Origin of the sequence: Bacteroides sp. MSK.20.12 (assembly GCF_019052435.1) — a bacterium.
Lineage (GTDB): Bacteria > Bacteroidota > Bacteroidia > Bacteroidales > Bacteroidaceae > Bacteroides > Bacteroides xylanisolvens.
In genome coordinates this window covers 115,343-173,013 of record NZ_JAHQVH010000006.1, presented here as the reverse complement: position 1 = coordinate 173,013, position 57,671 = coordinate 115,343, and the positions used below count along the sequence as shown (strand labels likewise).

The 57,671-nt window shown below is 41.1% G+C and carries 41 protein-coding genes and 2 pseudogenes (2 of these 43 running past the window's edge); 23 read left to right on the top strand and 20 right to left on the bottom strand.

Features of this window, described 5'->3' with window-relative positions; translation table 11 throughout:
- From KTR06_RS05490 to dinD, 10 genes and pseudogenes are all read left to right on the top strand, one after another.
- A protein-coding gene (locus KTR06_RS05490) for a glycosidase (RefSeq protein WP_008775256.1) crosses the window boundary here: on the top strand, positions 1-348 show its final stretch. 840 nt of this gene lie to the left of the window's left edge; 348 of the gene's 1,188 nt are visible here — the last part of the coding sequence; the start codon falls outside the window, past its left edge; its stop codon occupies positions 346-348.
- Positions 349-582: 234 nt separating this feature from the next.
- Positions 583-1,941, top strand: coding sequence for an ATP-binding protein (locus KTR06_RS05485; RefSeq protein ID WP_008023375.1), 1,359 nt, complete (start codon positions 583-585; stop codon positions 1,939-1,941).
- A gap of 192 nt (positions 1,942-2,133) precedes the next feature.
- Entirely contained in the window at positions 2,134-4,023 is a 1,890-nt protein-coding gene (locus tag KTR06_RS05480; RefSeq protein ID WP_061448480.1) for a sodium:solute symporter family protein, read from the top strand.
- A gap of 33 nt (positions 4,024-4,056) precedes the next feature.
- Positions 4,057-6,531 carry a PQQ-binding-like beta-propeller repeat protein gene (locus tag KTR06_RS05475; RefSeq protein WP_008023378.1) on the top strand — a complete coding sequence of 825 codons (2,475 nt, stop codon included), beginning with the start codon at positions 4,057-4,059 and terminating at the stop codon, positions 6,529-6,531.
- 141 nt (positions 6,532-6,672) lie between these two features.
- Positions 6,673-7,809, top strand: a complete 1,137-nt coding sequence (locus KTR06_RS05470; RefSeq protein WP_004311086.1) for a GNAT family N-acetyltransferase — start codon at positions 6,673-6,675, stop codon at positions 7,807-7,809.
- Between the two features lie 10 nt (positions 7,810-7,819).
- The gene (locus KTR06_RS05465; protein WP_004317072.1) at positions 7,820-9,697 is read left to right on the top strand and encodes a DNA topoisomerase IV subunit B; all 1,878 of its coding nucleotides are present in this window, start codon (positions 7,820-7,822) and stop codon (positions 9,695-9,697) included.
- Positions 9,694-10,149 carry a pantetheine-phosphate adenylyltransferase gene (gene coaD / locus KTR06_RS05460; RefSeq protein WP_004311084.1) on the top strand — a complete coding sequence of 152 codons (456 nt, stop codon included), beginning with the start codon at positions 9,694-9,696 and terminating at the stop codon, positions 10,147-10,149. Before KTR06_RS05465 ends, coaD begins: the two co-directional genes overlap by 4 nt.
- A gap of 83 nt (positions 10,150-10,232) precedes the next feature.
- Complete coding sequence (locus tag KTR06_RS05455; protein WP_055234461.1) at positions 10,233-11,816, top strand: S41 family peptidase; 1,584 nt, start codon at positions 10,233-10,235, stop codon at positions 11,814-11,816.
- A gap of 690 nt (positions 11,817-12,506) precedes the next feature.
- Positions 12,507-13,145 carry an HU family DNA-binding protein gene (locus KTR06_RS05450; RefSeq protein WP_151935166.1) on the top strand — a complete coding sequence of 213 codons (639 nt, stop codon included), beginning with the start codon at positions 12,507-12,509 and terminating at the stop codon, positions 13,143-13,145.
- Positions 13,146-13,173: 28 nt separating this feature from the next.
- Positions 13,174-13,962, top strand: a pseudogene (gene dinD, locus KTR06_RS05445) (DNA damage-inducible protein D).
- 128 nt (positions 13,963-14,090) lie between these two features.
- Here the strand turns inward: dinD and KTR06_RS05440 are convergent.
- Positions 14,091-15,053, bottom strand: coding sequence for a glycoside hydrolase family 18 protein (locus tag KTR06_RS05440; protein ID WP_217290031.1), 963 nt, complete (start codon positions 15,051-15,053; stop codon positions 14,091-14,093).
- Between the two features lie 273 nt (positions 15,054-15,326).
- Here KTR06_RS05440 and KTR06_RS05435 point away from each other — a divergent pair, with 273 nt between their 5' ends.
- From KTR06_RS05435 to KTR06_RS05420, 4 genes are all read left to right on the top strand, one after another.
- A complete protein-coding gene (locus tag KTR06_RS05435) occupies positions 15,327-16,196 on the top strand; it encodes an AraC family transcriptional regulator (protein WP_055234468.1) in 870 nt (289 codons plus the stop codon).
- Between the two features lie 211 nt (positions 16,197-16,407).
- Positions 16,408-17,112: a succinate dehydrogenase/fumarate reductase cytochrome b subunit gene (locus tag KTR06_RS05430; protein ID WP_004298481.1), complete on the top strand. Its 705-nt coding sequence runs from the start codon at positions 16,408-16,410 to the stop codon at positions 17,110-17,112.
- A gap of 37 nt (positions 17,113-17,149) precedes the next feature.
- Positions 17,150-19,129 (top strand): fumarate reductase/succinate dehydrogenase flavoprotein subunit, encoded by a 1,980-nt coding sequence (locus tag KTR06_RS05425; RefSeq protein ID WP_004298483.1) that lies wholly within the window; start codon positions 17,150-17,152, stop codon positions 19,127-19,129.
- Between the two features lie 36 nt (positions 19,130-19,165).
- A complete protein-coding gene (locus KTR06_RS05420) occupies positions 19,166-19,921 on the top strand; it encodes a succinate dehydrogenase/fumarate reductase iron-sulfur subunit (RefSeq protein ID WP_004298485.1) in 756 nt (251 codons plus the stop codon).
- 624 nt (positions 19,922-20,545) lie between these two features.
- Here the strand turns inward: KTR06_RS05420 and KTR06_RS05415 are convergent.
- The 12 genes from KTR06_RS05415 to KTR06_RS05360 form a co-directional block, all read right to left on the bottom strand.
- Positions 20,546-21,385 carry an AraC family transcriptional regulator gene (locus KTR06_RS05415; RefSeq protein WP_004322970.1) on the bottom strand — a complete coding sequence of 280 codons (840 nt, stop codon included), beginning with the start codon at positions 21,383-21,385 and terminating at the stop codon, positions 20,546-20,548.
- A 221-nt stretch (positions 21,386-21,606) separates the two neighbouring features.
- Positions 21,607-22,581, bottom strand: a complete 975-nt coding sequence (locus KTR06_RS05410; RefSeq protein WP_004302658.1) for a fimbrillin family protein — start codon at positions 22,579-22,581, stop codon at positions 21,607-21,609.
- A gap of 54 nt (positions 22,582-22,635) precedes the next feature.
- Complete coding sequence (locus tag KTR06_RS05405; RefSeq protein WP_243636460.1) at positions 22,636-23,637, bottom strand: DUF5119 domain-containing protein; 1,002 nt, start codon at positions 23,635-23,637, stop codon at positions 22,636-22,638.
- Positions 23,638-23,646: 9 nt separating this feature from the next.
- Complete coding sequence (locus KTR06_RS05400) at positions 23,647-24,924, bottom strand: DUF3575 domain-containing protein (RefSeq protein WP_120067766.1); 1,278 nt, start codon at positions 24,922-24,924, stop codon at positions 23,647-23,649.
- A gap of 396 nt (positions 24,925-25,320) precedes the next feature.
- The gene (locus tag KTR06_RS05395; RefSeq protein WP_004298496.1) at positions 25,321-25,614 is read right to left on the bottom strand and encodes a nucleotidyltransferase family protein; all 294 of its coding nucleotides are present in this window, start codon (positions 25,612-25,614) and stop codon (positions 25,321-25,323) included.
- Positions 25,615-25,829: 215 nt separating this feature from the next.
- Positions 25,830-27,116 carry a hypothetical protein gene (locus KTR06_RS05390; RefSeq protein ID WP_004298497.1) on the bottom strand — a complete coding sequence of 429 codons (1,287 nt, stop codon included), beginning with the start codon at positions 27,114-27,116 and terminating at the stop codon, positions 25,830-25,832.
- Positions 27,117-27,128: 12 nt separating this feature from the next.
- Positions 27,129-28,700: a hypothetical protein gene (locus KTR06_RS05385; protein ID WP_217290030.1), complete on the bottom strand. Its 1,572-nt coding sequence runs from the start codon at positions 28,698-28,700 to the stop codon at positions 27,129-27,131.
- Positions 28,697-29,704 (bottom strand): hypothetical protein, encoded by a 1,008-nt coding sequence (locus tag KTR06_RS05380; RefSeq protein WP_055234480.1) that lies wholly within the window; start codon positions 29,702-29,704, stop codon positions 28,697-28,699. Before KTR06_RS05380 ends, KTR06_RS05385 begins: the two co-directional genes overlap by 4 nt.
- Before the next feature lie 68 nt (positions 29,705-29,772).
- Positions 29,773-30,354, bottom strand: coding sequence for an LPP20 family lipoprotein (locus KTR06_RS05375; RefSeq protein ID WP_055234483.1), 582 nt, complete (start codon positions 30,352-30,354; stop codon positions 29,773-29,775).
- 30 nt (positions 30,355-30,384) lie between these two features.
- On the bottom strand, positions 30,385-32,262 hold the full coding sequence (locus KTR06_RS05370; protein WP_004312264.1) for an LPP20 family lipoprotein: 1,878 nt from the start codon (positions 32,260-32,262) through the stop codon (positions 30,385-30,387).
- A gap of 11 nt (positions 32,263-32,273) precedes the next feature.
- A complete protein-coding gene (locus tag KTR06_RS05365) occupies positions 32,274-33,536 on the bottom strand; it encodes a DUF6175 family protein (protein ID WP_217290029.1) in 1,263 nt (420 codons plus the stop codon).
- A 39-nt stretch (positions 33,537-33,575) separates the two neighbouring features.
- Positions 33,576-34,436, bottom strand: coding sequence for a hypothetical protein (locus KTR06_RS05360; RefSeq protein ID WP_055234487.1), 861 nt, complete (start codon positions 34,434-34,436; stop codon positions 33,576-33,578).
- 347 nt (positions 34,437-34,783) lie between these two features.
- Between KTR06_RS05360 and KTR06_RS05355 the strand changes: the two genes are divergently transcribed.
- Positions 34,784-35,179 carry a helix-turn-helix domain-containing protein gene (locus KTR06_RS05355; protein WP_004312261.1) on the top strand — a complete coding sequence of 132 codons (396 nt, stop codon included), beginning with the start codon at positions 34,784-34,786 and terminating at the stop codon, positions 35,177-35,179.
- Between the two features lie 169 nt (positions 35,180-35,348).
- Here the strand turns inward: KTR06_RS05355 and KTR06_RS05350 are convergent, their stop codons facing one another.
- On the bottom strand, positions 35,349-37,124 hold the full coding sequence (locus tag KTR06_RS05350; protein ID WP_117809049.1) for an oxaloacetate decarboxylase: 1,776 nt from the start codon (positions 37,122-37,124) through the stop codon (positions 35,349-35,351).
- Between the two features lie 307 nt (positions 37,125-37,431).
- Between KTR06_RS05350 and KTR06_RS05345 the strand changes: the two genes are divergently transcribed.
- Both KTR06_RS05345 and KTR06_RS05340 read left to right on the top strand, forming a co-directional pair.
- Positions 37,432-38,559, top strand: coding sequence for an ATP-binding protein (locus KTR06_RS05345; RefSeq protein WP_117684005.1), 1,128 nt, complete (start codon positions 37,432-37,434; stop codon positions 38,557-38,559).
- Between the two features lie 145 nt (positions 38,560-38,704).
- A pseudogene (locus tag KTR06_RS05340) lies at positions 38,705-39,848 on the top strand (AAA family ATPase).
- 223 nt (positions 39,849-40,071) lie between these two features.
- Here KTR06_RS05340 and KTR06_RS05335 read toward each other — a convergent pair.
- The 4 genes from KTR06_RS05335 to KTR06_RS05320 form a co-directional block, all read right to left on the bottom strand.
- The gene (locus KTR06_RS05335) at positions 40,072-42,555 is read right to left on the bottom strand and encodes a DEAD/DEAH box helicase (RefSeq protein ID WP_207895140.1); all 2,484 of its coding nucleotides are present in this window, start codon (positions 42,553-42,555) and stop codon (positions 40,072-40,074) included.
- Between the two features lie 87 nt (positions 42,556-42,642).
- Positions 42,643-43,764, bottom strand: coding sequence for a DNA-processing protein DprA (gene dprA / locus KTR06_RS05330; RefSeq protein ID WP_004317027.1), 1,122 nt, complete (start codon positions 43,762-43,764; stop codon positions 42,643-42,645).
- Positions 43,761-44,162 carry a thioesterase family protein gene (locus tag KTR06_RS05325; RefSeq protein WP_007757582.1) on the bottom strand — a complete coding sequence of 134 codons (402 nt, stop codon included), beginning with the start codon at positions 44,160-44,162 and terminating at the stop codon, positions 43,761-43,763. Before KTR06_RS05325 ends, dprA begins: the two co-directional genes overlap by 4 nt.
- 33 nt (positions 44,163-44,195) lie before the next feature.
- Positions 44,196-45,479, bottom strand: coding sequence for a peptidase U32 family protein (locus KTR06_RS05320; RefSeq protein ID WP_032811929.1), 1,284 nt, complete (start codon positions 45,477-45,479; stop codon positions 44,196-44,198).
- Between the two features lie 23 nt (positions 45,480-45,502).
- Between KTR06_RS05320 and KTR06_RS05315 the strand changes: the two genes are divergently transcribed.
- Both KTR06_RS05315 and dusB read left to right on the top strand, forming a co-directional pair.
- On the top strand, positions 45,503-47,494 hold the full coding sequence (locus tag KTR06_RS05315) for an RNA-binding domain-containing protein (protein WP_049701383.1): 1,992 nt from the start codon (positions 45,503-45,505) through the stop codon (positions 47,492-47,494).
- Positions 47,495-47,502: 8 nt separating this feature from the next.
- Positions 47,503-48,498 (top strand): tRNA dihydrouridine synthase DusB, encoded by a 996-nt coding sequence (gene dusB / locus KTR06_RS05310; RefSeq protein WP_117684003.1) that lies wholly within the window; start codon positions 47,503-47,505, stop codon positions 48,496-48,498.
- Between the two features lie 89 nt (positions 48,499-48,587).
- On the opposite strand, the gene KTR06_RS05305 is transcribed toward dusB, so the two are convergent.
- Both KTR06_RS05305 and KTR06_RS05300 read right to left on the bottom strand, forming a co-directional pair.
- Entirely contained in the window at positions 48,588-49,553 is a 966-nt protein-coding gene (locus KTR06_RS05305) for a phosphatase PAP2 family protein (RefSeq protein ID WP_004298541.1), read from the bottom strand.
- Entirely contained in the window at positions 49,544-50,551 is a 1,008-nt protein-coding gene (locus KTR06_RS05300; protein WP_128859556.1) for an NAD(P)-dependent oxidoreductase, read from the bottom strand. Before KTR06_RS05300 ends, KTR06_RS05305 begins: the two co-directional genes overlap by 10 nt.
- Positions 50,552-50,595: 44 nt before the next feature.
- On the opposite strand from KTR06_RS05300, the gene KTR06_RS05295 reads away from it, so the two are divergent.
- From KTR06_RS05295 to KTR06_RS05280, 4 genes are all read left to right on the top strand, one after another.
- Positions 50,596-51,198, top strand: coding sequence for an RNA polymerase sigma-70 factor (locus KTR06_RS05295; RefSeq protein ID WP_004317021.1), 603 nt, complete (start codon positions 50,596-50,598; stop codon positions 51,196-51,198).
- A gap of 62 nt (positions 51,199-51,260) precedes the next feature.
- Complete coding sequence (locus tag KTR06_RS05290) at positions 51,261-52,424, top strand: FecR family protein (protein WP_055234493.1); 1,164 nt, start codon at positions 51,261-51,263, stop codon at positions 52,422-52,424.
- A gap of 151 nt (positions 52,425-52,575) precedes the next feature.
- Positions 52,576-56,166, top strand: a complete 3,591-nt coding sequence (locus tag KTR06_RS05285) for a SusC/RagA family TonB-linked outer membrane protein (RefSeq protein WP_165861898.1) — start codon at positions 52,576-52,578, stop codon at positions 56,164-56,166.
- A gap of 23 nt (positions 56,167-56,189) precedes the next feature.
- Positions 56,190-57,671, top strand: partial view of a RagB/SusD family nutrient uptake outer membrane protein gene (locus KTR06_RS05280; protein WP_217290033.1) — the 5' portion only. The gene runs 87 nt beyond the window's last position; only the first 1,482 of its 1,569 coding nucleotides appear in the window; the start codon lies at positions 56,190-56,192; its stop codon lies beyond the right edge, outside the window.

Sequence of the window (57,671 nt, the reverse complement as noted above, 5' to 3'; positions counted from 1 at the left end):
GGTCTGCGTTATGTACTCTATCTGTATATGACATCTTTGGAAGATCCGACAAAAGTCATTGCCGAACCGGGTGGTTTCTTATTGGCCCCTATGGGAGAAGAGAGAATTGGAGATGTCTCCAATGTGCTCTTCTCAAATGGGTGGATTGCAGACGAGGACGGAACAGTGTATATCTATTACGCATCTTCCGATACCCGCATGCACGTAGCAACTTCCACCGTAGACAGGCTGATAGATTATTGTCTTCACACCCCGGCAGACGGTTTACGCTCTGCTGCTTCTGTAGAAAACATTTGCAAGCTCATAGAAGCTAACAAATATGTAATGGCAGAACAGGTTTATTTTTAAGGTAATGTGAGCTCAATACTTGAGCAGTATTAGTTGCCCTCCATTGACCAATTCCACGTCAATGGAGGGCTTTTCTATAAAGCAGGACAATAGCTGATACAAAAGTGCGTATTGCAGGTAAAATAGCACTTATCAAAAGTGCGCATTGCAGGGTATAAATAGGAAATTAAATTTGCGTATTGCAGAGGATATCATTAAATTTGCGTATTAATAAGATGATAAATAGAGAATTACATGATATTTAAACGCAAAATGTATAACAAGCTGCTTGCTTGGAAACAACAGGCGGCAGGAACCAAGGCACTTCTGATAGAAGGCGCCCGGCGAATAGGTAAATCCACTCTTGTGGAAGAGTTCGCAAAAAATGAATACCGAAGCTATCTTTTGATGGATTTCAACAAGGTAAGTGACTCGGTTACTTCAGCCTTTAACAATTATATGAATGATCTCGATACCTTTTTCCTGATTCTTTCTTCGGAATATGGTGTAAAACTTTACCCAAAGGAATCCATCATCATATTTGATGAGATACAACAGTTTCCGAAAGCCCGGCAAGCAATAAAGTATCTGGTTGCGGATGGGCGGTTCGACTATATTGAGACAGGCTCGCTCATTTCCATAAAAGAAAATGTACAAGATATAACCATTCCCTCAGAAGAGAGAACACAGCTTATGTACCCCATGGACTTCGAAGAGTTTGCTTGGGCAATGAATGAAGAGCCATTGATAACATATATCCGCCAATGCTTTGACAAAAAGGAACCTTTGGAGCAAGGACTTCACGCCAAAGCTATGTTATTGTTCCGTCAATACATGATTGTGGGCGGTATGCCGAAAAGCCTGTCAGCGTATTTGGAGAACAACCGGAGCTTCGAAATGGCCGATGTGGAAAAAAGGGATATACTGACACTGTATCGGAATGACATAATGAAGATAAGGTCAGGTTACAGGTCGAACGTATTGAGCATCTTTGACCAAATTCCCGCTTTTCTTTCACGTTCGGAAAGACGGGTAGTAATGAATCGTATTGAAAAGGGAGCAAGCTTCCCAAAGTATCATGATACTTTCTTTTGGCTCTCTGATTCAATGATTGCCAATGAATGCTTTAATTGTTCAGATCCTAATGTGGGCCTCTCGCTGAATGAAGACAGAACCTATGTGAAATGCTATATGGGTGATACCGGACTACTTATCAGCCATACATTCGATGAGAATGAAATCTCTGACGGAGAACTTTACCGGGAAATCCTGTTGGGAAAACTGTCGGTGAACGAGGGTATGTTCTACGAGAACGTAATCGCACAGATGCTTGTGGCTGCCGGACACAAGCTTTACTTTTACACCCGATACAATGAAGAAAAGCATCGCAACGACATGGAAATTGATTTTATCCTGTCGAACCAAAGCAAACTAAAATATAAGATTTTTCCGATAGAGGTAAAATCGAATGACAAGTATACTATTCGTTCACTCATCAAATTCAAAGAGAGTTTTCATCAGCGCATAGGAGAATGCTATGTGATTCATCCGAAGAACCTGTACGTAAAGGAAGGAGTAGTGTATCTGCCTGCCTATATGACCTTCTGCTTGTAAAGAGAGAGTATTCCTGCAGGAATTTTCTCTCTTTTTCCTTAAATCCGCAACAGTTATCATGAAGGACGCTTTCATGATAACTGTTGCGGATTTAAGGAAAAAGTATCAGAATGAGTTAAAATAATATTTGTTTCCCTACTACTTTCGCCCTACTTTTGCATCAAATAAAATAAACCTAATCGAAATAACGATATGAAACTACACGAAATCGATATTCTCATCATTTGTGCCTATCTCATCGCCATGATTGTCATCGGACTTATCCTGAAGAAACGGGCTGCCCAAAATATGGATTCTTATTTCCTGGGAGGGAAATCATTGCCATTTTATATGCTCGGACTCTCCAATGCTTCCGGAATGTTTGACATCACAGGAACGATGCTGATGGTATATTGGGCATTTGCCTACGGATTCAAGAGCCTTTGGATTCCCTGGTTGTGGCCAGTGTTCAACCAAATCTTTCTAATGGTTTATCTGTCCGTGTGGTTACGTCGTTCCAATGTACTCACTGGAGCAGAATGGATTAAGACACGTTTCGGTAAAGGCAAAGGATCGACTCTTTCACATACGATTGTTATCATCTTTGCATTACTTAGCGTACTCGGTTTTTTAAGTTATGGATTCATAGGTATTGGTAAATTTATGGAGATATTCATCCCCTGGGAAGTAGTATCTCCATTCATTCCTTTCAATGTGCCTGCAGAATATGTTCCTCATGTATATGGTATTTTCTTTACCACAATCGCCACTTTCTATGTAATGCTCGGAGGAATGTTGAGTATTGTATGGACAGACGTTGTGCAGTTCCTGATTATGACAGTAGCAGGTATCGTAATTGTTGTTATCGGAATGCAAATGGTAGCACCGGACATGATTCATTCTTTCGTACCGGCCGGCTGGGACTCTCCTTTCTTCGGATGGACGCTGGATATCGACTGGAGCAGTCGGATGAGCCTCTTGACGGAACGGATGGCGAATGAACCATATAGCCTGATTAGCATCTTCGTCATGATGGCCTTGCTCAAAGGAATATTTATGAGTATGGCAGGACCGGCGCCCAACTATGATATGCAGAAAATTCTATCTTGCAAATCCCCCAAAGAAGCGGCTATGATGAGCGGTTCCGTATCAGTCGTACTATTAATCCCCCGCTACCTGATGATTATGGGATTTGCTCTGCTGGCTATCTACTTCTTTAAAGAAGATGGCGGTCTGACACAAATGGAAGTGACACGAACGGATTTTGAAACTATCCTCCCCCATCTAATCACACGTTATGTGCCTGCAGGATTAGCCGGAATCCTACTAGCCGGACTACTGGCAGCTTTCATGTCGACTTTTGCGTCCACTGTTAATGCCGCACCGGCTTATATCGTGAATGATATTTATCTGAAATATATCAATCCGAAAGCGAGTGTGAAAACACAAATACGCAGTAGCTATATTATTTCTGTCGCAGTAGTAGTTATCAGCACTGTCATCGGATTCTTCCTGAAAGACATCAATGAAATATTCCAATGGATTGTAGGAGCACTCTTCGGAGGATACATCGCGGCCAACGTACTGAAATGGCATTGGTGGCGCTTCAATGGTGAAGGCTATTTCTGGGGAATGACCGCCGGAGTAATAGCAGCCATCGTCATGAAGTTCACTGTTCCCGACGCATGGGTACTCTATTTCTTCCCCGTACTGTTCGGAGTTTCCCTGATAGGATGCATCGCAGGAACCTATAGCGCACCTCCAACAGACGAAGAGACGCTCATCAACTTCTACACCCGTGTACGCCCATGGGGATGGTGGAAGCCGATTGAAGAAAAAGCATTGGCCCGTTACCCTCATATCCAGCCAAACCGCAACTTCAAAAGAGACGCATTCAACGTGGCAATCGGCATTGTGTGGCAATGCAGCCTTACCATTATCCCAATGTATCTCGTTGTCCGCCAACAATTGGGGCTCTGGAGCTCTATCGCATTGCTTCTGGTTACGACCTTGATACTAAGAAAGACTTGGTATAAGCCTCTGTGTAAAGAAGAAATCAGGTACAACGAAGAAATAAAACAACTAAAACAAGAGAAGGAATAATTAGCTTAACACACTAAAATTTGAGAACCGACCATGAAAAGACTATCTGTGATTCTGGTATCATTTTTACTATATCTGCCTCTATGCGCTCAATTTAAGGGAACAGTTTCTGTCGACACTAATCAATCGGGCATAGTTGATAAAGGCGATAAGCCGCTGGCGGGAGTTATGGTAACAGATGGATTGAACGTAGTAAAAACAGATAAGAAAGGTCGGTTCTCTTTGCCCGGATTCGAGAAAACAAGATTCATAAGTATTACAACTCCTGCGGGATTTGAAACACAACAATTCTACCTTTCTACCAAAGAGAACAGAAAAAGCTACGATTTTATCTTAACCGAAAGCGAGCGGACAAAACCCAGAAAACATTCTTTCGTGCAAATCACCGACACCGAAGTAACGGGTGGAATGGGGCGTTGGGTAACCGATCTCCAGCAATACATTGACAATGAGAAGCCTGCCTTCCTCATTCACACCGGAGATATCTGCTACGAACCGGGACTCACCATCCACAATCAAGTGGTAAATGCACAAACAATGGATTGTCCTGTTTATTATTGTATCGGTAATCATGACTTAGTGAAAGGCAACTATGGCGAAGAGCTTTACGAATCTCTCTATGGTCCGACATGGTATTCATTTGATATAGGTAACGTTCATTATGTAGTCACTCCAATCGACCACGGAGATAACCCGACCAACTATACCCAAAGAGATGTATACAACTGGCTAAAAAACGATCTTGCTCTCATAAAAAAAGACCAGGCACTTATCCTTTTCAATCACGACTTATTTACTCCAAATGACTCTTTCGTCTTTAAAGCAGATGACGATCATCTGCTTGATTTTCGTTCTTTCAATACCAAAGCCCAAATCTACGGACACATGCATTACAACTATGTCCGCAACCAAAATGGGATTTATACAATCTGTACCGGCACATTGGATAAAGGAGGCATTGACCATTCCCCTTCTTCTTTTAGAGAAATAAAAGTAGACGCAAACGACAATATCACCACCCAACTGCGATATGCTTTCATCGAGCCACAAATCGCAATAGTCTCTCCGATGAATAATCAGACGGCCGCAGCCTGCACCATCACTAAAGATCAGCTTCCTGTTTCCGTCAATACATATTATTCGCAGGCCAAAACGTCTCACGTTTCTTATATCCTAAGCGATTCGGAAAATAATCAAGAAATAGCTAAAGGCGATCTAGCCTCCCGTACAGAATGGAACTGGGGTGGAAACATTCAAATGCCGGCTAATGAAATGGGGAAAAAACTAAATCTCACAGTGACTTCATTCTTCAGCAACGGAAAGAAAGCGACTGCTACCAGCCAGTTTATCTACCAAAAGGACTTCAAATTATCCACTATTGCAGGTGAAGACTGGAATACATTACTTCAAAACGCAGCACACTCCGGCGGAGTCAACAACTCTCAAATCAAGCTCCCCCTGCAATTACAATGGACAGCTAATACAGGCAGTAACATTTTTATGTGTTCTCCCATTATCGCCGGACAGAAAGTATTTATCGCTACCACCGACGATAATGTATCACTGAACACATTTATCTGCGCATTTAATTTTAATTCAGGCAAACTGTTGTGGAAATTCCGTACTGCAAATTCTGTTAAGAACACAATAGCCTATGAAAATGGAATTGTAGTAGCTCAAGATGCCTCCTGCAACCTCTATGCCTTAGACAGTGAATCAGGGAAATTACTCTGGAAACAATCTATTAATTTGGACAGCTATCCCTATCTGACTGAAGGCTTGACAGTAGACAAAGGAGTGGTCTATGCCGGAATCGGCGCCGGACTATCTGCCTACAACCTAAAAACAGGACAAACGATATGGACTAACAAGGACTGGAAACAGCGGGAAGGTTCTACTACAACACTCACTATTGCCGGAGATGTATTAGTCAGCGGAACCCAATGGGGAGGTTTATACGGCAATGATATCCACACAGGAAAGCAACTCTGGAAACTATCTGACAACGGACTTGGCAACCGGGGAGCCTCTCCTGTCTATAAAAACGGGAAATTATGGATTATCTCTTCCAAGAGCTTCTTCACAATAGAGCCACAGACCGGAAAAGTATTGCAACAAAAAGAGTTATCAGCCAATCTGGATGTTACATCCACCCCACTCATCACCGAACAGGAAATCATTTTCGGTACTGCCGACCGGGGAGTTTTCGCATTGGACAAATCTACACTTTTCAATAAATGGAAAGCAGAAACGTCACCTTCACTTGTATATACTGCTCCTTATTCCACCACTCCGCAAGCCGGAGTTGAAACAAGTCCTGTTGCATCACAAGGAATTGTCTACATCGGAGCTTCCGACGGTTATCTATATGCCATCGACCAAACTACAGGAATTATAAAAGATAAACGACACATTGGAGCGCCTATATTTTCAACCGTAGCCGTATCCGGGAATAAGATGATTGTTTGTGGTTTTGCGGGTAATGTTTATTGCTTTTCATCGAAGTAAACTCCCTCTTCACTATCATAATGCATAAACTCAAATGGTACATAAGCACTAAAATTATATAGATACAGTTTTTGCCACCCCACACGTTGTAATTTAAAGATTATCACGTATCTTTGCCTGCTCAAATCATAAATACGAGATATGGCTATTACAATCAAGAAAGTCTCCACAAAGAGAGAACTTAAGAAATTTATCCGTTTCAATTACAGAATGTACAAGGGTAACCCTTACTCTGTGCCTGACCTCTATGACGACATGCTCAACACCTTCAACAAGAAGAAAAACGCAGCATTCGAATTCTGTGAAGCAGATTATTTCCTCGCATACCGGGACGATAAAATAGTAGGACGTGTAGCTGCAATCATCAACAATCAGGCGAACGAGAAGTGGGAATGTAAAAACGTTCGTTTCGGATGGATAGACTTCATCGACGATCCCGAAGTATCATCCGCACTCATCAAAACGGTGGAAGAATGGGGAAAAGAACGAGGCATGACTCACATTGCCGGTCCTCTCGGATTTACTGATTTCGATGCGGAAGGTATGTTAGTTGAAGGATTCGACCAACTTAGTACCATGGCTACTATCTACAACTACCCGTACTATCCTGTACACATGGAAAAGTTAGGCTTCGAGAAAGACGCCGACTGGGTGGAATACAAAATCTACATACCGGATGCCATTCCCGACAAGCATAAACGTATCTCCGAACTGATCCAACGAAAATATAACCTCAAGATAAAGAAATATACTTCCGGAAGAAAAATAGCCAAAGACTACGGACAGAAGATTTTCGAGTTGATGAATGAAGCATACAGTCCTCTTTATGGCTATTCTCCGTTGACACAGCGGCAAATCGACCAATACGTGAAAATGTATCTGCCGATCCTTGACTTACGGATGGTTACACTGATTACTGATGCCAATGACGAACTGGTCTGTGTAGGTATCTCCATGCCATCTCTCGCCGAGGCTTTACAGAAATCACACGGGCGTCTGTTGCCACTCGGATGGTTCTATCTGTTAAAGGCACTATTTATGAAACGCCGTGCCAAAATGCTTGATCTGCTACTCGTTGCAGTGAAACCGGAATATCAAAACAAAGGTGTTAACGCTTTGTTATTTTCCGATTTAATTCCAGTTTATCAAAAATTAGGTTTTATCTTTGCGGAAAGCAACCCCGAACTGGAACTGAACGGAAAAGTTCAGGCACAATGGGATTACTTTGAGACTCAACAACATAAGCGCCGCCGTGCGTTCATCAAAGAGATAAAATAAAAAAACAGCTATGGAAGAGAACGAATTGATACCTGTAGACAACAACAATGCAGTAGAGTACACTGACGACAACATCCGTCACCTAAGTGACATGGAACATGTACGCACACGCCCCGGTATGTATATCGGAAGGCTGGGCGACGGTGCACATGCCGAAGACGGAATCTATGTCCTCCTGAAAGAAGTAATTGACAACAGTATTGACGAGTTCAAAATGCAAGCCGGTAAGAAAATCGAGATTACCGTTGAAGAAAACCTCCGTGTCAGCGTACGCGACTACGGACGAGGCATCCCGCAGGGAAAACTCATCGAAGCCGTCAGCATGCTGAACACCGGTGGTAAGTACGACAGCAAGGCATTTAAGAAAAGTGTCGGACTAAACGGTGTCGGTGTGAAAGCCGTCAATGCCTTGAGCTCCCGTTTTGAGGTACGCAGTTACCGTGACGGTAAAGTACGTATCGCCACTTTCTCAAAAGGAAACCTGCTGACCGACGAGACGCAGAATACCGAAGAAGAAAACGGAACTTACATCTTCTTCGAACCGGATAATACATTATTCCTGAATTACTGTTTCAAGCCTGAATTTATTGAGACAATGCTACGTAATTACACGTACCTCAATACCGGGCTTGCCATTATCTATAACGGACACCGTATCCTGTCGCGCAACGGCCTGGTAGACCTTTTGAACGACAATATGACGGCAACCGGACTTTACCCGATCATCCACCTGAAAGGGGAAGACATCGAAATCGCCTTTACGCATACCGGACAATACGGAGAAGAATATTACTCCTTCGTCAACGGTCAGCATACCACCCAAGGAGGTACGCATCAGAGTGCTTTCAAGGAACACATCGCCCGCACTATCAAGGAGTTCTTCAACAAGAATATGGACTATACCGACATTCGTAACGGACTGGTTGCTGCCATTGCCGTCAATGTGGAAGAGCCTATCTTTGAGAGTCAGACGAAAACGAAGCTGGGTTCTACCAATATGGTTCCCGGCGGAGTGACAGTCAATAAATATGTAGGCGACTTTATCAAACAGGAAGTGGACAACTTCTTGCACAAAAATGCGGATGTAGCCGAAGCGATACAACAAAAGATCCAAGAATCCGAGAAAGAGCGTAAAGCCATTGCAGGTGTAACCAAACTTGCCCGTGAACGTGCAAAGAAGGCAAACCTGCACAACCGCAAATTGCGCGACTGCCGTATTCACCTCAACGACCCGAAAGGAAAAGGACTGGAAGAAGATTCCTGCATCTTTATCACCGAGGGGGACTCTGCAAGTGGTTCCATCACCAAAAGCCGTGATGTGAACACGCAAGCAGTGTTCAGTCTACGTGGTAAACCGCTGAATTCTTTCGGGTTAACTAAGAAAGTGGTCTACGAGAACGAAGAATTTAATCTGCTTCAGGCAGCCCTGAATATAGAAGATGGCTTGGACGGACTACGCTACAACAAAGTCATCGTAGCAACCGATGCCGATGTGGACGGTATGCATATCCGCCTGCTATTAATTACTTTCTTCCTGCAATTCTTCCCTGACCTTATAAAAAAAGGCCACGTATATATTCTGCAAACGCCTTTGTTCCGTGTACGCAATAAGAAAAAAACAATCTATTGTTATAGTGAAGAAGAGCGTGTCAATGCAATTAACGAACTAAGCCCGAATCCGGAGATCACGCGATTTAAAGGTTTAGGAGAGATTTCACCGGACGAGTTCAAGCATTTCATCGGTAAAGACATGCGTCTGGAGCAAGTTTCTTTACGAAAGACGGACGCAGTGAAAGAACTACTTGAATTCTACATGGGTAAAAATACCATGGAACGACAGAACTTTATTATAGATAATCTGGTTATAGAAGAAGATTTGGCATCATGAGAAAAGCAATATTCCCGGGTACTTTTGACCCCTTCACCATCGGACATTATTCGGTAGTGGAACGTGCACTCACCTTTATGGACGAAATCGTGATAGGAATCGGTATCAATGAGAACAAGAATACATACTTTCCCATTGAGAAAAGAGAAGAAATGATTCGGGAGCTTTACAAGGATGAGCCTCGTATAAAAGTGATGTCCTACGACTGTCTGACCATTGATTTTGCGCAGGAAGTAGGGGCCAGATTTATTGTCCGCGGTATCCGTACAGTGAAAGATTTCGAGTATGAAGAAACGATTGCGGACATCAACCGCAAACTGGCAGGCATTGAAACCATCCTGCTCTTCACAGAACCGGAACTGACTTGCGTCAGCTCGACGATTGTACGCGAATTATTGACTTATAATAAAGATATCAGCCAGTTTATTCCCAAAGGAATGAGGATAAGTTGAGAGTTGAGAATGGAGAATTGAGAAGGATGCAGGCGTATCTGTGCCCGGTTGTTAATACTCGGCTATTAATATAAAGTAAGATTATGAATAAGATTAAAATATACGTCCTTTTGGCTTGCCTGTGGGCAGTATCAGCCTTACAAGCCCAAAATTTCGGTTCTGAAGCCATGCGCAAGCTACAAATGGCAGAGTTCGCAATCTCCCATTTCTATGTAGACAAAGTAGATGAAGACAAGTTGGTGGAAGAAGCCATCATCAAGATGCTGGCACAACTCGACCCGCACTCTACCTACTCGGACGCAGAAGAAGTGAAGAAAATGAACGAACCTCTTCAAGGTAACTTCGAAGGTATTGGAGTTCAGTTTCAGATGATTGAAGATACCCTGTTAGTAGTGCAACCCGTCAGCAACGGACCCTCCGAAAAAGTTGGCATCCTTGCCGGTGACCGTATTGTTGCGGTCAATGACAGCGCCATTGCCGGAGTGAAAATGAGTACGGAAGATATTATGAAGCGTCTGCGTGGTCCGAAAGGCTCTAAAGTCAACCTGACTATCGTTCGTCGTGGCGTGCAGGATCCTTTATTGTTCACAGTGAAAAGAGATAAAATACCTATCCTTAGCCTCGATGCTTCTTACATGATTCAGCCTAAAACAGGTTATATTCGCATCAACCGCTTCGGAGCAACCACTGCCGAAGAATTCAAGAAAGCAATGACAAGCCTTCAGAAACAAGGTATGAAGGACCTGATTCTCGACCTGCAAGGAAACGGAGGAGGTTACCTGAATGCAGCCATCGACCTTGCCAACGAATTCCTGGGGCAAAAAGAATTGATTGTCTACACGGAAGGACGGACTGCCAAACGCAGTGATTTCTACGCCAAAGGAAACGGAGATTTCCGTAATGGACGCCTTATCATCCTGGTAGATGAATATACGGCTTCCGCCAGCGAAATTGTCAGCGGTGCAGTGCAGGATTGGGATAGAGGAATTATCGTAGGACGCCGTTCTTTCGGCAAAGGATTGGTGCAACGTCCTATCGACCTGCCGGACGGTTCCATGATTCGTTTGACTATTGCGCGCTATTATACTCCATCGGGACGTTCCATCCAGAAACCATACGACAGTACTGTCGATTACAACAAGGACCTGATAGAACGTTTCAACCACGGTGAACTGATGAATGCTGACAGTATTCACTTCCCGGATTCACTGAAAGCACAAACCAAGAAGCTAGGACGCACTGTTTATGGCGGAGGGGGTATCATGCCGGACTATTTCGTACCTATTGACACTACTCTTTATACGGATTATCACCGTAATCTGGTAGCTAAAGGAGCCGTGATTAAATTCACCATGCAGTTTATCGAAGGACACCGGAAAGAGTTGAAAAACAAATACAAGAAATTCGAATCGTTTGATGAAAAGTTCGTAGTCGATGATGATATGCTCGCCATTTTAAAGGAAATAGGAGAGAAAGAAGGAGTGAAATTCAATGAAGAACAATATCAGAAGTCGCTCCCTCTCATCAAAACACAGCTCAAAGCACTGATAGCCCGTGACCTTTGGGATATGAACGAATATTTCCGGGTAATGAATACCACCAATGAGAGTATACAAAAGGCGCTGGAGATACTGAATTCGGATGAGTATCAGAAGAAGCTGAAATAGGGTATTTAGTAAACAATCATAAGACACCATTTTTCAGTTCGGTGGACATATATACTCACCATAGTGAAAAAATATCTATCATAAGTATCATTCATTTTGATACTCTTCTCATTATCAAAGAAATAAGTATGATAGATAGCTTTTAAAAAAGGTATCTATCATACTTTTACCAGCAAAAACTGGTTATCTATCATCTACAAAATAGCCGAATAAAGGCCCTATATGCATAAGATAGCTTGTTTTTGTTGAATAGTTTAATTCTCCCCTGTCCTATATCTATCAGATAGAACAAGGCGTATAAATACCTCAAACAAGCAGAGATAGTTTGCTTTTCTCCCTGATATAGTTTATCTTTGTTACCGATATAGTTCATTCTTCATGGCCGTGGCGAATTCCTACCACGGCCGTGGAAAGATACTACCACAGCCATGAAGAGATCTCTCCACGGCCGTGGGAAACTAATGATAAAGGCACCGGAAGACAACTATCCCTATGCCTTAGTCCAAGAATAAAGGCAGGATAACTTATAAAAGCCGCTTGATAACAAACAAACAACAGCTATATAACACCCTCCCCCTAAGTCCGAAGATGATCGATTAGCTTTGCAACAACAGAAAACAATGTCCTTATAGGCTTGCAACGGTAAATTAAAGGTACGTAGTAATGTATAAGGCAAAAAACAAATAAATAATGGCAATACAATTTGAATTGTACAAGACTCCCCGTCCCAAGGATGAGGAAGACAAAGAAGTGTATCACGCACGTGTAGTCAACTTCCAACACATTGACACAGACTATTTGGCAAAAGAAATCCAGATAGCAACTTCTCTAACTGAAGGGGATGTAAAGTCAGTTCTCGAATCCCTAAGTCATTTTATGGGGGATCGTCTTCGGGAAGGACAAAGCGTCCATCTGGATGGCATCGGTTATTTCCAGATAAAGCTGAATAGTCAAGAACCTATCACTTCGCCCAAACTAAAAGCGAATCAGATAAAACTCAAAGCCAATATCAGCTTTAAAGCGGACGTCAAACTGAAAAGGTCAGTCAGTGTTGTTCATGTGGAGCGAAGTAAACTGAAACCCCATTCGGCTGTCCTTTCAAATGACGAGATAGACAAATTGCTGACAAACTACTTCAAGAGCAACCCTGTATTAACTCGTCGCGACTTTCAAGGATTGTGCGGCTTTGCCCCTACCACTGCCGCACGGCAAATCAAACGGCTGAAAGAGGAGGAGAAGAAGTTGAAGAATATCAATACTTATTATAATCCGATTTACATACCGATGCCGGGATATTATGGCAAGGCGGAGATAAAGACAGATGAATAAAATGGAACCAACATAATACAGAAATAAAATGAAATCAGAAGAAATAAAAGAGCTATTTAAGCAGTTTGAGAGCATTGTTTGCGAATACAACAAAGTGGAATGTTGGAGTGCGAGAGAACTTTATCCATTGTTAGGATATTCTCAATGGCGTAACTTCCTGTCTATCATATAGAAAGCAAAAGATACATGTAAAAATGCCGGAGAAAATATTGCATACCATTTTGCTGACGTCAGCAAAATGGTTATATTAGGTTCAGGCGCTGAAAGAGAAGTAGATAACATCTTTCTGACCCGTTATGCCTGCTATCTGGTAGCACAAAATGGAGATTCTCGAAAGCAAGAAATTGCCTTTGCTCAAAACTACTTTGCAATACAAACGCGCCGTGCAGAATTAGTAGAGCAACGTTTAATAGAATATGAACGTGTCCAAGCACGTACCAAACTAGCCGAGACAGAGAAACTTCTCTCGGGTGTTTTATATGAAAGAGGAGTTGACAATCAAGGATTCGCCATTATACGTTCCAAAGGAGATAAAGCACTGTTTCACATGGACACCAAAATGCTAAAACGTAAACTTGACGTACCTGATAGTCGACCATTGGCTGATTTTCTTCCGACCATCAGCATAAAAGCCAAAGACTTTGCCGCAGAAATGACCTCTGTGAATGTTCAGCAAAAAGACCTATACGGACAAACTGCCATTGAAAATGAACATGTTGACAATAATGTCGCAGTCAGAGATATGCTTGTTGGTAGAGGCATATTTCCTGAACAAATTCCTGCAAATGAAGATATTGCGGCAGGGGTATTTCTCTAAAGAAAAACGTTTTAACACATTCTTTATAAATCTGATTTATAATAAAGGAGGGGAGGAACCTATTAAAACAGAGCCTGTTAGGCAGCATCTATAAAAAGGATTTACAAGCAGCAGTCGTGCAAACTAAGTCATTCCCTCAATTCTTCAGTCATTGTTTTTAGTAATGACCTGCTGTCACTTAACGGCAAATCCGTAGCTAAATCCCAACTCATCATACCTTTCAGCTTCTGTTCCTTTGCATAACGGGTTTTGATACGAATGTTATCCTGACCGTCAAACACATAAGTATCTCCTTGATAGATCACTTCATTCTGTGCAGGACTCGTAACCAATCCATTCTGTACAAAATTGAAATAAGCCTCTGTCTTCTTTGAATTATCTTTGGTCACCCCATAAAAAGGAACTCCTGCCACCAGTTTTTCCTTCGGAATACCATACTCCAATACCATCTGTATATCCGAACAATATTTCTCTATCGGAAAGCGAACCGGTGAAGGACCATAGCACTGAAGTGAAATAAAATCAACAGCTTCAATAGCTTCCTTACTAATCTTATAACAAACAGGATGCAGAGATACACTGAAAAGATACTTGTCTCCCAACACTTCCCGCATCTTCAGGATAGCCAAACTATAATCCTCATACTCTTTCTCATTCTCTGCCCACTCAAAATCAAGATCAATGCCATCCAGTTTATTCTTTTCCAGTACAGTCTTTATGTTCTTTGCAAACGTCGTACGAGCGGCCTCATCGGCCACCATCGCTTTCCATTCGCCACTGGAAGCTCCTAAACGTATTTTCACTTTTGTACCTTTTACTTTTGCACGAACCGATTTAAGCAAACCTTCCCAAGTGGTCACCCCTTTTCCCTGAAATACACGTGGATTCTCAAATGACAATGATCCGTCTTTATTAGGATGAACATTCAAGAAAATAAGGTCGTCACTTGCCCGCAAGCTTTCTGTAGAAATACGACCACGGTTGTAAAAATTACCCCGCACATAAGAACTGACCATATAGTCTTGTTGTGCAAACAATGATAATCCAACAAACACAAAAAGGAAGAATACAATTTTTCTTAGCATTAGCATAATGATTGATAATTAAAACGTTTAGATCGCAAAAATACGCATATCAAAAGCAAACAGATGTTCAAAAACAACTATAATACTTCCAAAAATCAACATAAAGTTTTCTATTCAGAAATTTACAACAGATAAATATTGAATTCTCTAACATCATCCAAAGGGATAAGAATAATATTTGCAGGTTTCTACTAAAACATAAATAAAAGAAAGAGTTCCATTTTCCGCAAAAAAAGCCTATCTTTGTTCCGTTAAGATAATAAATCACGCATAAAACTCATGCCAGGAGATTCATTTTGCATACAATATACCAACTGTACGGGATGTCCAAAAAATGTTGAGAATATCCTTGTATATAGAAACTTACCTAAAGGAGAGCATATCCCCAAGGATAAGTGTACGCAGAATTGTATGCTTTTTATGATAAAGGGCGAATTACTTATCAATAGCGAAGAGCATCCTGGAATAACGTTACGCGAGAGACAAATTGTTTTGCAAGCTATTGGCTCCAAGGTCGAAATACTGGCACTGACAGATGTTGAATATGTTGTCTACTGGTTCAACGAACTGCCTTTGCTTTGCGAAGACCGATATAAGGAAATGATGGAACAGGCGGAAGCTCCTTTGACCTACACTCCACTGATTATGAGTGAAAGGCTTTACCACCTTGTCACCAGTATGCCCGAATTCCTCGCTGAGGAAAACCCTTGCAGCAAGTATATCGACTTAAAATGCAAAGAACTGGTTTTCTTGATTACTAACTTCTATCCGCTGCCCCAACTGGGTTCATTCTTCTATCCGATCAGCACTTATACGGAAAGTTTCCACTATTTCGTCATGCAGAATTACAGCAAGGTGAAGAACGTGGAAGAATTTGCGCATCTGGGAGGATATACGACCACTACTTTCCGCCGACTATTCAAAAACCTCTATGGTGTGCCCGTATACGAATGGATACTGGAAAAGAAACGGGAAGGAATCCTGGAAGACCTACAGCACACCAAAATGCGAATCACTGAAATCTGTAACAGATACGGATTCGACTCTCTGTCTCATTTCGCACACTTCTGTAAAGACTCTTTTGGCGATACCCCACGCGCTCTACGCAAAAAAGCAGCCGGCGGTGAGAAAATCGGGAAAGTACAATAAACAGCCTCATCCTACTAATGTGCCAATCAGTTGCACCATGCGTACATACTGGCTGGCATATTGACACATTGGCGCATTGATCCATTATTAAAGAATTATTTCTTTAATTCCTTGCTCAATCAATCTATTTCCCCTATTTTTGCAGTCCGTAAGAGGTGTAAAACGTCGAAATTTTAGTTCTAACAATTAAATAATTTAAATTCAATCATTTATGTGGTTAAGTAATTCATCTGTAGGAAGGAAAGTGGTGATGAGCGTTACCGGTATCGCCCTTGTCCTGTTTCTAACATTTCACATGGCGATGAACTTGGTTGCAATCATCTCGGCTGATGGTTACAACATGATTTGTGAGTTCCTGGGAGCAAACTGGTATGCGTTAGTGGCTACCGCAGGACTAGCCGCTCTTTTTGTGATTCACATCATCTACGCATTCTGGCTGACAATGCAGAATCGCAAAGCGCGTGGTAGCGAACGCTATGCAGTGGTTGACAAACCAAAAACTGTAGAATGGGCATCTCAAAACATGTTGGTGCTGGGTCTGATCGTTATCGTAGGTCTTGGTTTGCACCTCTTCAACTTCTGGGCAAAAATGCAGTTGCCGGAACTGATGCACAACATGGGCATGCACGCTGATACACTGACGCTGGCTTATGCCGCTAACGGTGCTTATCACATCCAGCAGACTTTCTCTAGCCCGGTTTACGTAGTTCTTTACCTCGTTTGGCTGTTTGCTTTGTGGTTCCACCTGACTCACGGTTTCTGGAGCTCTATGCAATCACTGGGATGGAACAACAAAGTATGGATCAATCGTTGGAAATGTATTTCTAACATCTATTCTACGATTGTTGTACTCGGTTTCGCACTGGTAGTAGTGGTATTCTTCGTGAAAACACTGATTTGTGGCGGTGCTTGCTAAATAGTAAATTGTAAATGATTAAATTGTAAATAATATTATGATCAAAATAGATTCAAAAATTCCAGAAGGCCCGGTGGCTGAGAAATGGACCAACTATAAAGCTCACCAGAAATTGGTGAACCCCGCTAATAAACGTCGTTTGGACATCATCGTTGTGGGTACAGGTCTGGCAGGTGCTTCTGCCGCTGCTTCACTTGGTGAAATGGGTTTCAGAGTATTCAATTTCTGTATTCAGGATTCTCCCCGTCGTGCACACTCTATCGCTGCACAGGGTGGTATCAATGCTGCAAAGAATTATCAAAATGACGGTGACTCCGTTTACCGTCTGTTCTACGATACTGTAAAAGGTGGCGACTATCGTGCCCGTGAAGCAAACGTATATCGTCTGGCTGAAGTGTCTAACGCTATCATCGACCAATGTGTAGCGCAAGGTGTTCCTTTCGCTCGCGAATATGGCGGTACACTGGACAACCGTTCTTTCGGTGGCGCACAGGTATCCCGTACTTTCTACGCTAAAGGCCAGACTGGTCAGCAATTGCTGCTGGGTGCTTACTCTGCATTGAGCCGTCAGGTAAACGTAGGTACTGTTAAACTGTATACCCGCTACGAAATGCAGGATGTTGTCATCGTTGACGGACGTGCCCGCGGTATCATCGCAAAAAATCTTGTAACAGGCGAATTGGAACGTTTCGCTGCTCACGCTGTAGTAATCGCTACCGGTGGTTATGGTAACGCTTACTTCCTGTCTACTAACGCTATGGGTTGTAACTGTACAGCTGCTATCTCTTGCTACCGCAAGGGTGCTGTATTCGCAAATCCTGCATACGTTCAGATTCACCCGACTTGTATTCCGGTACATGGCGACAAGCAGTCTAAGCTGACTTTGATGTCTGAATCTCTCCGTAACGACGGTCGTATCTGGGTTCCGAAGAAGAAAGAAGATGCTGTAAAACTCCAGAAAGGCGAAATCAAAGGAAGTGATATTCCGGAAGAAGACCGCGACTATTACTTGGAACGCCGCTATCCGGCATTCGGTAACCTGGTTCCGCGTGACGTTGCCAGCCGTGCCGCTAAAGAACGTTGCGACGCTGGTTTCGGTGTAAACAACACAGGTTTGGCCGTATTCCTCGACTTCTCTGAAGCTATCAACCGTTTGGGTATCGACGTTGTTCTTCAACGTTATGGTAACCTCTTCGATATGTACGAAGAAATCACTGACGTTAATCCGGGCGAACTGGCTAAAGAAATCAGTGGTGTGAAATATTATAACCCGATGATGATTTATCCGGCTATCCACTATACAATGGGTGGTATCTGGGTAGACTACGAACTGCAAACCACTATCAAGGGTCTGTTCGCTATCGGTGAATGTAACTTCTCCGACCATGGTGCAAACCGCCTCGGTGCTTCTGCATTGATGCAAGGTTTGGCTGACGGTTACTTCGTATTGCCTTACACTATCCAGAACTATCTGGCAGACCAGATCACTGTTCCTCGTTTCTCTACCGATCTTCCTGAATTCGCTGAAGCTGAAAAAGCTGTTCAAGCTAAGATCGACAAGTTCATGAGCATCCAGGGTAAAGAATCTGTTGATTCTATCCACAAGAAACTGGGTCATGTCATGTGGGAATATGTAGGTATGGGACGTACGGCAGAAGGCCTGAAGAAAGGTATCGCCGAACTGAAAGAAATCCGCAAGGAATTCGAAACGAACTTGTTTATCCCCGGTTCTAAGGAAGGTATGAACGTAGAGCTTGACAAAGCAATCCGTCTGTACGACTTCATCACTATGGGTGAGCTTGTTGCTTACGACGCATTGAACCGTAACGAAAGTTGTGGTGGTCACTTCCGTGAAGAATACCAGACTGAAGAAGGAGAAGCAAAACGTGATGACGAAAACTTCTTCTATGTAGCATGCTGGGAATATCAAGGTGACGATGAAAAGGCTCCGGTATTGCACAAAGAACCGCTGGTATACGAAGCTATCAAGGTTCAGACCCGTAACTACAAGAGCTAATCGGTGAAGTTAAACATTTAAAAGAATTAGAAGAAAATGGATAAAAATATATCATTTACACTGAAGGTATGGCGCCAAGCTGGTCCGAAAGCTAAAGGTGCTTTTGAAACCTACCAAATGAAAGATATCCCCGGTGATACTTCCTTCCTCGAAATGCTGGATATTCTGAACGAACAGCTCATCAGCGAAAGAAAAGAACCGGTAGTATTCGATCATGACTGCCGCGAAGGTATCTGCGGTATGTGTTCTCTTTACATCAACGGACACCCGCACGGTCCTGCAACAGGTGCTACTACTTGCCAAATCTATATGCGTCGTTTCAACGACGGTGACACCATCACTGTTGAACCTTGGCGTTCGGCTGGTTTCCCTGTCATCAAAGACTTGATGGTAGACCGTACTGCATACGACAAGATTATGCAAGCTGGTGGTTATGTAAGCGTACGCACAGGTGCTCCGCAGGATGCTAACGCTATCCTGATCGCGAAACCTATCGCTGACGAAGCTATGGATGCTGCTTCTTGTATCGGTTGCGGTGCTTGTGTAGCTGCATGTAAGAATGGTTCTGCTATGTTGTTCGTTTCTGCAAAAGTCAGCCAGTTGAACTTGCTGCCGCAAGGTAAACCGGAAGCTTTGCGTCGTGCAAAAGCTATGTTGTCAAAGATGGACGAACTGGGATTCGGAAACTGTACAAACACTCGTGCTTGTGAAGCTGAATGTCCGAAGAATATTTCTATCAGCAACATCGCTCGCTTGAACCGCGACTTCATCATCGCAAAATTAAAAGACTAGAAATTGCTAGATTTCAATAGCGAGAGCTTAATTTGATTAATGACAGAATCCCCTGCCGGCTAGTCCGACAGGGGATTTCTTTATATATGAGTAGATCACAATTATTATTAATACAGATCAGTAACATGAACTTTTAATTCATAAGTTTCACCGATTTCACCTTATAGCCAAAACTGTTATGAATGAGAGAATTACGGGTGAAAGCGAGGATTGAAATAAGGTAAAATCATTCGTTACCGCTTTCACCTGTCTTATTAAAATATCCCTTGAGCTAAAACAATTATCATTATAGCTAATCCGGATATGCTTATAGCAAATCCGCTTTCAGGTATTAATGAGTGAACTGTGCGGATGTAATACTTTGGCCGCCAAGTCTTAACACCTTAGTTCTCATGTGTTAATACTTGAGTTGTTGCATCTATATATCTAGCATCTTGGAGCTATATATCCAACACCTTGGAGCTATAGCTCCAACAGTCGGTATGAATAAACTCAATAGGTGAAACCAAGAAGGTTCAGTTTCACCTGAATTTCTCCCTTGCTTTCACCCGCTGTTACCTTATTCATCGGCATTTAGAGAATTGGGTGAAACCGGTGAACCGCAATTATCTTACATAGTTGCATTTATGAAATGTCTTGCCTACGTAAATTACGTGGAGAGGCACCAAAAGATTTCTTGCAGAAATTAGAAAAATGGGGTAAAGATTCAAAACCATATTTATAGCATATCTCCGAGATGCTACATTTAGAGTTGTTCAAGTCGTCCAGAATGCCCTCTTTACGTCTCGCCAGCATCCATTCATAAACAGGTTCATGAAAGACGTTATTGAAGATACGACGGAATGTACTAAGAGTATATCCACCCAATTGTGCCAGTTCTTCCACTGTCTTTACTTTCTTATAGTTTTGAATAACGAAGTATTGGAAACTGTTTACATATTTAGAGAGTGGATGCACCAAGCTCGAAAGATCATAATCGGAATAATAGTATCCCAATACAAACGCCAATTCTTTTCGTTTCAGAGATAGCAAATCCCGACAGACTTTATCTCCTTTCAAATAAGTGATAGACCCATTGAGGAAATATTGCAGTTCTGGAATTATTTTTAATGGAGTATAAATAAGTGGAGGAGATACTTCCTTCATGATATGATTGAAACGGAAATCACAAAACAGTTCGGGCTGGATAAAACGATAATAAATACACTCACATTCAGTCATAGCAAGCATCTCAAACATAGAACCAATAGCCTGAAGGATAAATTCACCTTCCTTAAGCATTGTCCCCGCATATTCCTTACTATTGACCAGTATTTCTCCCTTCATCAAAAAAAGGATAAGATTTTCTTCACACTTTTGAGCCGGTTTATGAAAACCACGCTGATAAATCACATGAGTAATGGCATTACTCACCGCTTTTGGACATATTTGACAATCCCAGGTTCCTTGACAAATAGATGGCATACGCTGACTGTGTTTGTTTTTGTTTATGCTGCCAGCAAAAATATATGAAATCTTTCATATTGCCATAAAAAAAGGAAGAAAAGTGAAAATAAACCTTTTACTATCACGAACCAATTATAAGACAACCCATATTATATACAAAAGCAGCACAAAGTGAATACTTCATGCTGCTTTTTATTAATATAATTATTTAACTCTATATGAAAGAACTGTATCTATATTTACTTAAGATCATCCGGTTGAGGCTCCTTATCAGCCCAACCATTGTTTACAACCTCACCTGAAATATTCATGATCTTACCAGGGGTTAAAGCAATAGTGAAAACAATTCTTTGACTCACTTCCCACTGGTCAGTCGGTACATTTACTTCTTTAGGAGCATTATTATACACAATATTCGTTGTCTTATCAGTAGCAGTATATGTAACCTCTATTTTTGCACTATTTGGAGCTTGAGGAATCAACATCAGCACTTTATCATTACCTGTCAATTCGACAGCATCTGCACCATCACCGACAAATGTTGCAGCAGAACTTACCATATCAATCGTATAATCTTTCGTTCCAGTTGTAGACTCCCATGTATTCGTTCCCCATTTATATGTTCCAACATTGTTAATCCCTTTCAGAACTAATTTTGTAACAGTGTAATTAACATTTGAATCACTCCCTTTCAACTTAAATGCAATCTGGGTCAGAGCATGTTTAAATCCTAAAGAAATACCATCCACATTAGTAGTTCCATTACCAGTCTTATCAGCAACCAAAAAATCTGATTGACTAGCAATATCATCATTAACTGTATAAACGATTGTAGGATATCCTTTAGAACTTTCTGGAGCAGTATAAGTAGTCCCTGTTTCTGCTACAGGGCTATATCCAAAGAAAGTTACATTACCTTCGGATGGCCAGTAAAACTTATTACTATCTTTCTCTGACCATTTTTTGTCTTCTGACTTATTAAAAATTCCTTCAACAAGAGTTTTACTTTCAGTCTCAGTAGTAAATCCACCTGTATGCGCATAGCCATACACTTTAAACTGCTTAAAATTATCAGTAATCATAGCAGTTGCTCTTGTAACAGCAGCTGTACTAAAATTAATTTCGGCTTTCTGTGAAGGGGAGTCAAACTCTTCATTCTGTGAGCAACCCGTAATTGCCAAAGCAGCTGTAACTGCCAATAAAATCTTCTTCATAACTGTATTTTTTAAAGTTTATAATATTGTTATATTTTGTTTATAGCATCTATTTCAATTCACGGGTAACTCAACATTATCTTCGGGTCCCCATCCATCAACATTGCCGCCCATTCCTCCACCTCCATCAGGATTCGGTGGTGTTTCCGGCTTATCAACCTCAATCTTATCATCAGGCGGTAACTCAATCTCCGGTGGTGGGGTTGGTTTTCCATCTTCCCCTGTTCCAGCATTTTCAAGTGTACCTATTATTTCAGTAACATCAATTGTTGCTTCCTGAACTGTATTATCTGTTTTGATAAATTTCAATATTAATATTATAGCATCTTTCTCACTAGAAGTTTCTCTCTCTGATGTTGACATTCGCGTCGGCATTGTCATTTCCTTTACTTGTTTGAAAGCGGTGAAAGATGCCGTTACCTTATTGTCTCCCTTCCTTACCTCAAAGTAGATAGGTTGTGAGCTACATACTCCACGACCTTTGCCTATACAGTAACAATCGGATAATCCATCAATGCTTCCTACCACTGTTGCAACATACTCCAAGCCTCTAGCCTCTACTACAAAAGAATATTTCTTCACCACAGATTCCAACTTCCAGTCTAAGCGAAGCACTTCTTCACTCTTCTCTATTTTCAACTCATCTATATTCAACACATACAATGAATCCGGTGACCAAACCATCTTTTCCGTTCCTGCAATCCCTAAACCGTTGCAGTTTCCCGTGTAGGCTTCTATCGTTTCATAGGACTCTTCACCCCTGATTCGTATAGATTCCGTGTTATAGTTGTAGACTACTACCGAATACCGTCCCGGAGGAACTTTCATTTCTCCGCCTCGTACCGAAAGGTACTTATCTACTTTCCTGCCATCTCCGTTCTTCGGATAAAAAATCACCCGAACTCCCTCCGGCAGTTGATCTGTCACTCCATCCCAATCCAGCTTTATATCTACCCCACTTACGGGATAATCATCCAATATATCGCGACGGCTACATCCAGTTAGCATCAGCAGCGAGGACAAAAGCACAAGAAACCCGTATCTTGTATTTCGCATTACGCCCTCCTATCTCTTTGTTGTTATCAACCATACCAAAGAAACTTTCGCCTTGGTAGGACCAATAAAGTTATAACGTCCACTATTTGTCCATACAATATCTCCCTCATAAGGAGTATATTTTTTATATTCTGTTGTCAAATACCCTATGCCAAGACTGAATTCAAGGGAAAAATGCCGTGCCAACTGCCGTGCATATCCATAAGTCACTCCCGCAGCTCCGTAATACTTACCTTGATAGCCATCTCCACGCAGCTGGAAGTCATATATCCCGCCTTCAGCATAAAGTCCGATAAAATGTCCGGTCAATCGGTCACGCTTCTGACGGTTTCCCAGCCAACAACGTCCTTCCATCCCTCCCGAAAGGAGCTGATAGCAGAAATCATGTTTGCTATTCAGCCACCACGGACATTTATATTCAGTATTCAAAGACCACCTCTTGCCCATCGGAATTTCCACTTCTATATTTGGCGCCAATGCCAAATCATATAACAGATTATTCTTCACTGCAAGTACAGTTTGGCTTTTCACCGGCCCTTCTGCCTCCGATATATCGACCTCACAGGCCTGTTTTTTTTCACTTTCTCCCACAGGCTTATCAGGTTGATCTTTCGGAAGCGCCTCTTCCTGCTTTGAAACAAACAACCCGGAGACAGAAGATACCGGTTCAAAAGCCTCTTTACCTAATTTCGAAGTTTCTCCGACAATCGTAATAACCGATCTCCGCAGTTCTGGAAAGATATTGTGAACAATGTATCGGTAAGCAATTCCCCGATTCAATTTTCGCAACAGTTGCTTCCGTTTATTGACATCATTCTTATGATAATCAATCAATATCAGCACTTCTTCCCGATCTGGTAAGTTAGAGTCGGATGCCACCAACTTACGAAACTCCGACCAATCCTCTCCCCCTGAAAAAAAATGAATCTTATCAACACTAACATCCGAATTATACCGTTGTAAGAATTCCTTTATCGAATCATTTCTCCGAGCAGCCAAACTTCTATTATAAGATTCATCACCATCAGGAGAAACAAAAGTTTCCACATTCAGCGCTGTTATATATTTCGTATTTAAATTTCCGAGAAGCAAAGAATCTAAAATTATAATTACCTGATTATTATTCTTATAACTAAGATCCACTTTCGCTTCATTCGCATCAAAATATATCACTGCCCGCCGGATTGTATCATTCGCAACAGCGAAAAATGGAATCGAAGCATACCCACTTTCTGGAAGGCTTAATAAAGCCATAAGAATAGTCAATATATAGATACCATGTTTCATTGTCGTTCGTTTCTGATAACAAATATAGAAGTTAGAAAACAAATCGAATCATACTTTTAGAACAAAAACAAAGGCATGAAAGGTTCTGTGAAACGATTGAAACTATTTTGCAAGTTTTGAGAGTTTAAGGTCAATAATAAACAGAAAAAGGAAGTTCTGACAAGCGGCTTTTCCACATACACATGGATGCCAAGCTTCATCGCCTCTATACAAATCGGGAAACAACTATGATCGGGAGTCGCCAGGAATTTTCTACGAGATATTTTATCCCCACCCAAAAATCTCATTAAAGAAATCATGTATCAAAGTAGGTTTATGAATAGATCACATTTCTATAAGGAGTTTACAAAGCGGATGGGAGTGGTACCTAAAGACTACCGTTTTGCATAATAAAAATTAGATATAGATTGCATCTTTCTCTATATGATTGCGAAATAAACTACGCATAATTGCGGTTAAAGACACGACATCCACTTTTGCATTAAAACGCTCTTCTAATGACTCTTTTATTTCCATTCGAGTAAAATAATCCGGATCTTGAAGCTTTACACAAATATCAATATCACTATCCTCTTTCTGCTCACCACGAGCCACAGAACCAAAAAGTCCCAACTTTTCAATTCCATATCTCTCCCCAAATTCTTCCTTAAAATTCCGGAGAATAGCGATTATTTCATCTTTTGTTTTCAATTGACACTATTGTTATAATGCAAATATTAAAATTTATATTGGAATTAGCAGATTCTTAATCATATTTTGTAGTATCACTAATTAAAAAAAGATGCACAGGTCATCGAATTTTCATCGATCCCCTGTACACCTACTACTCTAAATTCTACTTCAAAACATAAATAGCCTAATTATGCTGCCGAATCCATTATTAACAACCATGTTAGTTTTATCCATCAAAAGTACAGAACATAATTACGTAAATAGTTCAGAAGTGCCCAGAACGCCATCATCATTGCCAATACAAACAAAACGACAAGTCCGATTGCCAAAGCAATCCAATGTTGTGAATGATCATCAGAATATTCTTTATGACCATCATTAAACTTGTATATTGTCCGCACTGTCTGCGCTCCTGCCAATAACCCGAACACTCCGGCAAAAATACCATTATGAATATTTCCACCGCCACGAAGTGCCCGCTTATCAATTAAGAATTGAGGCGTCCTGCTCGCTACCACATACAAACCGGTAGCTATTAAAGTAGAAAACATCATACCGACTCCCATCATCCAATACATCAAGATACCCACAATGACACCTAACCAGATTAATTTCTTGGAACCATCAAAATGACGTTCTTCACCACTATTAATCACATCAGTCAATGAATTTAAGCGTTCTATGACATCAGCATCAGTAGGACACATACCGATAACCTGATCAATCAAAAGAACAGATTTCTTAATTTGCTTCATCTTTGTCGGCTTTCTGAATTCATCATCATCTGTTTTTTCAATCACCGTCCAAGTAGCAAATGCCTCATCCATCAGCTTCCACGCCTCCGTTATCTCTTCATCCGTCATTTTCTCCGGCATTCCGGCTGCAAGGCGTTTATTCAACATTCCTTCTACCGTAAAAACCTCTTTATAACGTGCGCCCTTATACCATACAAAAAACATATGCCCCACAATAAATAAAACAACGGCAATATACAAAATCAGTTGGAGAACAGCCAATATCTTTACTCCCAAAGGAACTCCGTCATCCGCCGCAGCATCAGCTATTGCATCAGCTCCACTACCGCTTTTTACAAGTGTCAATCCATTAAAGGCAGCATCTTTTCCGCCTTTATCAAGTCCGGTAAACGACAACTTATCATCCCTATAAACGACTTTGCATTGACCGGAAATCCCGGCATCAACCTCCGGACGTCCGCCTACAAAAGAAAGAGTCAGTTCATTCCCGTTCATACTCTCGACGTAAAACTCATAAGTTGCCATCAAAGATTCCCTTCCACCGGGTTCCAGCATATTCACTTCCATAAATCCATTGCATCTGGCATTCTCATTATAAGGATTCAATTGCCAATTACCATCACAATTCAATGTGAACGCAACCTTTAAATCGCCTTCTTTATTTGCTCCTAGCCAGTCACCGCTAAAAACATCTTCCTGCGCAAATGCAGTCATCGAAATAACCATCATTACAATGGCACACAAATACTTTTTAATATTCTTCATAATATAATAAAATTAATATTTCACCTTGGCTGCCACGTTCTTAAATTGCGGCATAGCAAGCCCGATAGAAGCTCCAATATAAGTCGGATCACAAATTATGTACTTCTTTCCGCTTACAGTTATATAATCTCCGTCAATGTTTTCATCAAAACAGACCGCTGTTGCCATGTGATTGGGATATTCCAACAATACAACATCAAGCCCCATAAGAGTACGTACCAAATAAGAGTATAACACAGCACGGTCTTCGCAATCGGAATAAGGATAGTAGAACAGCTCATCCACAAAGAAAGGCTTCTCATAACCAAACTGGTCACCATCTGTCTTATAATCAAAAGCTGTCTGCACGAAATTAATCAGTATATTAGCAGCTTCCGATTGTTTTTTCCCTTGTATGGCAGCTTGCAATGATGGAAGCACCGTCTGTTGTACTTCCTGACTGACAGGAGCTCCCACATAGACAGAAAAGTCACATTGCGGATAATCCTTATAGAAGGAAATAAGTCCCGAATTTACTTTCGAGCAGACTTTGACGGATGGATAAGCTTTCGCTTGCAATGTTTTCTCCACGTAAGTTCCTGAAAAGGATTGAGGAGTAGTGATATTCATATTTACCGGGTTCTTCGCATTGGCGAAATCACGGTTGTAAGTGTAAATAGAATTAGTTTTATCCGGGGTAGTATCAAACCTGTAATAGTTTACTCCATTCAAAGTAATAAAACAGGTAGCATAAATCATGTTACTCGAAGCATAGAATAAAGTAAGGTGGTTATCCATACGCGCCACCTTAACCCTATATCCCGATTGAGAAAGGAGAAACATTTGCATAAGAGCTATTTCATCGGAATGAGTACTTCCACATAGTTCAGTAGCAACTTTCCTCGTCAACAGCAGATAGCCATAGTCATTCAGGGCATTATCCTTTTTAAAAGCCAGACAGTCGTCTATCAAAGGCTGATAGTTGCTACGCGATAACGTCTCCCATCCGGCAGAAATATCTTTCTCTGCAATCCCTTTTAAAGTGAGCCGGTTCTTCAATGAAGCATTGACAACACAATCTTTACTGTAGAACGAAAACTCTACACCGGAAAGTGAGCGTTTGGCCGGAACGGTTTCTTCAGGCTTCACTTCCGGTTTTATTTCAGGGAGCACCGCAAAATCCTTTTCCGGTTCTACAGCCACATCTTTACCTCCCGGTATAACCGGAACCGGTGTTTTCCCTTTTGAAGGAGAAAATGTCGCACTTGGAGTCACTGTCGGAATGGGGAGTCGGGTCACCTCCCCTACTTTAACCTCTTGCGGTTTTGTTGCCGGCTTCTTATGGTCAAAGCTGACCGGTTTTACAGGCTCTGGTCTTTGAGGACGTACCACCGGCTTCTGCAAATCATACTCTTTCCAGGTTTCTTTCAGGAATTCGGCAAATTCCTTATTCTGTTCGCTCACAAAATCATCAAACTCTTTTTGCTGCTGCTTCACAAAATCGTCAAACTCCTTCATGTCTTTATCTATTTGCGCAAAAAGACTAAACGGCAAACACAATGAAAAAACTACCATAGATAGTATTCGTATCCTATTTTTCCTCATTTCCTTATTATATTTTGTTGTTCTGTTATCTGCCAATCCACATACAGCTTATTATTCCGTATATCTTTGATAAAGGGGGAAATGGACAAGACAGCGACAACCTTCTCCCGATACAAACCACAACCGGAATCAGTGCCGCCATTGAAACGATCGTCCACCTGCTTGACATTTACATCAGAAAACGGATATAACAACAGTGCCTTCACCAAAGAAGACATATAGGCATTCCAAAAGGCATTCCTCATATCCATCTTCTCCAATCCGTCCTGACCTCCAAAACCGGCATCTTCATACCAACAGCCTTCCTGTGAAGAACAAATTTCAACTCCGTTCATATATGAAATTATTTGAGGAGATGACTGTGTTCCCTTAAGCTGAAACCATGACTGGTCTGATTGCTCCCTACAACTATCCGATTCCAACAATAAATTGAATTTCACCTCTTCTTCCTCAACCCTTTCTTTCGTAAACAAAAGCATCAACTCACTAATGGAATGATAAGAAAAATCGCAACTATCATTCGATGGAGTAAAAGATACCTCCAGAAATTTCTCTCCAAATATAGAAGTATATTCATGCTCAATCCGGTAGGAAACATGTTGAACGGGATGTTCGATCACTCCCAGTACAAGCATTTTGTTTCTTTGGTCTTCGTATGTATTACTGGCAGTCTCCATGGTGGAAAAAACGTCCGAGAGAAGTCTCAATTGTACCCCTTGCTGCAATGAATACAGATAAGCCGCTCTTTGCAAAGCAAGCATCCTTGCAGCTTCGGATTTCATACAAGGATCAGATATACCAACTACCCGGCCTTTCCGTTGAGAAGCAAACACCCATTCGGGCAAAGTCTCCCGCTGTCCCAGTCTCCAGTCATAAGATTGGTTATAAACTGTATCAACAGGCATTGCCTGTGAAAACACATCAATACCGGGAGACAAAAGCAACTGGATAATAAAAATAACTACCCAATTATATCTTATATCCGACAAATTAAGCTTCATCATTCAATCTTCAAATAGTTGGGTAGTTATTAAAGAGATCATTACTATCCGCAATGTTTTAAACAAGCTGCTTATTGGGCGTTTTTACTCATTTCTTCTTCAAATACCTTTTTGAACTTTTCATATTCAAAGTCAATGCGCAATTTGTCATCATTCTTAATACGATTTGCCATAGCATTCATGATTTCCTCTCCTGCCAGTTCAAGAGAAACATATACTTTGTATTTACCATCAGGAGTCTTCATGGTTTTTTCACAAATTACACGCGTACCGCTCAATTCCTGTTCCACTACCGTACGGGTCAATGATTGATAACGACTTTTGCTTTCATCATTTTCACCTTGCTGATAAGAGGAAACATAACTATCGGTTACCGATTTCACTTTTGCATTGATAGCAGTAGCAATTTCAGCCCGGGCCTCCGTCATCGCTTTTTTCTTTGCAATAGACATATCCGTAGAAAGTCCCATCGAACTAGCTCTAAAATACTCTTTGTTCGTTTGAAATTCCGGTCCCGAACAAGGAACATTAATTTCTACGTCCTGTTGCACTGCCGGTTGCTGCACTGTTTGTGTTACAGGTTTTGAACTACCGCAACTTGTCATAACAGCAATGATTAGCAATGCTGTTCCCAATAAATTAATTCTTTTCATTTCAAGTCTTTTTTAATGTTAATATATGATTCATTTCAAGCCTCTCAACTTCACTATATTATTTTTGAAATCCTTCAATTGCAGCAGTGCCACAGATTGCAACTTACTTACCTCAATAACCATCTCCGTAGGCAGATCAGGCACAATGAGCGCAGTGACTCTGCGGTCATTGAACTTAGACCCCAGTTTGAGACTGACAATCGGAGATTCTTCACCTTTTTCGTTTATAACCGTCAGATTTCCACTATATAAGTCCACTTCGCAATCGTCAGCATTTGTATTCACAATCTTAAGATGTATCCTCGATTTGTCTCCCAAAGTTGCAAGTTTGTCAAATTCAACAAAGACACCATCCAACCATTCAACCCGAATTGCCTTTTGATTCTCTGGTTTGGCGGACTTAACCGGAACCAAAGGAGCAGGAATAACTTCCGGCACCACAACAGGGACAGATATAACCGGATCAGCTTCTTTTTCCGGTACGGAAGAACCGACTACCGGAACAGGAACATCCGGCAACATCTTCTGTCTTTCCGGAATCTTTCCGGTTCTGTCGAATGTTATTTTCTTCAATTCACGTGCAAACTCCCGGTTCAGCCGTTTTATCAATTCACGCGCCGCCATATTCTTGCCTTGAGAAGCGGACTTATTTTCAGGTACTAATGTCCGTTCATCATTAATAGAATAATTCAACATGGTTTGCCCCGTCCGGTTATTTTCTATTTTAATCCCCAACGTAGAAAAGAATTCGATGAAGTTATACAGTTCACCCGGAACGGTATTGCCTTTACGACACTTATTATCCAATGTAACGATAATGTCGGCTTCAGAAGGAGATGCAACTACGTTAAAGAAATGATTGTTCAGCAAACTCTTCACAGTTCGTTCCACCGCCTCTATATCGCTCTGCGCACTTCTAACATAAGCAGAAGTCTGTGTCTGCACCGTGTTGATAGTCAACGTTGCTCCGGGAAGAGAAGAAAGCATTTGTTTGAATAAAGCTGCATAACTTCCCTTCCGGAACAAGCTGAACACATCATCAATTAATGAAATTCCAATTTCCTGCTGTGCCTGTTTAGAAGTAATATTGCGCACATAAAGAGCGGCAACTCCCGATTCGTCGGTGGGAGACATGGAAGACAAATCTCCCGACCCGGAAACAAACTCGGCTTTCAACCGGATATTCCTTAACGGATTTCCATTACGGTAAACACCTATAGCAATAGGCTCCCTTATACCTTGAAACGGCGTGACTGAAACGGTTGCCGGATTCAGAACAATCGTTATTCCATCAAATACTCCAGCCAAAGCCGCATATAGTTCGGTCGCCAGATTAATTGTCTTTCCTTCGTAAGAGCAGAACAACTCCTGATTAAGCACCGGGCGTATAGCCTCCATTCCATTTGAGAATAATTCAATGGCAGTCATTAAATCTCCCTGTTGTAAAGTAATGTGTCCCTTATACCAAAAATCGAATCCGTTACGGATTGCCTTCTGACGACGTGCTTCCACCAAGGCTGCATAATCGCCCTTATTCAATTCATAATAAACCCAATACTCATTGTCACTTCGCCAGGAATCCACCAGACGAAAGTTCTCTATTTCCGCCCGGGCTTCTGTACGAATACTTTCTGCGAAGGTTTGTTTCACATTACCATCGTCCTCCAACGTATTCAACAAAGAATTGGCGGCAATCACCACTTGAATTTCAGATACAAGGTCAGACAAAGCGTTTTGCTTTGCCTTTTGCTGATAATCTCCTTCCGATATTTCAGCCATTCCTATTCCGATGTAACTTAAACCACTAACAGGATGCTGTTTCACCCAGTCAGGACGGTTCGTTTGTTGACCGGAAAGCGGAAAGCAAAACCATGAAATCACAAGAATAAATAAAAGCCAATGTTTCATACGTCCTTGATTTATTGAATAGTCAAATAGATGGTACTTCCATCCACTCTATGTTCACTATCTATTCCGGAATCATTCAGATAATTAACCAGATTATCCGCAAACGTGATGCAATCCATCGGCAAGCCGTCGCTATCCTTTGCCGGAATCTGTATCGAATCAAATATCAGACTATCATCCACAGCACCTTGAATATGGTAGCATCCTCCCTGAGCATTCTTCCTCACCCAGTTGCGTATATGCGCCGAAAGAGTAGTGCTCCCGTTTATCCGGCTGTTCATCGTATTGACAGCGTTATCAGCAAGACTGACCCGAAGAACTATCGTATTTCCCTGTTGGACTCTCCGAGCAAACTCCTTTGAAATATCTTTCAGAAAACCATCCAAAACATCCTGTGCCGCATACGCACATAGTTTGTCCACATCTGTTGTCCTAAAGCGGTTCGTCCAGCTTTTCCGGCTGGCTAAATCAATTCCTGTAGCGGTCTCACGAGCAGTCATAATCAATGATACCCTACTACCTGAGGTTGCCGATATATCTTTCTGCAAATCAACAATCACATATACATCTGCCCCCGAATTCATCAACAACTGTTTATCATTAGAATCAGCATTCTTACTCTCCCATTCAGAAGCACGCAGAGTACCTGCCTGTTTTCCTTCGGCAGCTACCGTCTTCACACCAAGTTTGACGAATCCTTCTTTTACCGTACTTACCGCTACGCGAAGATCAAAATCATTTTTCAGGATACCGGCATACGAACTCCGGTCATTACTTTTATAAGGAACCACCATAATGGTTGGAAGAGCAACCTGTTGCCGGGTTTCTTCCATCGACATCTCCTCCATGGGCTTTGTCATCAATTTGTTCCGTATCAAATCCTTTTTAAGTGCACCCAGTAAAATTTGGGCCGTAACCGTACCCTTATAAAGTCTGGAAGATTGTCGCACCGGTTCTTCGACCGTCTCATAATTTTTCACAAAAAGCATATAGCGTGAATTGAAAAACTGGTTCATATAGTAAGAGTCTTCTTTCCCAACCAGCGGCCGACCGTTTTCTACTCCGTCAATACCATTCAAGAAGAGAGCGTTGAAAATCGACTTCAATGCCATAGAATATACATCTTTCTTCTTTTCTGCTATTCCGGAGGCTGCGATAACAGCCAAATTATTATCTGCTTTCACGCAAGACAGATCATTGGAGTATAGCTCCTGTGCTGTGAGATGAATAGTATATGTCGCCAGCAGGCTCAAAAGTGGTATTCGTAGTTTCATTTTCTTTTTGCTAGGAGAAAAGTTGATAATTGAAATTGATTATAGTGACAAAAAGGTATCTTTCCTCGAAATGATAATCAACTTCCTTTCTTCCTTGGTAGCTCTCATGATTTCTTCCCCACCTTTGCTGACACTGCACAAAGAACGTGCCCCGCTCAACACTTCTTTCACGTTTAAGCGACCGATTTCTTTCAATGACAGTTCACCGGCAATGTCCATCTCTATGTAAACAGTAAACTTCTGTCCTTTCTGTATACCTCTTTTTGTTCCAAGATCAACGTATACAGTTTGTGCTTTATCTTTCTTTGTGCTTTCCACTTGCACAATCGTACCTTGTATCTTAAAATTCTCGTTAACAAAGTCATCCATACTTATTTTGGCATAATCCAACGTTTTAATGATTGCCTCTTCAGGAGTATCTCCTATACTTCCCGTCAACCCTTCATGAGAGAAAGCCTGGGTACCTTTGAGCGTACCATTAGAAGGATCCACAATCTTTAATGTGTAAGAAACACTTCCTTTATAATAGGGCTTTCCTTTACTGTCCGTTTTTTTAATACCCTGCATACTTGTAATGTTCCCCTGAATCAGATATTTAGCTCCCAACGTCGTCATAGCCTCGCTTCTGGCAACAACATCTCCCATAGCGGAAGCTTCCTGACGCCGCCTGGCTTCGGTTTTCAATGCTTCATTAGAATCAACGTCAATCAACACGACACGATTCATTTCTTGAATACCTTCAATAATTTTATTACGCAAAGCTTCTGCTAAAATGTTGTTTATACTGCCAGGACGGGAAAAATAATCAATGTAAACGCTTTCTTTTCCATCTTCATTAGTTTGTGCATAACCTAACATCGAAATTAAGCAGATTGAGAACAATAGTAAAATCTTCTTCATGTTTGTTTTTCTTTTATTATTAATGAAATGTTTGTTTTTTAAGTGTTAAGAGTCACTGCGTGTTTCTCCGGTTGCAAAGTTAAGCACACATCAAGATCAATTGTATACACAATATTTACTACAACTATCCATTAAACGCATAGTATTATCCAAATATCAACGAGAAAGGAAAATATAAAAGGAATATTGCAGTATGTACGATAATATGAAGTATTTTTCTCTCATTCAAAATCTTTCCATCATTGTATTTTCTTCAGTTCCTTTGAATAAGTATAAAATAGCATTTGTTATATCCGCTAAAATTGTTACATTTGTCGAATAAAAATTGCTTCCCAACAACAATATACATGGAAACGGATTTAAAAAAGATAGTAGGACATCGGCTGCAAATGCTTCGTATGGAAAAGAATCTTACTCAAGAACAAATGGGAGAAAAGTTGAACCTGTCAACAAGTGCCTATTGTAAGATTGAGTATGGTGAAACCGACCTCACATTAACAAGGCTGAACAAAATAGCAGAAGTGCTAAATATGTCTGCATTGGAGCTATTTAATAAAATAGATGGAAATGTGTATGTCAATAACACAGGTACAATCGGGACAAATATCGGAGTCGCGAAAGATTGTAGCACTGTCCGCATCGAAGCTGCAGAGGATCTCCGTGAACTAATCAAGGCAAACAGCCGGTTTATCGAGATATTGTGCAAACGCATAGAACTTTTAGAGAATAAAGTACTGGTATAGTAACATACTCATAGAATTATTACATTAAGGTAACAATAATGAGAATGCACAGATCACCGATTAGTTATCGATTTTCTGTGCATCACTACTATTTTAAAAACACTTTTAAGACACCCTACTAAAATTCTTTATTAGGTGTAGCTTATACCCCTAACTCTTATAAAAAGGCTTACGCAAAGATATCACTCCGTAGAATATAACCGATTACATCTCCTTTACGTACATTGGTACCTTGTTGCGCACATATTTCCACCACACGTCCGGTAAATCCGGTCAGAATCTTTTCATATTCTCCCCACGGGGTAGAAAGATAACAAAAGACTTCGTCATGCTGATATTTACGTCCGATGAATGGAGCAATGGATGGTCCCTCTACGGAAACTTCCCAAAGTACCTGTCCGTTATCAGGAGCAATGACCGGGTCCGCCTTGGCACGCTTCAATTTCTTAATTTCCTCTTCCGAATATCCGTTCTTTGCCATTGCCGCATCTTTAGCATGTTGTAACTCTTCCTCAAAACGCTTTTTGGCAACCCCGGACTTATAATCACGATATTGGCGATCGTGCATGGCCAGTTCGAAAAGTTCCTCGTCATCCTCTCCATATTCCCAGCCATTTTCATCCATTTCCTTCCGATATTCATCCAAAGCATCCGGATAATTCAACTGCGGGTCGGTATCGACAAATTCATATCCTTTAGATTCCGCCAACTCTATAATCTCTGGAGCGAGCTTACCCGGAAGACGTCCACTTTTACCCAGAATCATATCCCAAGTGTGGTTATCTATCATTGTCCAGCGATCTTCCCCTTTTACCTGCTGCATAAGATTCATTAATGCAACATTCTTCACATACTGGCTGAAAGGAGTCACCAAAGGAGGATACCCCAGCTTAGGCCATACATATTCCACTTCATCAAAAAGCATCACAAGCAAATCATCCAGACTAAGTTCCGGCTCATTCTTACTCCTTAATATCATATTGATACCGGAATGTACTCCTTTCAAGTCTGCCATCATGGAACCCATCATACCACCCGGCAAACCACATTTCAGTAGAAGTGAAGACATATATTTATTGGTAGGATCCATAAAATAACCCAGAAAATCATCAATGAATTCTTGCGTCATAGCGCGAGCTTTCATATATGCTTTCATATTTATGTCGGGAACCTGGAAGCCTAAATCTTTCAACATAGCCTGCACAGAGATTACGTCCGGATGCACTTTGCCCCAAGACATCGGTTCCATAGCCACATCAATGATGTCCGCACCATTTTCGCAAACCTCAAGAATAGAAGCCATAGACAATCCCGGTCCGCTATGACCATGATATTGAATCAATATATCCGGATGTTTCTCCTTGATAGTCCTGACCAATTCTCCTAACATACCCGGACGACCGATACCCGCCATATCCTTCAAGCAGATTTCAGGTGCACCGGCCTCAATCAGTTGATCGGCAATTCGAGCATAATACTCAACAGTGTGTACGGGAGAATAGGTGATACAAAGAGTTGCCTGCGGAATCATACCTGCTTCCAAAGCATATTTAATAGAAGGAATGATATTTCTTGTTTCGTTCAGTCCACAGAAAATGCGTGTGATGTCCACTCCCTGCGCATGCTTGACTTTATACATCAATTTACGTACGTCTGCCGGAACCGGATACATGCGCAACGCATTCAATCCGCGATCGAGCATATGCGTTTGAATACCCGCTTCTTTAAAAGGTGCGGTAAAAGCACGGACAGCCTTATTAGGATTTTCGCCGTACAACAGATTCACTTGCTCAAAAGCACCGCCATTCGTTTCAACTCTGGCAAAACAGCCCATCTCAATAATCAAAGGAGCGATACGGACAAGCTGATCAACCCGAGGTTGATATTTACCGGAAGATTGCCACATGTCCCGATAAACAAGACTGAATTTAATTTCCTTTTTCATCATAGCCAATAATAAGTGATTTTTTCTTCGGTTAACTTCACATATACAAATATAAAGGTTTAAACTGACATATAGTCAAACAAGCACCTTAAAAAATAGATATAAAGAGATGTTTAATATCATAATGAAAGAAGGCCACCTCTAAATAGATCCATTTACTATAAATAACAAATCAAATTGTTTTATGTTCGCATTTATTCTTTTAAGAATACTAACAAGTCTGTTAGTAACAACATTGTTAGTAACAAACTTGTTAGTATTTCAAAGAATCACTATATTTGCCCAATAAGAATAATAAAGAATAGTTATGGAAAAGCCGTTTGTTTTTGGTGTAGCCACTTCCGGAGATAACTTTACAGATCGCGAAAAAGAGACTCAACGTTTACTCCTAAACTTTGCACATGGTGTAAATACAGTGCTTATTTCTCCTAGAAGATGGGGAAAAACATCACTAGTTAAGAAAGTAGCCCAGCTATCACAAGATAACAAGAGAAAAGTGGTCTACATAGACATTTTTTCCTGTCGCACCGAAAATGAGTTTTATCGTCTCTTTGCCACTTCTATCTTAAAACAAACTTCTTCCAAATGGGAGGAATGGATAGAGAATACTAAACAATTCCTCTCACACATCAATCCCAAAATCTCTATCGGAGCAGATCCGATGAACGATTTCTCTATATCATTCGAGTACAACATGCAAAATAATACGGAGAATGACATCTTACAGTTACCCGAAAAAATTGCAATAGAGAAAGGAATACAGATAGTCATTTGCATTGATGAGTTCCAACAAATTTCGGATTTCGAAGATTCCAAAACGTTTCAGAAAAAGCTACGTAGCGTATGGCAATTACAACAACATGTCTCATATTGTCTTTTCGGAAGTAAAAAGCATTTAATGAACGAACTCTTTGAAAAGAAGAATTTACCATTCTATAAATTTGGAGATGCTATCTATCTCGCAAAAATAGAAACAAAATACTGGATTGAATATATATGCAAACGATTTGAAAATACAGGAAAACACATTTCTCCCGAACTTGCAGAAGAAATCTGCCGCCTTGTAGACAACCATTCGTCTTATGTACAGCAACTTTCCTGGCTACTTTGGATACGTACCATTAATACAGCAACCACAGAACAACTTTCTTATGCATTGGAAGACCTACTCGACCAAAACAATATTCTATTCCAAAGTGAAACAGAAAACCTTTCTGCCTATCAAATGAATTTTCTAAAAGCAATTGTTGATGGAATACACACTAAATTCAGCAGCAAAGAAGTCATTTCAAAATACAATTTAGGAACATCGGCCAATATTGTCCGCTTAAAAAATGCATTACTACAAAAGGAGCTCATAGAGACAAATGGAAAAGAGATAGTTCTTGCAGATCCAGTATTTGAAGTATGGTTTAAAAAAGAAATGCTTTACTGACATATATACAATAAAAGATGCACAGATTGCCGATCATAAATCGATTCTCTGTGCATCACTACTACTCTAAAGACACTTTTAAGACAAAACTAACTAAATTATGGAAGAATATATAATACCGCGCAGAAAACGTATCCCATACGGCATGATGAACTTCGCAGTAATCCGCCGCGACGACTGTTATTATGTGGACAAAATCCGGTTTATCCCCATGATAGAAGAGGCAGACAAGTTTTTCTTCTTTATTCGCCCGTGCCGTTTCGGCAAAAGTCTTACAGTAAATATGTTGCAACATTATTATGATATACTTGCCAAGAATAAGTTCGATGCCCTGTTTGACGACCTTTACATCGGAAAACACCCTACCCCCTGACCGGAACAGGTATTTGGTGCTGTATCTCAACTTCTCCGGAATAGTCGGTGAACTGCACAACTACCGAAAGAGGCTGGATGCGCATTGTGGCACCACCTTTGAGAACTTCTGCAAAATATATGCCGACTATCTGCCACAAGATATGGTGGACGAATTGATAGAAATAATAAAACCCTGGTATGACAACTACTGCTTTACGGAAGAATGTTATGGCGAAACCACCATGTACAACTCAAATATGGTGCTCTACTTCGTCAAGAATTATATTCAACGAGGCAAAGCACCCAGGGATCACCAACCCCGACAACTTTGTGAGCCTGCTCTATTATTTCGGCATGCTTACTATCAGTGGTATGTATGAAGGAAAGACTAAACTTACCATCCCCAATCAGGTAGTCCGCGAACAAATCTACACCTATCTGCTGAGTACTTATGACGAAGCCGATCTCAGTTTCAGCGGTTACGAGAAGAACGAACTGCCAGCACCCTTGCCTACCACGCTAACTGGAAAGCCTATTTCGGTTATATTGCCGACTGCCTGAAACGTTACACTTCCCAACGCGACAAACAGAAAGGTGAACTTTTTGTCCACGGCTTTACGCTTGCCATGACGGCACAGAACCGCTTCTACCGTCCCATTTCCGAACAGGATACACAGGCAGGATATGTCGATATTTTCCTCTGTCCGCTACTGGATATCTATTCTGGCATGAAGCACAGCTACATTGTAGAACTGAAATACGCCAAATATAAAGACCCCGAAAGCCGTGTGGAAGAACTGCGTCTGGAAGGGATTACACAAGCTAACCGCTATGCAGAAACCGAGACGGTGAAGAATGCGGTCGATGCCACACAACTTCATAAGATTGTGGTGGTGTATAAGGGAATGGATATGCCGGTATGTGAAGAAATTTAAAGCAAACTCAGCAATAAAGCTATACAGAATCTCGAACATCACTGGGAATGGAAGCATATTGTGCCCGTTAACAGTGAAAATCCGTAAAAGAATTCAAAAGAGAAACAAATACAACAAAATTATTTGGAAAGGGCAAGAAGAAGGCTTATATTTGTCATGTGATTTTTTTCATAGTATTAGATTTAAGGTTAACAAAGGTTGGAGCAAGGCGTTGCTCCTTTTTTTATGTCTTATTCCCTGCCGCCAACAGTTTCCCGAACAAATTCAGAATCCCCACTACACTCTCTTTATCAGATACAGGTATCCGAATACTAGTCCGACCTGTCTCCTTATCTTCCTCTACAATAGAATCAACCAATCTCTGAGTAGCTTCTGGCGAACTAAGCGTACGTGCCAGTCCGCTAAGGAAAGAAAATCCCTGCTGAAGCAATTGCTCCGGATTATTATCTGCCGCAGATACAGAAGACTTCTTTTCCGTACTCACCTCTGTTACTCCTTCTTCAGGTGTTTCTTCCTCAAGCAATGCCAATGAATCCGTGTCCGTCGTTTGCAAAACAGCCGTTTCCTCCACAACTTTCTCTTCATTATCATTCAAATCAATACTGCAGCCCGCCATACGATTATGCGCTCCGTCCACTTCTTCAGACGGTTCGGCCACCACCTTGAGACTATCCATCATCTTGTCGAACTTGCTGTTTTCCAAGAAGATGGTATCTTCACCATTATCAAGGATACCCTCAAAAAGAGAAGTTTTGAAGTTGAGGGTAGACAACATCCTCTCTTCAATAGTCTGGCTGGCAACAAGATTGATAACCTGGATATTCTTTTTCTGACCGATACGATAAATACGGGCAATACGCTGTTCGAGAACGGCCGGATTCCAAGGCAAATCGAGATTGATAAGTATAGACGCAACTTGCAGATTCAGCCCTGTACTTCCGGCATCAGTTGACAGAAAGACACGGCTTTCCGGCAGTTCGGTAAAGTTATCCGTCAGATTTTTACGGGCTTCGGAAGGAATCCCCCCATGAAGATACTCATACCGGACATCTAAAACGTCCAGTTCTTTCGCTATCAGACGAGTCATCCTCTCCCATTGGCTGAAAATAACCACCTTCTCATCTCCACTCTCAAAGACATTCCTGAGAATATTCAGCGTTTCCTCCACCTTCGTATCATAACGGGTTTTCTGGTCAAGAATATAAGTGCTGTCGCAAAGCATACGCATCTGGCTAAGCATCAACAATAGCCGCTTCCGGTCTTTCTCACTCAGGAAACGGGTTTTCGTCCATTTGAATACTAGTTGCGACACGATAGACTGATATTCATCATGCATATTCCTCTGTTGCTCAGTCATCGGCACAAACAGAACTTTATCCATCCGCCCGGGCAACTGGAGAGCTACATCTTTTTTCCGGCGGCGAATCAGTACGTTCTTCATCTGCTCGCCAATGGCATTCAGATTCTTGTAAGAAACCACCTTACCCGTATCCGACCGGACAACAGTCTGGTCAAGAAACTGATAATAAGGTCCCAAACAAAACTGGTCGACAAACTGCATGATGGAATAAAGTTCCTCCAACTTATTCTCCAATGGAGTACCGGATAAAATAACCGAATAATCCGACTCAATATGACGGGCTGCTTTGGATATTTGAGTATTCCAGTTCTTCAGACGCTGCACTTCATCCATGATAAGGAAATCAGTATGAAGAGACTTCAAGATTTTAATATCATTGCACACACTGTTGTAAGACACTATCTTATAAAATTCTTCCGCTCCATATAGCACTTTCCTGGTCAGGTGATTTCCTTCTACCACAATAGCCTTGGCATCGGTAAAACGCTCTATTTCCTTTTTCCATTGATATTTCAATGATGTAGGGCATATAATCAGAGCGGAAGATATAAACTGATGCTTCCTCATCAGTTCAGCCGTTCCAATAGCCTGGATAGTTTTGCCCAGTCCCATTTCATCCGCGATGATAGATTTTCCGGCACGAAAAGCAAAACGGATTCCTTCTTTCTGATAAGGGTAAAGTTTTGTTTTCAGCAATGTGTCCAATGCTGTGTCCGAAGCATAGTCCGGTAGCAATTGCGACCGCCTCCGCAAATCACGCTGTTCAAGTATAAATCCCAGTGCGTCGGGATACCAACGGAATGTGTTATTCAGGCGGGTAGCAGCCCTCAAGAATTCAGTTATCGAGTCAATGGCGGCAGGGCGCATCACTCCGTCGGGAGTAAAATAAGGACTTGCCAGTTTGCGGAACTCCTCCTCATTGTCCGTACCGATTCGCAAGCAAACTTTACGCTCTCCCTGATAAGACAGGTATACGGAAGAATACGGTGGCGTGACACGGCAAACTTTACGTCTTTTCTCTCTAATCCATAGTTTGACTCCTTCCAAATGTTTGCAAGTACCCAATTGGCTTGCCTTAAAATCCATACACGAACAATAATTCCAAGGACTCTGATGTCCTCTGTATACCACATTATATTCATTGCCGGATGTAGGATTTATCACCGTATAATAACCGGGATATTCTTTTTTGTCTCTCTCAGATATTACAAACTTCTCTTTCATTGCCGCCTGCCTCCGCAAAGCAATCTGCCAGTCTTGCAAAGTCATATTGTCCGGTCGATAATGATAAGAAACTTTATTCACTGTGCTTTTCGTCTTTTTATCTGCTTTTGTCTTTTTTGCCATGCTCATTGTACCTTCGAAATTTTGCCAAAAATACGAAAAGGTTTCTGTTTCTCCACAATATAAAGTATACAAATTATCAGGAAATTACTATAATAACTGGTACATTCCCCCTACCAACACACGAACTACACCTTTCATTTCAAGCTCGAAAAGAATCGTATTCATTTTCTGCACGGGAATATCCGCTTCAACTACTAATGTATTAATCTGTAAATCGCCTCGTTTCTCAAGAATTTCAATAACCTTTTGCTCCTCTTCAGACAAATCAAGAAAAAGACTACGCTGCACATTTGCCACTTTTGCCGAATGAGCACTAACCTCCCAGCCCATAGCCTTCACAAAATCTTCGGCTGATAATAACAAAGAAGCTCTGTTTTCTCTGATTAACAGGTTGCATCCTTTTGAATATTCATCATTCACGCGACCGGGGAAAGCGAAACAGTCGCGATGATAACCTTCGGCAAGTTCGGCTGTAATCAGTGAACCGCCTTTCTCTGCTGATTCAATGACAATTGTAGCATCACACACACCGGCGACAATACGGTTACGGCTGACAAAGTTATGCCGGTCGGGATTGGTGCCGGACAGAAATTCGGTCAGTAATCCCCCTTTTTCAAGCATGTCAACAGCTGTTTTCCGGTGGACATGAGGATAAATACGATCCAGCCCATGAGCTAAAACACCTACTGTAGGTAATTCATTGGCCAAAGCTTCACGATGCGCATGAATATCGATTCCATAAGCAAGACCGCTGACTACAAGCACTTCAGGACAAAGTGCTTTCAGATCCCGCAGAAAAGAGGCGCAGATTTGTGTCCCATAATCAGTAGCATTACGGGTTCCTACCATATTCAGGATATGAAGGGAATTTAGATCGGCATTTCCTTTAAAGAAAAGAACGACAGGGGCATCTTCACATTCCCGCAAACGGGAAGGATAAGCCTCATCATGAAAAGACAGACAAGAGATCCGATTCTTCCGGATAAATTCATATTCTTGTTCGGCGCGGAGCACAGCTTGCGGACAATCCAATGCCTCTATCACCCGTTGACTTACTTCTGGAATACGTTCCGGTATTTCTTTGCGCAGACGGAAGACATCAACGGCATTACCCATTCCATCTATCAAATGTTTTGCTCCTATGTGCCCGATACCGGGCACCATTGTCAGAGCAATACTATAAATTTGTTCTTCTTCCGAGCTGTTCATTTCAGGTAGGGCGCAAAGACATTATCGAACAATTCGCTGTCACTTAAACGTCCGTTTACCACACATACCGTCTCAACAGTGGATTTCACTACTACTTTATTATCATTCTTACGGAAGATATCCTGATAAAACACATATTTGATACCTTCCTTTTTCATATATAGTTTCGAGACAAACTCATCTCCGCTTTTCAATGGAGTCTTGAATGCCATACTAATACGTGCCACTACCGGATCGACTCCTTGCTCATGAAGTGCAGCAAAACTGACACCCACCGAAGTCAGAAACTCGTGGCGGGTATGTTCCAGATAGTGCTGATAATTGGCATTATTGACAATACCTTGAAGGTCACATTCGTAATCGCGAACCTTCATTTCCAATTCATAGATATAGTTCATTTAAATTGAGAATTAAAAGTTGAGAAATAACAGTTAGCCTCTTTTTTGCTCAATGTCGAGTCCTTTGAACTTCCTCAATTCTTCGGTCGATACCAGTTTATACAGCTTGTCACTGGGACGTATCTTATCCGATTTCATGGAGAAATGCTGTCCCTTCTTCACTGTTTGCACAGATTCCAAGTCAACACGAGCTTCTTCCAAAGTCATAAATAGGGCACCGGTAGTCGGCCCTGTAATGAGAAGCTTATCGCCTACACTTACTTCAGCCGCTTCTACCAGGAATTCGGAAACTCCGATATTAGAGAAGTATTTGATACCTTTACCTACATAAATCTTACGTTCCGTAGCTGCCGAACCATAATTCCTGGTCCATTCGCCCAAACGCTGTCCCAAGTAATATCCATCCCAGAAGCCACGGTTGAATACGGTTTTCAGGCGTTCATCCCAAGCCGCAATCTTTTCATCGGTGAATGTTCCATCCAAATAAGCCTTGATAGCTTCTTTGTAACATTCAACCACCGTACGTACATATTCAGGTCCACGGGCACGGCCTTCAATCTTGAATACACGTACACCGGCATCCAACATTTTATTCATAAAATGGATGGTCTTCAAGTCTTTGGGAGACATGATATATTCGTTATCAATATCCAGTTCCACATCCGTTTCCTTATCACGAACCGTGTAAGAACGACGACATACCTGCATACAAGCACCGCGATTGGCCGAATGATTCATCTCATGTAAAGAGAGATAGCATTTACCCGATACTGCCATACAAAGCGCGCCGTGGCAGAACATTTCGATACGAAGTTGTTCACCGCTCGGACCACAGATATGTTCTTCCTGTATCTGACGATAAATCTCGGCCACCTGTTCCAGATTCAACTCACGGGCCAATACTACCACATCTGCAAATTGCGCGTAGAATTTCAAAGACTCCGCATTGGAGATATTCAACTGGGTGGAAAGATGTACCTCCTGCCCTATCTGACGGGCATAATTCATCACTGCCACATCAGCTGCAATTACCGCAGAAATTCCCGCTTCCTTGGCCGCATCGACAATGGTATGCATCAGAGGGATATCTTTATCATAGATAATCGTATTGACCGTCAGGTAGCTCTTCATCCCGTGCTCGTCACACGTACGGGCTATTTCCCGCAAATCATCAATCGTAAATGTATTAGCCGAACGGGCACGCATATTCAGGTTTTCTATACCGAAATAGATAGAATCGGCACCTGCCTGAATGGCCGCAGCAAGAGATTCGCGCGAACCCACAGGAGCCATTATTTCAAAATCTTTTATATTCATTTTACTGTCCAATAATCATTAATATGATAGAAGTGTGCAAAGGTACGAATTTATCCGTATTTTTGCAGAGAATAAAGCAGAAAGAAGAAATGGAAAATAAGAAACCAATCGTACTCAACAATCTGGAAGAGTGGGATTTCACCGACTATATAGACTCGTTGATACAAAAAGAGGAAGCTGTAGATTTGGAATTCAAGATTGCCAAAGATGGTCTTCCCAACAGTTTATGGGACACTTATTCTTCTTTTGCCAATACAGATGGAGGAGTTATTATACTTGGTGTGAAAGAGTATAAACAGCAATTCATTATTGAAGGACTGACAAAAGAACAAATCAGCCAGTACAAAAAAGACTTTTGGAATCAGATTAATAATCCGGATTGTGTAAATGAGAATCTGCTTTCTGATAACGACCTGTATGAAGGTTGTTATAAAGGAAAAAATCTGCTCCTCATTTATGTTCCTCGTGCAACCCGTATACAACGTCCTATCTACAGAACAAGAAATCCTTTTGGCGGACATACATTTAAACGTAACCATGAAGGCGATTATAAATGTACAGATGCTGAAGTGAAACGCTTGATTGCAGATTCGGACGAAAACCACCCACGTGATTCCAGAATCCTGTGCAATTATTCCATAGAAGATATTGATAAGGAAACCCTGACACAATACAGGCAACTATTTGCCAATCTGAAACCATCTCATCCATGGCTTAGCCTGAATGACCTGGAATTTCTGACAAAATTGGAAGCGTATCGTAAAGACCGGCATACTAAAGAGGAAGGTTTCACTTTAGCCGGAATACTTATGTTCGGCAAAACAGAAAGTATCACAGATCCTGAATGCGCTCCTAATTATTTTCCAGATTATAGGGAACATTTAGGAGCAGACGATTCTATCAGATGGTCAGATCGTATCTGCCCGGACGGAACTTGGGAAGCAAATCTCTTCCAATTTTATCGCAAAGTATACCCTAAACTGACTGTCATACTCCCTAAACCTTTCCAAATAAGAAATGGTATACGAATTGATGAGACTCCCACACATATTGCAATACGTGAAGCATTTATCAACACACTTATTCATTGTGATTTCTCGGAAGAAGGAAACATTGTTGTTGAACAGTGGGTAGATAAATACCGCTTCAAGAATCCCGGAACAATGTTGGTCAGCAAAACACAATATTATTCAGGGGGAGACAGCGTATGCCGTAATAAAGCATTACAAAAAATGTTCATGCTAATCGGTTTCTCGGAGAAAGCTGGTAGCGGTGTAAATAAGATTATAAAAGGTTGGAGAGAAGCTAACTGGCAAAAACCGTATGTTGAAGAATTGAACCGTCCGGACAAGGTGGAACTAACTTTACCTATGATAAGTTTATTACCGGATGATGCTGTAATCAAACTAAAAGAACTATTTGATGGAAAGATTGAAAAACTAACCCAAGATGAGTTAACGGCTTTGGTTACTTGTTATAGTGAAAATGAGATTAATAACACTCAACTACAATACGTTGTTCCTCAACATCGTTCAGATATCACAAAGATGCTAAAAAAACTCTGTAATGAAGGATTTTTGATTGCAGAAGGAAATGGCAGAGGAACGAAATACCATATTAATGAATCTGAGGGAAAGTTTGAAACTTTGGAAGATAAGGTTGAAAGTTCAGAGAATAATATGGAAAGCTCGGAAAGTAATATGGAGAGCTCGGAAAGTAATATGGAGAGTCTGAAGAGTAACATGGAGAGTCTGAAGAGTAACATGGAGAGTTCAAAGCAAAATAAACAAAGAATGACTTTTGAAGAATTGCAAGCACTCATCATTTCGCTATCACAAGACTATATTAGTATTGAAGAAATAGCAACAAAAGTTCATAAAACACTTAAATATCTTATCAATTTTATTATCCCCAGAATGCTTCAAAACGGTACAATAGAGAGACTATACCCCGGAATTCCCAACCATCCGAAACAGAAATATAAAGCAACCAATAAAAACTTTAATAAGCAGTAATATTATATATGAAAATAGCCCATATAGATTTAGGAAAACACCCCATCTTACTTGCCCCGATGGAGGATGTAACCGATCCGGCTTTCCGCCTGATATGCAAGAAATTCGGAGCAGATATGGTGTACACCGAATTTGTATCGAGTGACGCACTGATACGCGCTGTCAGCAAGACTGCGCAGAAACTAAGTATCAGCGATGCAGAACGTCCTGTCGCCATCCAGATATACGGGAAAGATACAGAGACAATGGTGGAAGCTGCCAAGATTGTAGAGCAGGCACAACCTGACATTCTGGATATTAACTTCGGATGTCCCGTGAAAAGAGTAGCTGGAAAAGGTGCTGGAGCAGGTATGCTACAAAATATCCCCAAAATGCTGGAGATCACCCGTGCTGTCGTAGATGCGGTGAAAATACCCGTAACAGTGAAGACTCGTTTGGGATGGGATGCAAACAATAAAGTAATTGTAGAATTAGCGGAACAATTGCAAGATTGTGGCATAGCCGCATTGACTATACATGGCCGTACCCGCGCACAAATGTATACCGGAGAGGCGGATTGGACACTGATAGGCGAAGTGAAGAATAATCCGAGAATGCATATTCCCATTATCGGTAATGGAGACGTGACCAATCCTCAACGCTGTAAGGAGTGTTTTGACCGTTATGGAGTAGATGCTGTGATGATCGGTCGCGCCAGCTTCGGTCGTCCATGGATATTCAAGGAAGTAAAACACTATTTAGAGACAGGTGAAGAATTACCTCCACTTAGTTTTGAATGGTGTATGGAAGTACTTCGTCAGGAAGTGGTAGACAGCGTTAATCTGCTCGATGAGCGTAGAGGTATTTTGCATGTACGCCGTCATCTGGCCGCAAGCCCTCTATTCAAGGGAATCCCTAACTTCCGCAACACACGTATTGCGATGTTACGGGCAGAAACAAAAGAAGAGCTTTTCCGGATATTTGATGAAATCACTTCCCAACGCAAAGAAAATCCGGAAATTTAAATCAGCACCTATTATATCTATTCTTCAGGAACTTGTACTTGTTCCTGAAGAATAACATGATCTAATTAAAACGTCAAGGTCTTTGGTTTCTATTTAAACATCGGCTGCGCAAACCACTTTTTGAACATCCAGGTTACGACTACATACAATAGGAATGCAGAGAAGAAACCAACAATGGCATCAATCACATAATGCGCCTGAATATATACGGTAGCCCCACAGAGCAACATATAGAAAGGTATAAGACAGGCAAACAACTTCTTGCTGCCACGCCAAGCCATAATCATCAGAATAGTAGAAATGCCTACATGCGAACTGGGGAATGCCGCCGTAGGACGTTCACCCACTTGCTGCGAGCCTTCCACCAAACTATAAAAAAATCCGTGCTGATAGCCCGGTCCGGGAAGTAACTCCTGATTATGATTGAAATAATCACCGATAGCAGGAAAAATACCTTTAGATACATTATCAATACCAATGGCAGGAAAATAGAATTGAGGGCCTGCAACAGGAACGAATATATAAATCAGATAGTAAATAAAGAAAGAAGTGACAAGCACAAAAGACATCTTTTCGAACCACTCAAATTTATAAATGAAATAGAATAGAGCCACAATCAGCATCATCGGATAATAAAAGAAATATCCCATATTGAACGCCTCGCTGACTATAAGATGCGGAAACGTATGGCAGAACCAAATAGCAGGCTGACCATTGAAAATAAATTGTTCGGCAGTTGCAAATACATGATCTAAATTCGGAAAAAAACGATTGAACTCGAAAGTGTCCGGATACCAATAAGACAGCAGACTCATCTGAATAACAATACGCACAAACGCCGAAAATTTACAGGGAGCAAGACGATAAAGATACATCAATAAAAAAGTCATTGCCGCGATCATAGCCCTATCCAGCAACATGTGCCATGGATGATCCATCCGCTGAAACAGGAACAGAATCAATATGGAAGTCAACAGATTATAAATCAATGTAATCTTTTCCACAGCAAACAACCCTTTCCGGGTTTCTATGCGCTTAAATAAGTCTAAAGCCATCCTTCATTTTTATACCAGGCAATGGTTTCCCGAACTCCCTTTTCCAAATCATATTCGGGCACATACCCCAGTTCATCCATTACCGGGGTTATATCGCATTGCCAGTTGCGTTGTTTCATTATCTTATATTTATCCGAATTCAGGGTACTGCTCCTCCCGGAACGTGTAGCAATGAATTCAGCGAACAAAGATATAACTTTTAGCACAATTAATGGACATTTCAAGTGAAGAACAAACGGATTACCCAATTCTTTTTGTATCAAATCCGAAAAGGCACGGCTTTTATAAACTTTCCCGTCTGTCAAGAAATACGCCTTACGAACTACTTTTTTCTCTATTCCTAGGAAAATAGCCTGCACAATGTCTTTCACATACACAAAAGTCAAGTCCTGACGACGGAAACCGACCGAGAAATCAACGTGTTTCTGAATAGACTTTGCCATCAGATAGTAATCAGCTTCACGAGGTCCATAGACTCCTGTAGGACGATAAATGACATAAGGGAAACCGGGCATACTCTGAATATACAACTCCGCTTTCAGTTTGCTCAATCCATAAGCAGTATTGGGTACCGCAGGGTCGTCCGCTTTTATCGGAGTATAGTCCTTCTCACGTACAGGTCCGAACACACTCAATGTACTGATATAGATAAACTGTTTCGGAACCATATTCAGCTCCTTCAACGTATCGATAAAATATTTGGTCTGAAGATAATTCACATAGTCAAAAGAGTGCTTGTCGGGGCACTTTGTAACACCGGCGCAATGAATGATATAATCAAATTTGTTGTAAGTGCCTTTATGCCCGGAGAGTTGGGCACGAAGTTCATTAGGGTGCGCAAAATCCAGTTCCAGAAAGTGGATTTTCCGGTTTTTCAAATACCGCTTGCTACTCGTAGAACGAATCCCGGCCCACACACCAAACTTTCGCTTCAACGCTTCCTCCACGATGAAACTGCCGATAAAACCACTCGCGCCTGTAATTAAAATACTCTCCATTATTACTTTTCAGGTCCTACATGAATATTAATTGAAAAAATATGATGCCACAAAGATACGATAAATATAAAATAAAAGCCATTTTGCTTTTCTCAATTATTATTTGTTTATTTGCAACGCGATTTATTTACTATTCAACACTTTTAAAGCACGTGGAAGATAAGGCCGATTTTGATTTTCTTTTTAAAGAGTACTATCCTCAACTTTATTATTATGCATTTCACCTGATTAATAATATGGAGGCTAGCAAGGATATCGTAAGCGACGCCTTCGAATTTATTTGGGCCAATTATGCAAAAATAGATAAAGCCACGGCTAAATCTTATCTATACATTTACGTTCGCAACAAAAGCATTGACTTCCTGCGACATCAGAATATACATGAACAGTATGTACAAATCTATTCCGAACTAACCAAAAGTTATGTTGAAACGGAATATCTGGAGCAGGATGAAAGAATGATGCATATCAGCAAGGCAATGGAAAAACTGACTCCACATACCAGGCATATTTTAGAAGAATGTTATATTCAACGCAAGAAATATCAAGAAGTGGCAGAAGAATTAAATATCAGTGTCAGTGCAGTCAGGAAGCATATTGTGAAAGCATTACAGGTGATACGTGAAGAATGTGCAAAAAAATCATAAATCAGGTATCTTTATTTTATGATTAAACGTAATATAAACAAGTATGATACAGTCAAACAGTGATGAATAAAGATATTGACAATATAAACAATACAGATGAATCTGTAAAGAAGGCGCTCGACATCATGGAGAGTTCTTCAGAAATAAACGACGAACAGCTGCAGGAGATGCTTAAAGATAAAGAAGTCCTGCAAGCTTGTCGCGACATCATGGATAGCAGTCTTTTCCTACAACAAAAAGGAGGAATAGAACTTCCCAATGTAGAAATGGAATTGGAGCGATTCAAGAAAAAACAACATTCAACACGAATGCGTTCCAATCTCTGGAAAACAACTATCGGAATAGCCGCCATGATTACCGTTCTATTCGGGAGTTACTACTTAATTAATAGCCTGACAACCCCTGCACTAGAACCAATCACTGTATTCACTGCTGATACTACTCCCCAACATATTGTTTTGCAAAAAGATGACGGAGAAAAAATTGTGTTAGACGAACCGCAGTCAAACAATCAAGTCGTGCCTAAAACCGCCATCGCAAAGTCTGAAAAGAAAGAGCTGGATTATAGGCAAGTCATCTCAACAACTACACAGACACACGTACTTACCGTGCCACGAGGTGAAAGTTTCAAAGTGGTATTATGTGACGGCACAGAAGTCTGGCTGAATGCCAATAGTAATTTTGTTTACCCTACAGCCTTTATTGGCAACGAGCGTATCGTTACTTTAGAAGGCGAAGCTTATTTCAAGGTAGCCAAAGACGCCAAGCGTCCCTTTATTGTAAAAACCGAGACAGTCCAAACCCGCGTTCTCGGTACGGAATTCAATATACGTAGCTATACTCCCGAAGATACCCATGTAGTACTTATTAACGGGAAAGTAGAAGTAAGTAACACAAAAGGAGGATCATATACCCGACTATATCCGGGAGAAGACGCACACCTGCAATCTGATGGAAATTTCGTTCTAACAGAAGTAGACTTAGACTCTTACGTTTATTGGAAAGACGGCTATTTCTATTTTGACAATATTACATTGAAAGATATTATGCAAAACTTAGGACGCTGGTACAATGTAAACATAGAATTCAGAAACAAAGAAGCAATGACATATAAAATGCACTTCATATCCGATCGCACTAAAGATTTAGAGCACACAATCTCATTGCTTAACAGAATGAAAAAAGTCACTGTCACCTTGCAAGGCAATACGCTTACCATAGACTAGGTTTTTATTGCATAAGTATAACAAATCTATGCAAGAAACAACAAAATATCACTTTTATTAAAAAATAAATCGCAAAAGGGGTATCCATTTTCTTTTCTCGTACGCATTAGTTATATAAACATATCCAAATAGTGTTATTAAAAACAAACGTATGAGAAATAATTGGAACTTATTTATTGTGTGTTTTCTATGCGTATTGTGCTTCCAGCCTTACCAAGTTAATGCTCAAACGCAATCACAAAAGAAAATCACGATTGAGATTAGCAACGAACGATTGCCGTCCGTACTTAAACGTCTGGAAAAACTCTCCGGCTACAAAATCCTATTTACGTATGACGATGTCAAGAAATTCACCGTTTCCGGCTCTGTCAAAGATAAGAGTATAGAGCAGACTCTCGATATTATCTTAGCCAATAAGCCACTAGAATACCATATTGAAGATCAATTTATCACAATTACTTCCAAAGGTCCTTCCAAACAAGCGAAAGTATTCAATGTAAAAGGAGTGGTAATTTCCGGTGATGACGGACAGCCTCTCATCGGTGCAACTGTTGTCATCAAGGGAAGCAAGTCCGGTGTATTAACAGACATAGACGGAAAGTTTTCGATAGAAAATGTATCCAATAAATCCCTGTTACAATTTTCTTATATAGGAATGAAGCCACAAGATCTGACTCCTACCCCAACTATGAATGTTACATTAATGCCTGATGTACAAACTTTATCAGAAGTAGTAGTAACAGGTATGCAAAAAATGGATAAACGCCTGTTTACAGGAGCAACCAAACAATTGTCCGCAGATGAAGTGAAACTAGATGGTTTGCCTGATATCAGCCGTGGACTTGAAGGACGCGCCGCAGGCGTATCTGTACAAAATGTTTCCGGCACGTTTGGTACTGCCCCGAAAATTCGGGTACGCGGTGCCACATCTATTTTCGGTAGTTCAAAGCCATTATGGGTAGTAGATGGAGTCATCATGGAGGATGCTATTGACGTAGGTCCGGATGACTTATCTTCAGGAGATGCAGAGACGCTAATCAGTTCAGCCATTGCCGGGTTGAATTCAGATGATATCGAGAGCTTTCAAATATTGAAAGACGGATCAGCAACCTCTATCTATGGCGCACGAGCCATGGCAGGGGTTATTGTAGTAACAACCAAGAAGGGAAAAGCCGGCGTTAGCAAAATGAGCTATACCGGTGAATTTACAACCCGTATGATTCCCAGTTATAAAGAATTCAACATTATGAATTCGCAGGAACAAATGGGAATCTACAAAGAGATGGAGCAGAAAGGATGGCTTAATAACAGCGATACTTACCGTGCCAAAGATAGTGGTGTATATGGACGTATGTATCAATTAATCAATCAATATAACCCGGTTACAGGACAATTCGGACTTGCCAACACGCCGGAAGCACGTAATGCTTACCTGCGCGAAGCGGAAATGAGAAATACCGACTGGTTCAATACCTTATTTTCCAACAACGTTACACAAAACCATTCGGTCAGCATCACTTCCGGAACTGAAAAGTCTTCATTCTATGCTTCATTAAGTGCGATGTCAGATCCGGGATGGTATAAACAAAGTGAAGTAAAACGTTATACTGCTAATTTAAATACAACATATAATATATATAAGAATTTATCTATAAACCTGATCTCCAGTGCTTCCTACCGTAAACAGAAAGCCCCCGGGACACTAAGTTCAGAGGTTAATGCAGCAAGTGGAGAAGTTACCCGTCAGTTTGACATCAATCCCTATTCGTATGCACTAAATACATCACGCGCACTAGATCCAACAGTTGACTATACAGCCAACTATGCACCGTTCAATATCCTCCATGAATTGGATAACAATTATATGGACTTGAATGTAGCTGATGTTAAATTTCAAGGAGAAATAAAATGGAAAGCCCTTCCGGAATTAGAGCTAAGTGCATTAGGAGCAGTCAGATATCAGGCTTCTTCACAAGAACACAACATCAAAGATCACTCGAATCAGGCAACCGCTTATCGCACAGGAATGGACGACGCTACCATTCGTGACGAAAACAACTTATTGTATACCAATCCGGATAATCCGTATGCTTTGCCTATCAGTATACTACCGGAAGGAGGTATTTACCAGCGTAAGGACTATCGTATGTTGGGGGTAGACTTCCGTGCCACAGCATCCTGGAATCATTTATTTGCAGAAAAGCATATAACCAATCTTTTCGCCGGTATGGAAGTAAATGATTTGAAACGTATGCAAAATTATTTTCAAGGATGGGGAATGCAATATACAATGGGTGAAATACCATCGTATGTATATGAATTCTTCAAGAAGGGCATTGAATCCGGTGAAAGCTATTATGGATTAAACCATACAACAACAAGAAGTGTAGCAGGCTTTGCCAACGCAACTTATTCTTATGATGGACGTTATACAGTAAACGGAACATTCCGCTATGAAGGCACCAATCGCATGGGAAAAAGCCGTTCTTCCCGCTGGCTTCCTACATGGAATATGTCAGGAGCATGGAATGTACATGAAGAAAATTTCTTCAAGACATTCAGCTCTGTACTGTCACACTTAACATTCAAAGCATCCTACTCTTTAACAGCCGATAGAGGACCGGAATATGTGACCAACTCACATGCCATAATCACTAGTTATTCACCATTTCGTCCTTTCACCAGCGGACAGGAAACAGGACTTTATGTATCTGATCCTGAAAACAGTGAATTAACCTACGAAAAAAAGCATGAGTTGAACATCGGTGCCGACATGGGATTCTTAGACAACCGGATCAATTTTTCGATCGACTGGTATAAACGCAACAACTATGACCTGATTGGTATTACCCCGACACAAGGAGTAGGCGGTTCTATCTACAAATATGCCAATATAGCTTCCATGAAATCACATGGTATCGAGTTCACCATCTCAAGTAAGAATATCCAGTCGAAAAACTTTTCATGGCATACAGACTTCATCTTTTCCAAAGCAAAAAATGAAGTTACAGAACTGAATGCCCGTTCCAGCGTAATGGATTTAGTTTCAGGTTACGGTTTTGCCCGTCAGGGTTACCCGGTACGTGGTTTGTTTTCCATTCCATTTGTCGGCCTAAATTCAAATGGTATCCCGATGTATAATATCAATGGAAAAATAACCAGTACCGATATTGATTTTCAGACACGTGACAACATAGACTACCTAAAATATGAAGGTCCTACTGATCCTACCATAACAGGAAGTTTTGGTAATATTTTCACTTATAAAGCATTCAAACTGAATGTATTCATCACCTATTCATTTGGTAATGTAGTACGTTTGAATCCATGTTTCAGCTATCAATATAGTGACTTATCTTCTATGCCACGCGAATTCAAGAATCGCTGGACAGTGCCGGGTGATGAGAAACGCACGAATATCCCCACTATTATCTCGAAACGCCAATATGAAGATAATAAAGATTTAATGTATGCATATAATGCCTACAATTATTCTACAGAACGAATTGCCAAGGGAGACTTTATCCGTATGAAAGAGATATCCTTGTCCTATGACTTCCCCCAATCATGGATTGCACCAGCAAAGATATCTAATTTATCTTTGAAACTTCAGGCTACCAATTTATTCCTGATTTATGCAGATAAAAAACTCAACGGACAGGACCCGGAATTCTTCAATACCGGTGGAGTAGCTTCCCCTGTACCCCGTCAGTTTACATTGACTCTTAGATTAGGATTTTAACCATTCAGATAATTATAAAAATGATGAAATACAGAAACGTCTTATATACAACACTCATTTCAGCTCTATTCTTGGGAACAACTTCCTGTAGTGACTTTTTAGATGAAATGCCGGATAACCGAACCGAATTGACTACTGAAGAAAGTATTACTAAAGTTCTGGTATCTGCATATCCTATGACTACCAACTGCCACATAGGAGAATTTTACAGTGACAATATCGATGAAAATAGCAGAGCATACAGCTACCTTTTCCGATTAAACGAACATTTGTACCGTTGGCAACAAACGACTGAAGAAAATCAGGACTCTCCTCATGCTTTATGGAATGACTGTTATAACTCGATTGCATCAGCCAACCAAGCCTTGGCGGCTATTGAGCAGATGGGAAGTCCTCAATCATTATCAGCCCAAAAAGGCGAAGCTTTGATATGCCGTGCATACAATCATTTTGTATTAGCTACCACATTCTGCAAAGCGTATGGTACAAATGGGGACAAAGACTTGGGTATACCTTACATAAAAGAACCGGAAACATCTGTAAATCCACAATACTCACGCGGAACAGTTGCTGAAGTATACGAAAATATTGCAGCCGATTTAGAAGAAGGACTGCCTTTAATTGATGACAATATTTACTCACGGGTAAAATATCATTTTAATAAGAAGGCCGCTTATGCATTTGCAGCCCGCTTTTATCTATATTATACACAACCGGATTTTTCCAACTGTCAGAAAGTTATCAATTATGCCAATATAGTACTCGGTAATAATGCGTCCCAATATTTACGTGACTGGGCTGCATTAGGAGCTTTATCTCCCAACAAGAATATACAGCCGAACGCTTATGTAGATGCAGATAACCGTGCCAATCTAATGGTAATATCAGCAGCTTCATATTGGCCATTGGTTTCCGATCCGGGTTATGCCAACTGCGAAAGATATTGCATGAACAATATTACTGCTTCGGAAAGTTGTAAATCCGAAGGTCCATGGGGAGATCAGTCAAGTTATCATCAGATCCCATTTTCACCCGGTGGCTCTATAAAGAACGGATTCCGCCGCTTAGTTATCTATCAGCAATTCACGTCGGGCAACAGTTGGATCGGCTACATGCTGTATCCTGCTTTTACCACCGACGAAGCATTGCTTTGCCGAGCTGAAGCCTACACGTTACTAAAACGTTATGACGAAGCTGCCGCTGATATAGATGCCTGGCAGAAAGCCTTTACAAAAAACACCCAAACTTTGACCAAGGAGACAATCAATGATTTTTATGCCCGACTAAAATATTACACACCGGAAGCTCCGACAGTAAAAAAGGAATTGCATCCGGATTTTGTAGTAGAAAAAGGAATGCAGGAGAATCTAATACATTGTATTCTACATGCAAGACGTCTGCTAACCTTAGAAGAGGGGCTTAGATGGCAAGATATAAAACGCTATGGCATTATAATCTACCGCCGCTATTATGAAGGTTATACCTTGGTGAATATCACCGACAAG

Coding starts and splice junctions, on each gene's coding strand:
- KTR06_RS05485 (WP_008023375.1), top strand. CDS start 583: ATGATATTTAAACGCAAAATGTATAACAAGCTGCTTGCTTGGAAACAA.
- KTR06_RS05480 (WP_061448480.1), top strand. CDS start 2,134: ATGAAACTACACGAAATCGATATTCTCATCATTTGTGCCTATCTCATC.
- KTR06_RS05475 (WP_008023378.1), top strand. CDS start 4,057: ATGAAAAGACTATCTGTGATTCTGGTATCATTTTTACTATATCTGCCT.
- KTR06_RS05470 (WP_004311086.1), top strand. CDS start 6,673: ATGGCTATTACAATCAAGAAAGTCTCCACAAAGAGAGAACTTAAGAAA.
- KTR06_RS05465 (WP_004317072.1), top strand. CDS start 7,820: ATGGAAGAGAACGAATTGATACCTGTAGACAACAACAATGCAGTAGAG.
- coaD (WP_004311084.1), top strand. CDS start 9,694: ATGAGAAAAGCAATATTCCCGGGTACTTTTGACCCCTTCACCATCGGA.
- KTR06_RS05455 (WP_055234461.1), top strand. CDS start 10,233: ATGAATAAGATTAAAATATACGTCCTTTTGGCTTGCCTGTGGGCAGTA.
- KTR06_RS05450 (WP_151935166.1), top strand. CDS start 12,507: ATGGCAATACAATTTGAATTGTACAAGACTCCCCGTCCCAAGGATGAG.
- KTR06_RS05440 (WP_217290031.1), bottom strand. CDS start 15,053: ATGCTAATGCTAAGAAAAATTGTATTCTTCCTTTTTGTGTTTGTTGGA.
- KTR06_RS05435 (WP_055234468.1), top strand. CDS start 15,327: ATGCCAGGAGATTCATTTTGCATACAATATACCAACTGTACGGGATGT.
- KTR06_RS05430 (WP_004298481.1), top strand. CDS start 16,408: ATGTGGTTAAGTAATTCATCTGTAGGAAGGAAAGTGGTGATGAGCGTT.
- KTR06_RS05425 (WP_004298483.1), top strand. CDS start 17,150: ATGATCAAAATAGATTCAAAAATTCCAGAAGGCCCGGTGGCTGAGAAA.
- KTR06_RS05420 (WP_004298485.1), top strand. CDS start 19,166: ATGGATAAAAATATATCATTTACACTGAAGGTATGGCGCCAAGCTGGT.
- KTR06_RS05415 (WP_004322970.1), bottom strand. CDS start 21,385: ATGCCATCTATTTGTCAAGGAACCTGGGATTGTCAAATATGTCCAAAA.
- KTR06_RS05410 (WP_004302658.1), bottom strand. CDS start 22,581: ATGAAGAAGATTTTATTGGCAGTTACAGCTGCTTTGGCAATTACGGGT.
- KTR06_RS05405 (WP_243636460.1), bottom strand. CDS start 23,637: ATGCGAAATACAAGATACGGGTTTCTTGTGCTTTTGTCCTCGCTGCTG.
- KTR06_RS05400 (WP_120067766.1), bottom strand. CDS start 24,924: ATGAAACATGGTATCTATATATTGACTATTCTTATGGCTTTATTAAGC.
- KTR06_RS05390 (WP_004298497.1), bottom strand. CDS start 27,116: ATGAAGAATATTAAAAAGTATTTGTGTGCCATTGTAATGATGGTTATT.
- KTR06_RS05385 (WP_217290030.1), bottom strand. CDS start 28,700: ATGAGGAAAAATAGGATACGAATACTATCTATGGTAGTTTTTTCATTG.
- KTR06_RS05380 (WP_055234480.1), bottom strand. CDS start 29,704: ATGATGAAGCTTAATTTGTCGGATATAAGATATAATTGGGTAGTTATT.
- KTR06_RS05375 (WP_055234483.1), bottom strand. CDS start 30,354: ATGAAAAGAATTAATTTATTGGGAACAGCATTGCTAATCATTGCTGTT.
- KTR06_RS05370 (WP_004312264.1), bottom strand. CDS start 32,262: ATGAAACATTGGCTTTTATTTATTCTTGTGATTTCATGGTTTTGCTTT.
- KTR06_RS05365 (WP_217290029.1), bottom strand. CDS start 33,536: ATGAAACTACGAATACCACTTTTGAGCCTGCTGGCGACATATACTATT.
- KTR06_RS05360 (WP_055234487.1), bottom strand. CDS start 34,436: ATGAAGAAGATTTTACTATTGTTCTCAATCTGCTTAATTTCGATGTTA.
- KTR06_RS05355 (WP_004312261.1), top strand. CDS start 34,784: ATGGAAACGGATTTAAAAAAGATAGTAGGACATCGGCTGCAAATGCTT.
- KTR06_RS05350 (WP_117809049.1), bottom strand. CDS start 37,124: ATGAAAAAGGAAATTAAATTCAGTCTTGTTTATCGGGACATGTGGCAA.
- KTR06_RS05345 (WP_117684005.1), top strand. CDS start 37,432: ATGGAAAAGCCGTTTGTTTTTGGTGTAGCCACTTCCGGAGATAACTTT.
- KTR06_RS05335 (WP_207895140.1), bottom strand. CDS start 42,555: ATGGCAAAAAAGACAAAAGCAGATAAAAAGACGAAAAGCACAGTGAAT.
- dprA (WP_004317027.1), bottom strand. CDS start 43,764: ATGAACAGCTCGGAAGAAGAACAAATTTATAGTATTGCTCTGACAATG.
- KTR06_RS05325 (WP_007757582.1), bottom strand. CDS start 44,162: ATGAACTATATCTATGAATTGGAAATGAAGGTTCGCGATTACGAATGT.
- KTR06_RS05320 (WP_032811929.1), bottom strand. CDS start 45,479: ATGAATATAAAAGATTTTGAAATAATGGCTCCTGTGGGTTCGCGCGAA.
- KTR06_RS05315 (WP_049701383.1), top strand. CDS start 45,503: ATGATAGAAGTGTGCAAAGGTACGAATTTATCCGTATTTTTGCAGAGA.
- dusB (WP_117684003.1), top strand. CDS start 47,503: ATGAAAATAGCCCATATAGATTTAGGAAAACACCCCATCTTACTTGCC.
- KTR06_RS05305 (WP_004298541.1), bottom strand. CDS start 49,553: ATGGCTTTAGACTTATTTAAGCGCATAGAAACCCGGAAAGGGTTGTTT.
- KTR06_RS05300 (WP_128859556.1), bottom strand. CDS start 50,551: ATGGAGAGTATTTTAATTACAGGCGCGAGTGGTTTTATCGGCAGTTTC.
- KTR06_RS05295 (WP_004317021.1), top strand. CDS start 50,596: ATGCCACAAAGATACGATAAATATAAAATAAAAGCCATTTTGCTTTTC.
- KTR06_RS05290 (WP_055234493.1), top strand. CDS start 51,261: ATGAATAAAGATATTGACAATATAAACAATACAGATGAATCTGTAAAG.
- KTR06_RS05285 (WP_165861898.1), top strand. CDS start 52,576: ATGAGAAATAATTGGAACTTATTTATTGTGTGTTTTCTATGCGTATTG.